We start from the raw sequence: 57,008 nt of genomic DNA on the forward strand, positions 1-57,008 counted from the left end.
AAGATCGGCTCTATTTCAGTAAGCCGCCGTTAGGCACGAGCCGATGCCCGTCAGTTCGTCGGCCTTACCGGTTATTCCGTCTATAAAAAGGCTGTGTCGAGTCTAGTGCCCGCGTTGACGCTGGCCAGCCTTCCCAGTAAGTTGGTATCGGTGTTACATCAACGACCGCCCCGAAACCTATCCTATGTAATTCCTAGACAATAAAACGTCCAGCCCGTGCTCGCTAGGTCGATCGGAATATGTCTTGCTAAAATCCCAGTGATGTTCCACGCGGCAGTACTGCGGGGATATCAAGCGTCAACGTATGTTGATTGGCGTAGTGAATAAGCAGTGGCCAAATATTTAAAAATTCGTGAAATTTAGATGAAAAACAATATTCGATTTGATTTGTCTGGATGGTTAATTCATTTTTTTAGAGATATTGATTTGTCCGGAGAAAGTTCTATTTCATTTCCCGAGCACATGGGGTGGGGGAACATTTTTGAGGACGTCCGATATTCAGCGCTATTTATGCTTCGATGCGCCTTACGCAATGGCCGTCTATGGGCCACTTGGTCATTCAGAAACGGGGCGCGGACTATCTATGGACCGGACCCGGCAATATGCTTTACTGACATGCCAATAGCTGCGTTCCTTGAGGCCGGACACGAGCGGGCTGTACGCGGTGAAGCGATGAGTTCGTTCGCGTTGGTATTTCCCAAAGAAGCAATGCATCGGATCAATGCAAATCCTGTTATTTATGGTCTCAGCCAGAAAAATGTACGACTTCCTTTGAACACGGCTGGCGGTCCAAGGATCATCGATCCCGCTGTGCTCCCGGAAGCTGAACAACATCGATATGTGACTTATAGTCACCGCACCGATTGGACGCATGAACGCGAGTGGCGATGGCCGTTTCGCGGAAATTATATTGAAGTTGAAAGGGAATTGCGCGAGTTCGGCGTGGTCTCCGATTGGAGTGACATTCCAGGACTGGATTTCTATTCCCACGACATTTCCGGAATGGGCGTGCTCGTGAAAACCCAAGAGCAGGCGATGTGGGTAGTCAATGACATACTTACTCTTGTGGACCGAGGCAATATTGATCGCAGCAGATTCGCATTTGTACTCGCAGCTGACACGCTTCCTCCTCTTTCGCACCTACAAAGTCCGGCGCAAATTTCTGCTGCGATCGCCAGCGCGGCAGTTGATCTGGAGCCGCATTTCAACCACGGCAAAAATTCGCTCAATGACCTTAGTCGGCGATTTTCTGATTTAGTAGGTACAATTGCCACTAACGCACAAGAGCCGGTTGATGGCGAGTCCGGAGGATGCTGGCTATGGCTGCTAGACAACGCCGCGCCGCTAACACGGGCTTTGATTAACGAGGGATCCGTTATTGTATCCGATTCAGGAAAATATCTCGTGAACCTCGTTCAATTCTCGCATTCGTGGAATCTTCGACAGCGCGAAAGTATGACTGAAGCATTGGCGGAAAGTGTTAAAGAAGAATTTAATCTAGAATGTGGATATCATTCCGTCCTTAACTCGACAGATGTAAATGCAATTCCATTCTACAATGGCGACCATATCGATAATAAAAGTTACTATAATTGTTCTTGGGTTGGATAATTGGGTTTCTGCCGTGAGCGAGTTATGTCGGCGAGGTATTTCCATTGCCGGTTCGGTTGACGTGGGCCGTGGGCGTTGCCCTGTTGTTGCTCCTAAACTCGTAATCCATCTGCGTGAGCGAGCGTGACTATCTGGAATGGACGGTTACGTGTCGGCCAACACGATCGCTCTTACCGACCGTTAATCATTGGAAGCGGTCAGTGATGTAGTGCTAGATCGAAGGGCTGAATTGGGTCGCGTTTGGCCGGCCGCAGACGGACGCGACTCGGCTCAGGCGAGCAGATCGCGTGAAGCACTGATCGGCCACTATGAGACTGTCGACAGGCCGCGCTCGTCGCGCCAAAGAGAAATGCTTACGCGGTTTCCGAGGCGGGTATCACTGTCGGATAAGTGGCCCATACACGCGCACTAAGAACCATCAGTCGGTTCAAGGATGACATGCGCGCCGGAGCCGCGCCTCATAGGCTGATCACCGACGATAGCTCCGTTCACCGCGTCAACGGGGATGTCGATCATTTATCTGGGAGATGTGATGACGTTTTGGAACTGCGTCGGCACAGACTGAGCGGCCACTGTCGCCCGGCGTGGTATGGATCGCAAGACGGTGCGGCAAGTACGTTAGGAAAGGCGTTCAGGCGCCTCGTTACCTCCCGCGCGGACGACCGTGTGTGATCAATCCGTTCGTTCTCTAATGGCAACCGGTAACTACATTCATGAGTCGCGAATTCGGCCCCTCAAAACGGGTGAGTGTCCGTTGCTGTTGTGCCGCCAAGAGCCAGTACGGCAGAATGGGGTGACAACTTATCTATCAGCTCCCCCGACCGATGACTGCTTATGGCGTCCAACCGCGCTCGCCCGGTTGACCCGCTTTCGACCCCGCGTCAGCTCCCCGTAACGACCATTCGCCATGTAGTGGACTTCGCACAAAACACGGTAAGTAGAAAAAAAGTCCGCGAACGCACGGAGCAATTCCCTCGCCCAACCTAGTCGGTCAGCACCCTCAGCGAAGAAGCGCCGAACGACGTCAACGTCTGAACGAAGATGGAAGACGTTGTTTCGTACCTGCCGCAGCAAATCAGAGTGTCGTTTCATTGCCTTCCCGATCGCGTTAGCATCCGGAATCAACTCAGTAAACTCTTCGGGCCGATGTTCCGATAGCAAGACTCGCATGCGAAGCGCCTCAAATCCCTCGCACGTCGCACGAAGGAAACCTAGCCAGGATAAGAGATATATCCTGAGGTCGATTGTGTCTTTGGAGGGTAACGAGCGGCGTTTCCGCCATCGGTCATAAAGTCGGTCGTAATTCTTTCGCATCAATTCTGCAGCGAGATACTGGTGGGCATACAGGTCTAAAACCCGATCTAGGTTTCGGCTTGGCAGCTTATCACCCGGCATAGTACTGTCGATATCAACCGCGAGAGAGCGCGGTTCATTTGCGACGTAGTGCAAGTTGTCAGCCGAGAGGACCAGCTCGCCTGATTGCACTGCTTTTGAGAACTCCTCTCGGAAGGATAGCTCCGTGAAACCGTAGCTTGACAGCTCGCCTCTTGCGAAGCAGAGAAGTTTCCAAAGATCAATACCGTCGATCTCGCCTTGTTGGCCAAAGTCGAAATCCACTGCACCGGTCGGTAGGAACACCGCACATCCAGCACCGTGCTTCAGAAATCGAATACCACAGTCGAGCGTGCAGTCGAGGTCGATGCGAGCGTCGATCCAATCCGATCTGCAATAGGGGAGATCAATCCCAGAGCGATACATAAGAGCTACTGCGGAGCGAACACTCGCGTGGTAGTCGGCAATAAGTTTGGGCAATCCTGTCTGCAATCGGGCCTCGCACTAGATCCGTTTGTGCGTGATTTTACCCGCTGTACTGCCGTCGTCCTCTAGGCTATGTGGCACGGTCTCAGCTTTTGCTTCACGACGCGACACGGGTCGGACTGTCAGGCGTCTAATCACGGTCCAGTGACCACACTCTATTGTGCATCGAAGTGGCGCTCATGCAATCCCCACCGAAGTCCTTTCCCTTCCTCCGCTTCGATATGAGTAACTTCCGACGTGGATAGACGCCAAAATCGTCCGCTTTCGAAGCGAGCACTAACGGTTAGAGATGTGCAAGGCGGAAGGCATGCCCAGGGCCGGAATCGAATGTCCTTAAAGGGCGGGCGCTCCGGCCATTTCTGTGCAGTTTGTGAGAGGTTGGCTGCAATTTCGCTCGGCTGCGGCTTCCTCTCGCGCCTGGTCGAGCTATCGACGCATAAGTTTGTTGTCCCGGCTTTAATCGTCTGGGTGGTCCTCGTCGCCGCCCAACGTCTCGTCCCGTTCCTCCTCGTGCTCCACTTGGGCACGCTTGAATTCTTCCGCTTCCCTCTGGGTCAACAGGTGCTGACCGGCATCGCGTATCTTCGACACTGCCTGAATTACTTCCCCATGTTGCTGTACGTACCCGTCAAGCATATTCCGGATCGCGTCCGACGTAGTTCGTTTAGTCGCAAACGCGATGATTTCAAGTTGTTCGTGCAAGTCCACGGGAATACGGACATGTAGCACGCGCGTCTCGACTCCCTTTGGCCGCCCTCGCGGGCGGGGTGGCGGAGAGGCATCATTAGTGCGAGTCATTTCGGTGACCTATAACACGAAAATTAAATGGTCTCATGCTTTGGGGTCGCCAGACCATAAATAAGGGTTTACCACTACTTTCAATGTATTTACTGTGATACAAAACACAGTTAATATTCGTCCCGTAGCAAGCAAAGCCTCTTCGGCATGGCGACCGGAGATAAAAGGATTCGATCTTGATGATGGAAGTCGGCAGCTAGGGACTCCTAGTCACCCAACGCTCTGTTGACCTCATGGGTCCGCACCGATGGTTCTGCAAGTGTCGATGGACCCGAAGGCTCGTGACCGGAGGGGAAACCGAAAGGTTTAATAAGGGGATTCGTGAGTCTCTTTATTCAACCAGGAGGAAATATTGATCGACCATAGGACACCATTTGCGAGAACGGAAGCGGGAAGGCTGCCCCCGTCGGCAACGAAGCCAGTACAAAAGATTCGGGCGGCCCAGATGCAGTCTCCGGGGTACGGAGATACTAAGACGAGCCGCCTCCGGACGACAAGGGACCGTAATGCGATGCGCGCTACCGCGTCGCCGCGATGCAGACGCGAGGACTTGATTGCGCGAGCGCGAGCCGAGATGCAACCGGAGGAATTCGTGATGTTCGTTCGGCGGATTATGGCGACGCTGCCCCGCTAATGAAACGAGGAATCGGCATGAAAAGCGGAGCAGTGCTGCTGTTCTTGTGTCTTTGCGTTTGGATCGGCAACGCCGCGATAGTGTGGCATCCGGTCCATTTCGTTTGACCAGCAGTATTACCAGCGAGGGAATGCTATGGGTTCACCCAGCGGGATCACCTCCCGGCGAAGTGCCGTGACCTATGACGGCGTTGTACGTGTTATTACTTTCAAGGTTCGGCCGGAAATGCAGAAGGCGATTCGCCATCAGGCCGTAGAAGAAGATTTGGACGTGTCGGAGCTTATCCGGCGCGCGGTGTCCCGATACTTGGCAGCGGCACAGCAGCAACAAACCTAGCAGGCAAAGAAACAGGCAGTCCGTCCGTTGATCGACGTGGGCAAGCCGATGATTTGATTCGATCTTCGTTTTAATCTCTAATCGATTTATTTAGGAATACATATTTTGGCAGCGAAAAAACCAACCATCATTTACCCAGCACCGCAACCGGAGCTTGCGAGCGCAATCGCCGCCCTACAGGCCGCAGCAGATACGGTCGAGCATGTGAAGAAGACCGTTGCAGAGTGGCCGGCGAAGATCGCACAGGCCGAAACGAATCTGGCGGAGATCGAAAGACGGCTGGACCGTAAGGAAACAGACCGTGATCTAACGCGGGGCGATAAGTCCGCCATTGATGCAGAAATCGAGCAACTGTCGAGCGAGGCGGCCGAGCAACGCGAGGTCCTTAGCCGGTTGCGTTCCCGAATTCCGCACCTCAACGAACGCGGCGAGGAAGCAAACGAAGCACTTGAAAGCGCAAAGCGTGAGCAGCGTTCGCAACTGTCGACATATTTCAATGCCTGTCGGGATACGATTGCTGGTCCGCTCCTAGAGTGCGCCGCGAACCTTGCATCACTTACCGCACAGTACCGCATCCTGGTGGACGCAGCGGGATACAGGATGAACACCGACTGGTTCGACCGTGTGTGCGTCCCCGATATTCGCCATACTTCGCGCGACCTTCTGACGGTTGACGAGACAGGCGCGGTCGCAGCGGCGGTCGCAGCGATGAATCCGACGTTGGAGCCCCTGCGCGAGGGGCAGCGATTGTTGGCTGCGCCGAGATTCGACCCGCGCCCGGTAGCGGCGATGCGAGGTTAAGGAGCGGGTATGAACTTCAGATTGATGTTTTCCAACATCCGATCGCTCGCCGGGGTGCCGAGCCGCCGCTCGCCGGTTGCGTCTGCTGTCGTGGTTCCGAAGACGGAAGCCAGAGCGCCTGCGTCGCGCCCAACGGGTAATCAACGCACACCCACTACGAAGCCGGTGAGTCCGGCTAGATTGCTTCCGATGGATGATGTTCCGCAAGAGGACGACGAGGCCGAGTTGCTCGGCGCTACTGCGGAAAGCAAAGCACGCGACCGCGAGCGCGCACGGTGCGCTGCAATCCTTGGATCGGCCGGGGGCGTCCGCAATCCGGTTGTAGCCCGTACGCTTGCTTTCTCCACAAGCATGTCTAGGCGCGAGGCAATAGCAACCCTGGACGCCCTCCCAGAGCCGGCTCCGTCGCCCGCATCTTTCCGGGGGGCGCGCATTTCGCGTCGTGACACAGGCAGGGAGTTCTCATGAGCGCTGCATCACTGTGTTTTGACGCGGAGCGCATGCGCATCGCCCTGTGGCATTTTCCCGCTTTGCGGCGGGGAAGGAAAACGGCGGAAGTTCTTCGACGCGAACTGATTGCGCGTCTGCTGGGGAGCGGGCATCCGGGGTTCCGGGGCAAGCCTGCCGATATAGACGCCCATGTAACCGTCCTCGTGGATGCCGTTCAAGGCAAGCACGGGCGCGCGTTGCAAATCGCTGTCACGGCATTCGGCAACGGCCGGCGGGCTACAGAAACGCTCGACCGTCTTACCGCGAAGAAGCGCGGCCGCGACCGAGCGCAAGAGGCCGAAGCGGAGGCCGACGTTCGGCAATGGCTGTCGATCTACAAGGCTTCGCGGCTGTTGTACCTAGCGGCCCGTGCTGTACGCGGCGAACCCGCTATCGACGTCTTGCCGGAAGGGTGCGAGTCCCCGAATTACCTGCTCCGGGAACCGCCGGCGGGCAGCTTCCATGCGCCTGTAAAGCAACCTTGGCTCATACCGCATGCCGCGCCTGTAATTGAGCCGGCGGGCGAATTGATAGCAGCGTCTGCTAACGCTGTGGCCCTCGCTAGGGCGGCGGCCGATGCAGCAAACGTGCTGCGGTTGGCCCGCGTCGGCGCCGCGCCGGTTATCAAACTGCCTGAAGCATGCGGTTTCGGTGACACCGAAGAGTCCCGTGAGTCGGCCGGTCAAGTGATCGTCGCAACGCTCGAACGGTTCGCCGCGGTGCTGGAAAACCAAACAATGGAGGCCGCATGAGTACTTCAGTTACCGACACCACGGTAAAGCTGATTTTGAATAATCAAGAGATTGCCGGGTGGACGGGAGTTCGCATTACACGCGGCATTGAGCGGCTACCTAGCGACTTCGAACTAGGGCTAACCGAACTGTACCCAAGCGAGGCACAAGAGGTAGTCGTGACCCCCGGCGACGATTGCATGATTACCATTGGTGATTACCTCGTCCTAACCGGTTACGTCGATAAATACATCCCCTCATACGGCCCGGACGGGCACTCAATCCGGATTACCGGACGGGGCAAGTGTCAAGACCTCGTGGACTGCTCCGCAGAGTGGGAAACGAGCCAAATGAGTTCCACCACTGCGGACGTGATCGCGTCGAACCTTGCGAGTGCGTACGGCATTTCCGTAACGTGTAACGTCGAGGTTCTCACGCTCGTTCCGCAGTTCAACATCATGTTAGGTGAAACCGCGTTCGAGATTATCGACCGCGTGTGCAAGTTCAGCGGGCTTCTGGCGTACGACGGCGTGGACGGAAATTTGATCCTGTCCGAAGTGGGCACGGAGGAACATTCGTCCGGCCTCTTTGAGGGGAAAAACGTAATGGCCGCCTCGGTTGAATACTCGATGGACCGGCGTTACCAAACGTACACCGGATGGCTTAACGCAATTAATCGCATTGGGGACGGCTTCGACCCGCCGAACTCGTACGCCGTTGTCAAAGACGCGACAGTGAACCGCAACCGGAAAAAGTTCGTGCTTGCAGAGGCCGTGCAGGGGTACAAAGACCTCTTGGCTAAGCGTGTGGCTTGGGAGATGAACCGGCGTAACGGTCGTGCGAAGGTGGCCCGTGTGCGGGTAGATAGCTGGCTTGATTCGGACGCGAATCTATGGACGCCCAATAGGCTCGCCCCGGTATACCTGCCTAGTCTGAAGTTGGCGGACACCAACAAGCAACCGTTGAAGTGGACGATTGGCGAGGTCACGTACACGACGAATCAGGAAGGGACTACCGCAGAGTTAGTGCTTATGGACCCGTCCGCGTTCTCTGTACAGCCGGCACAGTTGGATTACGGATTCATCGACAACCATGTGGCGGCCTAACCGTCATAGGCCCTTTCCAGAACGGACCCATGCTGAGAAGCCGTCGCGTACCTTGTTCTCCCAATCGGGGATGCGCTTCAACCGTGCGATCTCATCGGCGTCAAGCCAGAATCGAACGAGGGGACGCGGATCGTCGGGTGTTCCTTCGTCTAGGACTTGGACGGCGCTTTTGTCAGGCGTGTGGCGGATTCCATATCTTTCGCACAAAATGGATTCGAACTATCTCCAGAAATCAATGTAGCAGACAAACGGAGCAACCATGAACAGTAAGGAAGACGACAAGCAAGACGGCCTGGAAGGTAGCTGGAACTATCGCGTAGTGGAATTCACAGCCGACGGAGAGACATGGCGCGCAATCCACGAGGTGTATTACCGCAATGACGTGCCGAGCGGGTATTCGGGGACTCCGGCTGTCGTCACGTGGGACCCCACTGACGCGGACGAGCAAGCAGGCCTGCGAGTTCTCCGGCGTATGCAAGAAGCCTTGAGTAAGCCTGTGCTTACGGGTGATGATTTCGGCAACAACGCCGCGAATGACTCGGAGGCTTGATGACGAAGCGAGCGGACCTCCATGGCTAACCGTCGTAGGCCGGGGGAACGGACCAAAACACATCGCCCCGAAAGCCCTAGCGGCTATCCCCTAGATGCGGATAAACGACTGAGAGCAAAAGCAGCGTTCTTACGGCAATCTTTAGGTGATGCCTGCCGCGCAGCGACAGAGCAGTTTCCATGTTGTGTACAGCAGTCCGCGAGCTTCGTTGGCCGCGAGAAGGCAGATTGCAGGCCGGGCGAAATCATCACGGACAGAGAGATACAGCTAATGATCGAGGTAGCTGGCAGGCGTGAACGATGGCGACGAAACAACGATTTGCCGGCGATGCTTGCCGACGAGATCGAAAGGGCGATTCTTCAGCCGCACATACGGGAGCTTGGCCGTGCGCGTCGCGCACGGCAGAGGGCGGCAGTGCACGAACTGGCCGAGAGTATCCGCAGCAGCCGCGCGCCGCTCACCGTTGCCGCACTAGGCGATTTTCCATACTAGTAAGTCCTCTAAGGCGGCACATTGATTTGTAACGATTTTTTTGATTTTCCCCTAAATGCCAACATGATCTGAAGCCCTATCCAGCAAGGCTTTGCCGGGGGGTGGAAAGCAGAAAGTCCCTTCGTTGGAAACTTTTTATACAATCAAAAACCCATGCGCACACGATGTAAAACGCAGGCGGCGGTAGGCCACATAGCCGAAGCAGTGGCGTATAGCCTCGATCTGTACGAACAAGCCCTACACGGCATCGAGCCGACTGACGTCCACGCCATGGTCCTGGAGGAGGCGGAGAGAGCCGCACTGCAGTGGACCATGATGATGGTCGGGCATAACCAATCCCGTGCAGCGGAGTGGCTTGGCGTCGCTCGGCCCACCCTACGCGCAAAGCTCGACCTTCACGGAATTCGCGCACCTGGTTGACCGGTCCTCGAGTCCGTTTCTCCTACTTCACAGAAACCGAATGCCGGTACAAGCAAAGATAAAGATTAGGATTACGTATGAAAATGAATACCGAACGGAACACTGATACGCATTACGACGAGGCAGTGTGGACGATGCTTGATCCGGAAACGGACTGGCCGACGTTGCCAGAAGATATCAACCCAGAGCGGGGTGGCCCGGAAGCGTACTTTGCGGACTGCATCCGCGAGCATGTCGCTCACGCCCGAAGTCAGCTTGCACAGCTAGAAGGGGCGTTGGGGCGGCCCGGATGGTTCGAGGTGGAGCAAGAGGCGTTCGACGCCTTGCACGAGGCGATGGTGGGGATAGAGGTGGCGGTGACCGGACGTCTCATCCTTGGACACGCCACCTTGGCCGATGCCAACCTCTAGGCCAGTCGAGACTTGCCGCAGGACCGCGTCCACGCTGTTATGGGTCGTGGTAACGTTAGTAGCGCATTGCGCGACTTATGGCGTATTCGATTTGAGGAAGCCCCCGCTGGATTGCGCGGCCTCTGCACCTCAACTTAAGCATAATTCCTCTCACATTGACTCTTACCGAAACTAGCGAGACAGTGCCATGCCGGACTATGACTTCAAAACACTTAACGACAAAGAATTTGAGGTTCTTTGCGCGGACTTAATCGGTAGCGAGTTCGGGGAGAGATTCGAGCGATTTAAGCCGGGGAAGGATTCTGGCGTAGATGGAAGATATTTTGAAAGCGACGGAAACGAGGTGGTTCTTCAGTGCAAACACTGGGCGAATAGCCCCTTTTCTAAGCTGTTGAATTACTTGGAAAAGGAGGAAAAACCGAAACTCGACAAGCTTAAGCCACGCAAATACTTATTAGCTATATCAAATCCGATTTCCAGATCCGAAAAAGCAAAAATTAGAATCGCGCTATCACCTTACATTGGTCGTGATGATGATATTTTTGCAAAAGAAGACTTAAACTATTTGCTTGGGAAATTTCCTGAATGCGAAAGAAATAGCTATAAGTTATGGCTTCACAGTGCGAGTGTTCTCAGCTTTATTGCTCAAAGCGGAATTATGGGGCGAAGTGAGTTTTCGCTTGACGAAATTATCCAAAAGTCAGCAAGATACGCGATTACGGAGAAGCATGAGCAGGCTATCAAGGTACTGGAAAACCTTGGGGTTATTATCATTTCGGGCGACCCCGGCGTAGGAAAAACGACGTTGGCAGAGCATTTGTGTCTGCACTATGTTAGCAATGAATTTCAGTTTATTAACATTGCGGAGGACATTTCAGAGGGTGAGTCAGTATTCTCAAAAGAGGCGAAGCAGATATTTTACTTCGACGATTTTCTAGGAAGAAACTATCTTGAGGCGCTGCGTGGCCACGAAGGCGCGCATATTGGCGCGTTTATCAGAAGAATCGCAGGCACTAAAAATAAAAAGTTTGTGCTTACGTCGCGAAGTACGATATTGAATCAAGGAAAATTTTTGATCGATGCGTTCGAGCACGAAAAATTACATAATAATGAGTTTGAGCTACGTATCGATGCGTTAAAATTAATCGATAAGGCTAGGATTCTTTACAACCATATCTGGCATTCCGGTCTGTCGGAAGAATTTCGCGAGGTTTTTTACACTGATAAGCGATATAGGGCAGTGATTGAGCATAAAAACTTCAACCCTCGAATAATCAATTATATAACCGATCCTGCCCGCCGCGAGTCCGAAAAGGTCGAAGAGTATTGGCCGTACATTCTCCGCTCTTTAACGGACCCGGCGCGGATTTGGGAGCATCCTTTCAATGTGCAACTTGACCATGCGCAGCGTACGATTGTGCTACTAGTCGTACTAGAAGGTAAGAGCTATAGTGAAAGGGCGCTTTCGATCGCATATCACCGCCTACTGGGCAGGCCTGGCAATCAAACGCTTCGGGGAGCACATGATTTGTCTGGCCATCTTAGGTTTTTAACCGGGTCATTTTTGAATCGCGTGTTTTCAGGCGGGTCCGATGTCTCCTATAACCTTTTCAATCCATCAATTGGTGATTATGTCCTTCGCCGGTATGCAAATGATGTTGCGATGCTCCGCGACGCGGTAATTTGCATGCGGTCGCAAAACTGTGTTTCGACGCTGACCAACTTGAAAAATGCACAGTTTCTTGATGAAAAACTTGTTCGATCGATATGCATTTCCGCTTTATCGGAAGCAACAACCGAGGGACTGGAGAATTACGAAATCGCCTATATTGCTCTCTTGTGTTTTCAACTAATTCCACCGTATCAAAAAATTGACCTCATTCCCGAAGCCGTAAAATTCTTGGTCCGAGCGGGGAGCGTCAGTGATTCTTCATACTTGCTCTTTGTGGTCAAATGCGCGTTGGAACTTGATTGGATAACTTCCGACGCCGCAGTTGATTTCATATTCAGAAATATCGAGGATGTGCTTAATGATGATGATATTACTGAGACATTAGCCATATTAACACTGCTGAGCAAGCACCCGGCTCACGACAATTTGCTAGAAGTTCTTAACGAACGTGTTATCGCTATAGCATCCGATAGCTTGGGGGAATTTATAGAGATCACGGATGCATTCGCTGGTTTAGCCCCAGGCGAAGATGACCGCGCGGAGGAAAAACTCGTGGATATGGTTATGCAAAAATTTGATGAGCTTGGCCTCGAAATAAACCGAAGTGACGCGGGACTTATCGTACGGTCTATTGACGTCGGTGGGCAATTGGAGAGCTATCAAGAGAATTCCTATGATGGGGATGAGCGGGAATATCATCACGTGCGGCCGTCCGGTCCGGACGAAGTCGATGACCTATTCGACCGCGGGTAACGGTACTCGTACTCTTCCCGTCGACGCTGGGGTATGCGCCTGCTCACGGCAAGATCGCTGGACTTCCTTAGGCCTCCATAAAACTGCGGGTCCTCCGCCCCCTCTCGGAAGCGTGGGCATTGCGCGCGCCCGACCTTCGTCTAGCTATGAAATTTTCAAATTTGGGTAACAGGTAACAAAAAGGTTTACGCTTTACTCGCGGAACCCCCGCAGAGTATGGCTTACAGCAACTTGTGAAGGTGACAAATCCGTTGACATTGAGTTACCTTGGTTGATGCTTAATTGACACCACGAGGCTGCACGGTATTGCCCGTCGGCCAGAAATACTGAACAGGTAACAAAATCATCCGACGTGTTACCCGCTGAGTACATGGGGGACGCCGCCGCGAACTTACCGTGCCGCATATGTGGCCGGACGGCACGACGATGCCCGACGAGCGGGTAACGATTATCCCAAGCTTGTTGTAATCGCTAGCCCGGACGAGCATTTAATGCGACGTACCGCAGGCCTGGAATGCTTACATCCATCCCGAGGAAAACGCGATGCGCAAATACACATTTAGCGTTATCTGGTCTGACGAGGACTCGGAGCACGTTCGTGTGTGCGCAGAGTTTTCAAGTCTGTCGTGGCTTGAGAAAACTCCGGAAGCCGCATTGGAGGGTATCCGGAATCTGGTTGCGGAAACTGTGGCCGAACTCATCCAGAGCGACGAGCCACTTCCGGAGCCCTTGACGCGCATCCCACCGTCTGGGCGCGCTATTGGCTGAACGGGCCAGAGAAGGAGGCCGCAATCAAGGCGGGCATTGCGGCCGACCCGGACACATTCAAGATGAGCGAAGAAGATATCAAACGGAGAAGATTGCTTCGGGATGAACCGAAAAGGAACGCTAGAGCAAAGGGGGGTCCGCGCCGTCGGAATTTTGGCGCTCGTAGCTCTCCATAAGCGCTTTGAGCTTGGGTATCGCGCCGTCGGCCCACGCGGAATGTTTCCAGTGCGGTTCCAACGTGCCGAGATGTGCTCTGCGTGACAGTGGCGTCTTGATCCTTATCGGCTTATTGGAACCGGTGACGAGCGACGTGACACTGTCGTTCAGTTCAACGCGCGGCATTTCCCGGGGACGCCCTTTCTTCGGCCCGCTAGGCCAAATAGGCGAAAACTCGGCCCACGCGTCGCGGATGGCATCGTTACAACGAGCAATCAGCTCTTGCCCGTAAGCGGCGACGAGACGCGCAAACTGCGTTTCCCTGCGCTCCTGTTCCTCTTCGGCTGCTTTCCACTTTTCTAGCCGCTGTCGCCGCTCTGCTTCCCACTGTTTGTCGGCCTCTTCCCGTGCGCGTTGCTTTGCTTTTGATGCGTCACGCGCGGCTGTCTGCTTGATCTTTACTTCTTCGCTCTGCGCGGGGCGTAACGCTTCGCCGGCGGGAAGGGACAACGTAAGCATCTTCTCCTTGCCGTTCACTTGGATTTCAATCTGCTGGCCGCCGTTGGCGAACGCCTGAAGATACAGGTTGGCTCCAAAGAAGCCTTCGAAACCATCTCCTACGCGTGAGGTGAATTCTAAGGCCGCGCTTTCCAAGGCTTCGGTGAGCCGCGCAGGAGTTATCGGGCCAAGGATTTTTATTCTCATGGGATTCGAAGTTATAAGTCGATGCAGGTTATTTTAGCCGCTGCCGCGTAGCCCTCGCGATTTCCTGCGCAGTTGAATGGTCTTTGTCCCCAAAAGGCGTTTAAAATTTTCAAAAAAACATTTGTTGCTTTTGTGACGTTGCTTTGTGTAATGGAAAAATTTGGCAGATCGTGTATTTCAACTTAGAACGACACTCGGTGATATTTCTGCGAGGTATTTGCATTGCCGACCATCGGGGCATGCTCTTTTCACAAAGCTTAGGTGTGGCTTTCGCACGGTCTTGTCCGCCTTCTGAAGCCGAGGCCTGCACGCCGTAATTTCCAAGGCTAAAAATTTGCGTCTTCCACGGACTCCCACGCCGTCGCATTTTTCCGGTAGCAGTCTGCGCCACTAGGAATCAGCACGCAGCGCAATTGGCCGGACCGGTCAAAGCCAATCAGGATGTTGTTGCCGGCGTGGGCTCGCGACATGACCTTATTTTCTTGAAAATAGAGGCGATATTCGGAACGGCTAGGATGATTCCGCCTCGCGTCGTACCAAGTGACCTTTGCGGAATCGGTGGTATCCTCGCCCCGCACGGTGAAGATCGCTTGTGGTTCAAAGCAAAAGATATTTAGGACCTACTATGACAACCATGGCCAGCGCTATTCGGCACTTCGTTCAAGCATCGCCTTCTGGCCTTACGTCCCGTGAGATCAGAGATCATATTAGCAGCGCCTACCCTGACAGATGGACACCCGGCACGTTGACCGCTCACCTTTACGGTTGTGCTGTTAACCAGGCTAAAGCATATCTGCACCACAAGTCGGCCGAAAAATTCCTGTACCGGGCCGACGATGGGAGGTTTCACATATACGACGAGGACAAACACGGACCGAATGTCTGGGCACCAGTCGTTGATGGTTCCCCGGCCACCGGAGAGCAAGACGATGACTATGCCGTGGAGCAACTGATTGAAACGTCGATCAGTCTCGAACGGGACGTGGAAGAACATTTGATTCGTAATCTAGAAACGCTGGAGAAGGGACTGCGTTTCGTAGAGCGTCAGGCGGTCATCGACGTCGGCCGGGTCGACATACTTGCACAAGACGCAGGCGGGCGGCGTGTGGTCATCGAGTTGAAAGTCGGTGAAGCAAGAGACTCCGCCGTTGGCCAAATCGCTCGATACCTCGGTTGGTACGCACGCCAGGACGGCAAGCCACCACGAGGAATGTTGATTGCCAGCGATTTCCCTGAGGCTGTACGTTATGCAGCAGAAGCGGTAAAAGAGCTTGCGTTGATACGATATCGCGTTCAGTTTGCATTCAGCTCAATCGGCGTTGATGACTGACATCGCGAGGCGGGTTCCCGTGACGAGTGACATTGCCGCATCACCGTCAGTGCTCGGCAGGGAACCAACGACAGACAGCCCGGCTGCCGCAACTTGCAGTACTTCGGCTAACGACGACGACTTGGGTCAGCGCCCATTTCCTTGAGGCGGTTACGCAGTCGCTGGTTGTCTGCGAATAGGCCACCGAAGGCCAGCACGAACAGCAGCAGATAAAACCATTCACCGCTGTAGTGAATGAGCCCCCACGCGGCACCGGCGCATGCCACAGCGGCCAGCAGAAGCGCGGACTTGTCCAGTAGCCAGGTCATGCGGCCACCGTTTGGCGGCTGGCTAGGAATCCATAGTTACGGCGTGTGGGCGTTTCGATCATAACTTCCGGGTGGCGTTGAATGAACGCCAGCATCGTATCGGGGATCACCACGCCCAACCGGCCCGCTGCCGTTCGGGCTGTGCTCGCGGCGGTAGAGGTCGTGCATTTAAGGGCGGTATTTGCAGCGACGATAAGCGACCCGATGCATGCGCCCACATAGAACGATGCCGACAATGCGCCGACTACCGATAGTGCTTCGAGCGCCGTAGTCGCGCCGATCAACTCGCCGACCGTCGCGCCGGGTCCGAGGCTCTTTAACGCGCTGAGCATCGTCGCAATATTCGACGCCGCCGCCTGAATGCTTCCAAATAGGCTACTTGGCGCGGGCAGACCCAGTGCGCTCATGTTCGTTGTAAATGCCTTGCCGAAGTCGCCGCAAGTAATGGCCATAATGCGCTCTGTATTCAACTAGAGGGCACTGATTTTAACTGACAAATACCACGAAATAACGGATACACCGAAGTTGATGCGCTTTGCATGAGTAAGCGCAATTTGGACGAGGTGTTTTGAGGAAGTCATCCGGGGACACATCGCGCACGCACGGAGCCAGCTTGTGCAGCCAGAACGGGCGTTGAGGCGACCCGGATAGTTCGAGGGCGAGCAGGAGGCATTCGAAGCCTTGCACGAAGCGATGGTAGGTATACAGGTAGTGGTGACCGGTCGTTCCATTCTCGCGAGGGCTACCTTTGCTGACGTGGAATCGCAGATTACTTCATCGTTTCTAACATTTCGCCTACGGCGATTGACGTTTAGTTTGGACCGACTCGCTACCCATTTGTCAAAGCCATCGCTAAATGGTATAGCTTTACCCAATTCAATATAGTCAACGGAAACGGGGCGGGAATGGCAAAGAACGACCTGATTGTCTTGGACACGATACTTGACCAACGCTGCGCGGTGGAGAACAACAATGACCGCGGCGAAGTGTTCGAACATTTCGTTTTGGGGCAAGTCCTGATGAACTACGACCTAACCGATGAACAAATCGACATTGGGTGGGTTGACGGGGCGCTCGACGGCGGGATTGATGGCTTTTACACATTCGTAAATGGCCACTTGGTCACCGATCCTTCGAGCCATGTCTGGCCGAGGTCGAGTGCCGAGATTGATTTATTTATTGTTTCCTGCAAACACCACGACACGTTTCAGCAGGTGACAATGGATGCACTACTTGCGTCCTCTCAGGAACTCTTTGATTTAGGTAAAGCGCCCTCCGATCTGCGTGGAAAGTACTCTGTCGAGGTGTTGGCGGCAAGAGACTGTTTTGCAACCGCCTTCAAGAAACTGGCTATCACGAATCCACAGATTCGGGTAAAAATGATATATGCCTCTCGGGGCGATTCGCAGAAACTCGGGGATACAATAGCCGCGCGCGGCAATCAACTCAAAGCGCTATTCCAGGACTTATTCAGTGGGGTGGTGGCGGACTTCCAGTTTTTGGGAGCGGCCGAACTTGTCGAGTTGCAACGTAGGGTCCGAGCCCTAACATTAAGCCTTCCGTTCATTGAACACCTAGCTGCACAGGACGGCTACATTGTTCTCGCGCGCTTGGGGGACTACGCGCGCTTTGTTGCTGACGAAAATCTAGAATTGCGGCGCTATCTTTTCGACTCAAACGTGCGAGACTATTTAAATTCCAATAACATAAACACTGGGATTGAATTGACGCTGGCTGATGAAAATTCACCTAGTTTTTGGTGGCTAAATAATGGAGTCACTATGTTGGCAACCAATGCGGCTGCTACGGGAAAATATTTGAATGTGCGGGATATTCAGATTGTAAATGGATTGCAGACCACGGAAACTTTATTTAAGCATTTTATTCGCGGCCGACGAAAGGAGAACGAAGAGAAGCCGATTTTGATTAAAGTAATCGTATCAACTGATGCGCAGATTAGGGACAGAATTATCCGGGCGACGAATAGTCAAAGTGCAGTAGAAGTGGCTGCCCTGCACGCTACCGATCCGATTCAGCGAGACATTGAGACTGTTCTAGAAGCAAAAGAATGGTTTTATGAGAGACGGACTAATTACTTTAAGAATGCGGGTCGAGCGCCAGCCCGAATTGTTACTCCAAATTTTTTGGCCGCCGCGTCCATTGCGCTGCTGTTAAAGAATCCCGAGGCGGCCGCTGGGTACAAGGCGAAGCACACCCGTGAGCAGGAGGCTTACGACATCGTATTCTCTCGACATTTTCCAATACAAGTCTGGCCCGTGGTCGTCTCGCTCATGAAAGAGGCTGAATGGCTTCTGACAAAAAATAGCCCTGCCCGGGCGGCAGGACGAGGAACGATTGTTAGAAAGTGGCGCTCTGTCCTAGCCTATACCTGCGCTGCTGCGTCCCTTGGTACCTTTGAATTCACGGTTGTTCAATTGTCCAATTTGGTGCTCAACGCGAATACCACGTCGACGATGCAGCGTTGCTATGAAGCGATTGCGCATCTATGTAAAAAGTCACCTCGATTGAGCGGTTCGGCTGTCCACGATGCGTGCGGTGCAGTGACGAGCGTTTTTCCGATCACTGGGAATTACGCGGCAGGTAAGCGCCATTTGCCGAACCGCAAGCCGGTAACCAGAATCCCCGCTCGTGTAAGTGTCGATGTATTGAAAATGGTTGCCGATGCACTTCCCGCGCAACCTTGGAAGCCTGCGACACACACCCAAGTAGCTCGAACGCTTGGCCTTCCGACAGCGAGAGTACAAGCGGCAATTCGAGAACTTATCGCTACAGGGGTTTTCAACGAACAAATTGATGGAATCGTCTACGACAGGGATGGCAAGGAAATAGCAAGAGATCACGAGCGCTTGGCAGGAACTAAGGCGGTATGACTTACATCGCTAGGTAGCGCGCCGACGGAGGCCGGTCGGCGGGTCCTCCGCCCCCTCTCGAAAGCGTGGGCATTGCGCGCGCCCGACCTTCCGCTAGATAAAAAAATTTCAAATTTGGTTGTCAGTTCACACCATGCAATTAGTTTCCCTAAGCGATTTCGCCAAGCTGCACGGCATTTCACGGCAAGCGGTTTATAAGTGGAAAGCCCGTGGGCTATTGGTTTTCAAAGATTCAAAGGTCGACGTAGACGCCTCGAATGCCCTACTTAAGCAACACCTCCGGGACGGCCTCCCGGTTGACAAGCGCACGGACAAAGTTGACGCACCGGTAGACATTCCACGCCCGGTTGACACCCTTCTAACCGACGACGGGGAGACCATCCCGGAAGCCGCCGCCCGTCTACCCAAAATTTGGACAGCATGGAGTCGGTCGACATGCTTGTGGCCGACGTGCAGCGAGCCCTTTCCGCTCTTGACGGCGAACACGAGTTTGATTGGCCTGATCCCCAAAGCGAGGTCGCGATTATCGACGCTTCGGCTACGAGATTGAACCTTGGCACGTTGTGGAGCATTGCCGGGAAGGCACCACGCCGTACGTTTGGCCGAACGGGGAAGTCGCGCGTGATGAACGAGTGACGGTTATTCCTGCTCTGTTGCGCACGCCCGCTCGCCCCTTCATGCAATCGAATACTGCCGGGTCAAAATGCACCTAAACGCTACACGCGCTCTTCTACATCGCCTTCCTGTCGGATGATCTTCACGAAGTCGATAGGGTCATTAAAGTAATTTCTATAGGCCGAGCGCAACTGAGCAGGATTGTCGGCACGCACATACACGGCGTTTAGGCTAGAGCCGGACGACTCAAGTTCGGTCGCCATGGCGATCGCGTCGGCAGCTTGTCGGAACGGCAAAACCGCGAGTGTCAACTCGCCATCGGCTGTTCGTGTGATATTCAATACGTTGTGCTGCTGCAACCGGTCCTCGTCTTCGAACGTCTTCAATGCGGACAGCCTTTGGAGGATGCCTAGCTCATTTTCGAGTTTTTGTAATTCCTTCTGCAAGTCTTGAACGGAAGAGTCCAAAAACACTCTCTCGATGTGTTCGTGGTTTCTCGCAATTATTTCGCTGGCGATTGCAAAGAATCGACCGCGCTTAGTTGCATTCAGTTCGAATTTTGTCCGCTCGCCGTCGACAAAGTCCGAAATCTCGACTGCGGTGGCCCACGCATGTTGTGCGCGTGTTCGGTACTGAATTTCAACCAGAAGGTTATCCCAAGGCTTTTTCCCCTCTCCGCGCTCACTGCCACGGGGAAAATGGCGATAAACATCGTGAATGCCGCGATAGCCGGTAGCCTTTGGGTGTTCTATGTAATCGTATTTTTCCGGCGGATACCTGAGTTCATGTTTAACATTCTTCATTACCGCCGGTGAGTGAATATAGTTGCGAAAATCATTCAACTCTTCGATATTGTCGAAAATCATCCGACAGCCGGCGAAGTCGTGCATTGCTGAGACGTCAGCAATTAGAAATCGACCGTCCGCATCGTGCCGACCAAGCTTATCCACAACGGTGTTGCGACGTTTTAGACGCTGGGCGAACTCTACGTTGTAGCCCTGTCGCGCAATATGGCGCTTGATCCAAATCTGAAACGTGTTGATAACGTAGCCGTGTGAAGCACGCCACCGGTCGACAAGGTCAAAGTCCGCTTGCGACGCCGTTCCGTCTGATATTGCTTTACCGGCTCTTCTTACTGCCGATTTGTTTTCGGGAGGTAATGGATAAGACATGGCAAAATGAGATCACATGTATGCGAAGTATCATACGCGAAATTTCGTGTTCCATAGCCCGTCATTTCGCGTTGAATCGCGGACTTGCTCTTGGTTTTTCTACCCTATAGTGGACCTGAGTACGACTGACAGACCGTTCAAGAACCACCGCTCAATACGCGGAAACCTTCGCATTGTGTGGGCGTCAACTGTTACACTAACCCCTGTCGCCGGTAGCACAGTGATCTTGTAAGTCATTGATTTTATTGGGTGTCCTTGAGGTTCAAATCCTCTCGCCCCGACCAAAAAATCAAGGCCTTATGGATACATGTCCATAAGGCCTTTTTCTTTGTGAGCCCATGTTATCTCCACGTTCGCTCCACAGCACGGACGGCTCCAGCCGGCACCGAACAGGTTGTTATACAGGGCTGGACGCCGCATAAAAAGGCGGCACTGGCCGCACCTCCGCCCACTCTGCGCCAGCCCAACACTCACTCGCGGCTCGGATGCTGATGCACGAAAGCGAGCAGCGCCTGGCGAAAGTGCGAAGCCGCCGGGCTTTGCGAGTCATCACGCGTGACGAGGTGCAGTGGTGCGCGAAAAGCGTGGTCGCCCGCCACGCGGCAGTAGCGCACGCTTTCCTGGTGGTAGCGATGCATCGACGCGGGAACGAGCGAAATACCGCCGCCCGCTGCCACAAGGTTGATGGCCGTTACCATGCGCGGCACTTCGTCCACCACGTGCAGTTCAAAACCCTTTGACTGACAGGCGCTAATAAAGTCCGCGTACATACCGGGGGCGCCAGGCCGACGCACGAAAATAAACGACTCGTTGGCAAGCTTCTGGAGCGCTATTGCGCGGCTGCTTATGAGCCGATGTCCGACAGGCAGCACCAGCAACATTCGTTCTTCGGCCAACAGTTCGAACCGAAGACCGGCGGGTGTGTGAACCGGCTTGCGCAGGATCGCCGCATCCGCACGATCTTCTATCATCATTTCGATAATGTCGGCCGCGTTGACCTCCGTCATCTCGATGGCGACCTCGGGGTACAGATCACGGAAATTGCGGATGGCGGTGGGCGTCAGAGGGTGGAACGCAGCCGAACTCGTGAGCGCAACGCGCACGGTGCCAATGTGCCCTTGCGCAACGCGGCGTGCCTGAACGACCGCATTGTCCAGTTCGAGCAGCAGGGAGCGGGCGCGCGCTGCGAACGTCTCACCCGCCGCCGTCAACGCGACGCCGCGCGGCTGTCGCACGAAAAGCGCGAAGCCCAATTCCTGCTCGAGTTCCTGAATCTGCTGCGACAACGGAGGTTGCTGAATGTGCAGCCGGGCGGCGGCGCGCGTGAACTGGCCTTCTTCGGCGACCGCGAGGAAGTAGCGCAAATGTCTTAGTTCCATGGCTAGCCTGCTATATGTGACGGATATGGCAACCGCGTCTCATATGTATTTTACATTGGTGACTTCCGCACGTACTCTCTATTCGCAGGCAGCCGAAAACAAAGGAGACACATGCAAACCGTCATGCAAGCGGTCACGCCCGCTGCGGCCGCGCCACCTCTGAGCCGTTCACAGATGCGCCGCGCGGTGCTTGCTTCAGTCATCGGCAATGGCCTTGAGTGGTTCGACTTTCTGATCTACGGGTATTTCGCCAAGGTCATTGCACAGGTGTTCTTTCCCGCGAACAACAGCTTTGTGTCGATCACATTGACGCTCGCCACGTTTGCAATCGGCTTCCTGGTGCGGCCGCTCGGCGGCATTGTTATCGGCGCGTGCGCCGATCGTTACGGACGCCGCAAGACGCTGTCGCTGCTCATTCTTCTAATGGCGCTGAGTACGCTGATGATGGGCGTGACACCCGGCTACGCGACTCTCGGCATTGCTGCGCCGCTCATTGTGATTGTCGCGCGCATTCTGCAGGGACTGTCGGTGGGCGGAGAGTTCGCCACCGCAGCCGCGATGCTCACGGAATATGCGCCGCCTCGGCGCAAGATGTTCTTCGGCAGTTTTCAAATGACGTCGCAGGCCGTCGCGCTCCTGCTCTCGTCGCTCTGCGCGTTGCTCCTCACCACGCGGCTCTCGCACGAATCGCTCGTGTCGTGGGGCTGGCGCGTGCCGTTCCTGGTCGGCGCGCTCGTCGGTCCGGTGGGTTTTTACATCCGGCACAAAGTGGGTGAGTCGCCAGAGTTTCTTCAGCTGCGCGAGCGGCTCGGACACGCACCGCGTCAGTCGCTTCGCACGTTCATTCGCGAGCGGGGCGATGCGGCGCTGTGCGCGATGGGCGTCATCATCGTTGGGGCCGCAACGAACTACCTGTGGCATTCGTACATGCCGCTGTATGTCGAGCACCAGCTGCATTTGCCGCTGAAAAATGCGTTGTTCGGAACGGCCATGTCGGGCCTGATCGGAATTGTCGGCTATCCGCTGGCGGGGCGTCTTGCCGACCGTTTCGGCGCGTATCGTTTGTTTTTCCCGGTCACGATAGCGTGGGTGTGCGTTGCCTATCCGCTCTTTGCATGGGTGCTCGCGGCGCCGTCCGCTGAACGTGTGTTCACGGCGCAAATGATTGCGACTATCGTGCTTAGCCTCATGTCCGGTGCGCACCCCGGCATGCTCACGCAGCTCTTTCCGACCTCGACTCGCTCGACAGGCGTTGCGCTTTCGTACAACGTGGCGGTCACGCTGTTCGGCGGTCTTGCGCCCCTCACGGTTTCGACGTTGATCGACTTCACCGGCTCGCGGTTGGTCCCGGCGTGGTATCTGATCTGCGCAGGCGTCATTTCGCTGCTGCTTGTTGGACTGACGGCCTCCGGGCGGCGCCTGGTTCGCAAGCCCGATCTCTGGCTGGACGACGGTCAATGAGCGGCGCGATGAATGTTGTAATGGACAGCGATGCACGGCCACGCAACGAAGTGCCTGTGCAGGTGATAGCCAGCGAACGGTTGATCGTATCGAACGCGCGCGGTGAGGCGGCCGTGCCGCTTTTCAAGGGCGGCAGTACGCGGCCCACTCAAGCGACTCGCGTGGTCGTGATGCTGCACGGAAGACTTCGCGATGCGGATGCGTATCTGCAATCCACGCAGTGTGCGCTGGCGTCTTCGACCGTCGAGCCCGATAGCGTGATCCTCGCCGTACCGCAGTTTCTAGCGACGGCCGATGTCCAGCATCATTCGTTGCCGGCCGACTGTCTGCACTGGGAGTGGACCTCGTGGATGGGCGGTCTCGATGCGATCGGGCCGGCGCCGCTAAGTTCTTTCGACGTACTCGACGCGCTGATCGAACACTACGAGCGTGATGGCGCTTGCCCGAACGTGCGGGAGATCGTCGTTGCCGGGCACTCCGGCGGGGCACAGGTCGCGCATCGGCACGCGATACTCAGCGACGCCGCCGCACGTTGCAGGGCGGCGGGTGTGAGCGTGCGTTATGTCATTGCGAATCCGTCGTCGTATGTGTACTTCGACGCGTGGCGTCCGCACTGTGCAGACGGATCGAGCGCAGACGCACGCGCCGCTTGCACCGGGTTCAATGCATGGAAGTACGGCACGGAAGGGTTGCCGCGCTATGCGAAGGGACTGGATGTCCAACAGCTCGAATACCGTTATGTCGATCGCGACGTCACTTATCTGCTCGGCACGCACGACAACGATCCGGCGCATCCGGCTCTCGACCGCTCATGCGAAGCCATGCTGCAGGGCCCGCATCGACTCGCAAGGGGCCGCGCCTATTTCGCGTATCTGCGCAGACGGCATCCGCAGTTGCGTCATCAACTGGTCGAGGTGGCGGGCGCGGCGCACAGCGGTGACGCGATGTTCGTGTCGCAGGCAGGTGTGCAGGCGCTCTTCGGCACAACTGCACGGCTTATCGACACCGGCGTCGTGCACGAGGGCCGCGCGCTCGAATAGCGACAACGGCGCGGACGCATAGCAACAACATAACCAGCCAATCGTTTCAGGAGACGAAGATGATCAGAAGATCGCTCGGGTGGGCGCTCGCCTTCACCTTTTGCATCAGCGGATGCGGCGGCAACGGACCGACCAGCGAGAATCCAGGCGGTTCGACGCCTGCGCCCACGGCGGCCACACAATGCAGCGCGTTGAGCGGGCTGTCGATTCCTGCGTCCTCGATTGCTGTACCGACCAGCGGCGCGACGATTACCAGCGCGACGCTAGTGGAAACGAGCGGCGAATACTGCCAGGTAAACGGTGCAATCGCACCGGTCGACCCGGCTGCGCCTTCCATCAAATTCCAGGTCAACCTGCCGACCAGGTGGAATCGCAAGGCGCTGCATTATGGCGGCGGCGGTTTCGACGGCACGCTGATCACCGGTGTCGATCCGCTCGACATGGCCCCGGCCGGCACATCCACGCCGCTCGCAAACGGCTATGCAACCTTCGGCGACGACTCGGGGCATCAGAGCTCGAGCATTACGGACGGCAAGTTCGCCGCCAACGACGAGTCGCTTGCGAACTACGGCGGCGTGAGCCTCAAGAAGACACACGACGTCGCCATGGCGCTGATCAGAAAGCGCTACGCGAGCGCGCCCGACAAGGTCTATTTCTTCGGCAGTTCGACGGGTGGACGCGATGGTCTGAGCGAAGCGCAGCGCTGGCCGCAGGACTACGACGGCATCGTGGTGAACCGTCCCGCGCTCAACTATACGGGGCTTCGTCTGAGCAATGTCGTGCTGGGCCGAGCGCTCTATCTGAATAACGGTGCGGGTTGGCTCGACGTGGCGAAAACGGTGTTGCTGCAGAACGCGGTCATGACCGCATGCGATGCGCTCGACGGCGTCGCCGACGGCGTTATCGCGAACGTGGCGGCGTGCAAGGCACAGTCGGCCACGGTGCTGGCATCGCTGCGCTGCCCGAGCGGCGCGGACTCGGGCGATACCTGTCTGTCTGACGCGCAGATCGCGACCGTGCAGACCATTGCAGCGCCGCTGCAATTACCTTATCCGCTTGCTAATGGCGTGACGCGTTACGCCGGCTACAACATTCTCGCCGGTTCAGTCTTCGCCGGGCCGAACACCACGCGCGATCTTGGCGAGTCCAGAGTCCCTGCAAATCCCGCGGGCAAGAAGGACGCTAACCAATGGGTAACGGGCGACCAGTGGGTCAAGTACTTCGTCACGCGCGTGCCGACTTTCGATTCATTGACATTCGACCCGCTGAATCCCGGTACGTACCAGTCGCGAGTGCAAACCGTGTCGGCGCTCACGGACGCGACCAGCACCGACTTGAGCGCCTATGTCGCAAAAGGCGGCAAGCTCATCATGACGCACGGTCTTGCAGACGAGATTGTCAGCACTGATTCGAGCACGGACTACTACAACGGCCTTGTGCAGCGCTTCGGACAGAGCACGGTGGATGGGTTCGTACGCTTCTACCTGATGCCGGGCGTAGGCCACGGCACGGGACCGTTTCATCCGGCCGTCGATTCCCTTTCCGCACTCGATCAATGGGTAGAGACCGGCAAGGCGCCCGAAACGCTCTCGATGAGCGATCTGAACGCCGCAACGCTCGGCAGAACGCGGCCGCTTTGCCGTTATCCACGATGGCCAAAGTACATTGGCGGAGATATCAATGTGGCCGCGAGCTTCCAGTGCGCTAGCTCCTAACGCGCAATGCCTTACGCCGCCCGCAGGGCGGCGCCACGATCAGTGTGAGGCGAGTCTTTGAATGATGGAGAGCGCGGTTCCCGGTCCAGTTGGTGAACCTACATCAGAACAATGTCGTACTGCTCCTGGCTCAGATTGGACTCCACCTGCAGCGACACCGGCTTGCCGATGAAATCAATTAACATTGCCAGATGCTGGGACTCTTCTTCGAGAAACAGGTCGATCACCAGTTGAGACGCAACCACGCGAAACTCACGCGGATTGAACTGTCGCGACTCGCGCAATATCTCGCGCAGCACGTCGTAGCAAACGGTACGCGGCGTTTTCACCTGGCCTTTGCCCTGGCAAACCGGGCAGGGCTCGCACAGCACGTGCGCGAGCGATTCGCGCGTGCGCTTGCGTGTCATTTCAACCAGACCGAGTTGCGAGAAACCATTCACGGTCACGCGTGTGCGGTCGCGCGACAACGCCTTCTTCAATTCGCCCAGCACCTGATCGCGATGCTCGACGTTTTCCATATCGATGAAATCGATAATGATCACGCCGCCCAGGTTGCGCAACCGCAATTGGCGCGCAATGGTATGCGCCGCTTCCAGGTTCGTCTTGAAGATGGTGTCGTCGAAATTTCGCGCGCCGACGTAGCCGCCCGTATTCACGTCGATGGTGGTCATCGCTTCGGTCTGGTCGATCACCAGATAGCCGCCCGACTTCAGATCCACGCGGCGCGACAACGCGCGCTGGATCTCGGCCTCGATGTTGTACAGATCGAAAAGCGGTCGCTCGCCTGTGTAGTGATGCAGTTTCGCGGACACCGCCGGCGTGAACTCCGCCGCGAAATCGGCAAGCATCTGATACGTCTCGCGCGAGTCGACCTGAATGCGCGATGTTTCATCGTTGACGAAATCGCGTAGCACGCGTTGCGCGAGATTCAGATCCTGATAGAGCAGGCTCGTGGGCGGCATGCGCTGGCCTTGCGACAGGATCGTTGCCCATGTCTTGCGCAGATAGGCGACGTCGGCGGCCAGTTCTTCGCTCGTCGCATCTTCGGCGATGGTGCGCACGATGTAGCCGCCTTTCTCGTCGGCAGGCAATACGGCGGTCAGACGCGCACGCACGGCTTCGCGCTCGGCTTCGCTTTCGATCTTCTGCGAGATGCCGATATGGGGCTCCTGCGGCAGATAGACCAGCGTGCGCCCGGCAATGCTCACTTGCGTGGAAAGCCGCGCGCCCTTGGTGCCGATCGGATCCTTCACCACCTGGACCATCAGCGTCTGACCTTCGAACACGATCTTTTCAATCGGCTGATGTGGCGTCTGATGTTGCGGCTCGCCGGCAATGCGCGGGTGCCAGATATCGGCTACATGCAGAAACGCGGCGCGCTCCAGACCGATGTCGATAAAAGCGGATTGCATGCCCGGCAACACGCGCACGACCTTGCCGAGATAGACGTTGCCGACGCGGCCCCGCGACAGCGTTCGTTCGACGTGAAGTTCCTGGACGGCGCCTTGCTGGACGAGCGCGACGCGCGTTTCCTGCGGCGTGACATTGATCAGGATTTCTTCATTCATGGTGTTGTTCTAGAAGTCGATGCGCGCCGCACGCAGGAGGGCAGCGGTTTCAAAAAGCGGCAAACCCATGATACCTGAATAGGACCCGTCGATATGTTCGATAAACTCCGCGGCGCGCCCTTGCACGCCGTACGCTCCCGCCTTGCCGAACGGCTCGCCGCTCGCTACGTAGCGGCGAATCGCGTCTCGATGCAACGCAGCAAAGCGCACTGTCGATGTGGACAGCGCGGCGGGCAGCAGCTCGCCGTAAGCATCGACTACCGCCACGGCCGTCAGCACTTCGTGATCGCGGCCAGACAGGCGCGCGAGCATCGCTTCGGCATCGTCGGCGTCGAGCGGCTTGCCGAGAATGGCGTCGTCGATGGTGACGGTTGTATCCGCAACCAGAACAGGTCGCGCGGCGTGGTTGCCGGCTACGAGCCGGGCATGCGCGGCCCGGGCTTTCGCCACGCACACGCGCTGCACATAATCGTGCGCACGCTCGCCGGGCAATTCGGCTTCGAGCGCTTCGGCGTCTTCATCGGGGCGCGGCAGCAGCAGTTCGAAGCGCACGCCGATCTGTTGCAACAACTCCTGACGGCGCGGACTTTGCGACGCGAGATACACGAATGGATGCAGCGAAGCGGCGGACGTTGGCATGAAATTGTCTCGAACAAACGGTTTATGCGGGCGTGCGTTATCGAGCGCGCCCGGGCGAGGCTCGGCATGCGGGCGCGAGGCTACGGGAGTGCGTCAGCAGCGTAACGAGGAACGATGGAAATTGCCGGCGATGCTGGCAACTGTGGCCACAACGTCCCGCGTCAGGACCAGCGGGACTCGAAACGCCAGGTGTCCCGATCGATCTCACTCACGCGCGATGATAGGGATGATTCTGCGTGATGGTCCACGCGCGGTAAAGCTGTTCGGCGAGCAGCACACGTACCATTGCGTGCGGCAGTGTGAGGCTCGACACGCGCAGCATCATGTCGGCACGTGCCTTAAGTTCGGGATCGAGCCCGTCGGCACCGCCGATCAGAAACGCGACGTCGCGGCCGTCCTGCTGCCAGCCGGGCAGGGCGCCTGCAAGTTGCATGGTGGTCCAGTCTTTGCCACGTTCATCGAGCGCGACGATGCGCGCGTTTTTGGGCAACGCTGCCTCGATCTTCAAGCGCTCGGCGGCCATTACGCTCTCGGCCGGACGGCCTGACGAACGCTGCTCGGGCTTGATTTCGCGCAACTCGATACGCAGCTCCGGCGGCATGCGCTTCGCGTATTCGTCGAAGCCGACAGCGATCCAGTCGGGCATCTTGTGGCCGACAGCGAGGATGTGCAGTTTCATGATGCGTAGGAGCGCCGCTCGCGCAGTTCCGCTGGGACGCGGTTGCAGCGAGCAGTCAAAGCCCGCTCACTTGCGGCGCGCGGCCGTCTTGCGCGCGGGCTTCTTCACAGCCGGCGCTTCTTCGTCTTCTTCCTCCTCGTCGGGCTCGCTCGAACGCGCGCCGCCGAACGGATCAGGCGTAGAGAGCTTGATGCGGACCGGCTTGTCGCCCCAGATTTCTTCGAGGTTGTAGTACTGGCGCAGCGCCGGTTGCAGGATGTGGACGATCGCGTCGCCGCAATCGACCAGCACCCATTCGCCGATGTCCTCGCCTTCGGTGCTGACGATGTCACCGCCGGCTTCCTTCACGCCCTCGCGCACGCTCGAGGCCAGCGCCTTGGTTTGCCGGTTGGAGGTGCCGCTCGCGACGATCACGCGATCGAACAGCGCCGTCAGGTGGCTGGTGTTGAACACCTTGATGTCTTGCGCTTTGACGTCTTCGAGAGCGTCGACGATCACGCGTTGCAGTTTGCGAATATCCATGGGTTTACCGGTGGTACAAATGATGTTGAAGAATGTAGTCCCACACCGCAGTGGGGACGTGGCTTGCGGCCTCACCCTGTTGTTCGCCGCCCACATGGGCAAGCCGCTGGCTCACCTGTTCACGCAGATGCGCGCGAATGTCGGTGGCCGAGACGTTGAACGCAAGCGTGGTGTCGATCAGCAAGTGGCCGCAAGGCGTGGCTCGCAGAACGTCGGCGCCGGCGCGGCGTGCGTCGATTTCACTCGCGACCGCGGGAGGAATCGACGCGAGATCGAAACCGGGCCGCGTGGCCGCGCAGATGTGCGCGAAGTCGAACAGGCGCCGCCAGTCGCGCCATGTATCGAGATGCACCAGTTGATCCGCGCCGATCAGCAATGCAATGGATGCCTCGTCGCCTTCCCGCTCGCGCCAGCGTTGCAGCGTGTCGACAGTGTAGGTCGGGCCTTCGTGTTCGATTTCGTCGGTTGCGACTCGCACCGTCGCGCCCGGCAGCTCGAGTTGACCGGCCGCCGCGCGTGTCATGGCGAGGCGATGCACGGCCGGCGACACGTCCGCTTTCTGCCACGGCTGGCCGGCCGGCAACAGCACCAGTTCGGTCAGTTGCAGCACGTCGGCGAAACGCCGCGCGAGCGCAAGGTGGCCGTCGTGGATCGGATCGAACGTGCCGCCGAGCAAACCGATCCGGCGAGGCAGTGCAACGGGATGAGCGTTCGGCTTCAGGTGAAAGTCCTTTGTCGTAGCCAGGTGCGGGGCAGTGCGCGTCTGCGGGGTTGCCGAGCGCTCACACCCAGTCGCGCGGCACGAGAAAATCGGTGTAAAGGCGCGCTTCCGGCGTGCCCGGTTCGGGATGCCAGTTGTAGCGCCAGTTCACCACAGGCGGCATCGACATCAGAATCGATTCGGTGCGTCCGCCGCTCTGCAGCCCAAACAGTGTGCCACGGTCGAAGACCAGATTGAACTCGACGTAGCGCCCGCGCCGGTAAGCCTGGAATTCGCGCTCGGCCTCGCCGTACGGAATGTTGCGGCGCTTTTCGATGATCGGCAGGTACGCTTTGAGGAATCCTTCGCCCACGCTTCTGAGCATGGCGAACGATTGGTCGAAGCCTGGCGCCGAGTAATCGTCGAAAAAAATACCGCCGATTCCGCGCGGCTCGTTCCTGTGCTTCAGGAAGAAATAGTCGTCGCACCAGCGCTTGAAGCTGGGGTACAAGTCCGCGCCATAAGGCTCCAGCGCATCGCGGCAGACGCGGTGGAAATGCCGCGCGTCTTCTTCGTAGCCGTAGTAGGGCGTCAGATCCATGCCGCCGCCGAACCAGAACACCGGCTCTTCGCCGGGCTTGGTGGCGACCAGCAGGCGCACGTTCATATGCACCGTCGGGCAATGCGGATTGTGCGGGTGCAGCACGAGAGACACACCCATCGCCTCGAAGCCGCGCCCGGCCAGTTGGGGACGCGCCGCGCTCGCGGAGCCTGGCAACGCGTCGCCCGCGACGTCGGAAAAGCCAATGCCGGCACGTTCGAAGAAGTTGCCGCCTTCCAGAATGCGCGTGAAGCCGCCGCCGCGCAGCTTTTCGCCGGGCGTGCGCTGCCATGCGTCGGTGGCGAACGGCTTGCCGTCGAACGCGCCCAGCGTGTCCGCGATTTGGGTTTGCAGGCTTTGCAGCCAGATGCGCACGGCTTGTGCGTCGTAGCTCGAATCGGTCATCAATGCAGGTGCTGAAGGCGGCACGTCGGTGCCGCGGGTTGCTCGTGAGGCGCCGCGCTGTGTTTCCAGGACGCCGTCGCGAAGGCGCGGCCGAACGGGCGCGCCCGCATCCCCGCAGTGTAGCGCCGCTGGCGCCGCGAACCGGCGAGCGCCTCGCGCGTCAGTGCTTGCCTTCCGTCTTCGCGTCGTGCTTGCGGTTCAGCGCGCGATAGCCGATGTCGCGCCGGTACTGCATGCCGTCGAACGAAATCTGGTTGATCGTTTCATACGCGACCGACTGCGCGCTGCGCACCGAATCGGCTAGACCGACCACGCAAAGCACGCGGCCGCCCGACGTGAGGAGCTTGCCCTCGGTTAGCGTGGTGCCCGCATGGAAGGTGACCGAGTCGGCCGTCTCGGCAGGAATGTCGTTGATGCGGTCGCCCTTGCGCGGCGTATCCGGATAATTGTGCGCGGCGAGCACCACGCCGAGCGCGGTGCGGCGGTCCCACTCCAGCTCCACCGTGTCCAGCGTGCCCGCGATTGCCTGCTCGACCACCTTCGAATAGTCGCCCTTCAAACGCGCCATGATCGGCTGCGTTTCGGGGTCGCCCATGCGGCAGTTGAACTCGAGCGTTCTGGGATTGCCTTGCGCGTCGATCATCAGGCCGGCGTACAGAAAGCCGGTGTAGCGGATGCCTTCTTTTTCCATGCCGCGCACGGTCGGCAGGATGATTTCGCGCATCACTCGCGCATGCAGTTGCGGCGTGACGATCGGCGCGGGCGAGTAGGCGCCCATGCCGCCGGTGTTCGGGCCCTGATCGCCGTCGAGCAGACGCTTGTGGTCCTGGCTCGACGCGAGCGGCAGCACATGCTTGCCGTCTACCATCACGATGAAACTTGCCTCTTCGCCCGCGAGGAACTCCTCGATCACGACGCGCGCGCCGGCGTCGCCGAGCTTGTTGTCCGACAGCATCATGTCGACCGCGGCGTGCGCTTCTTCCAGCGTCTGCGCGACGACCACACCCTTGCCGGCGGCTAGGCCGTCAGCCTTGATGACGATCGGTGCGCCCCTGGCGTCGAGATACGCGTGCGCGGCGGCGACGTCGGCGAAGGTTTCGTATTCGGCCGTGGGGATCGCATGGCGCTTCATGAACGCCTTCGCGAAGTCTTTCGAGCTTTCGAGCTGCGCGGCTTCCTTCGTCGGTCCGAAAATCTTCAGGCCGCGGGAACGGAACAGATTGACAATGCCTGCCGCGAGCGGCGCTTCCGGCCCAACCAGCGTGAAGGCGATCTGTTCCTGCTCGACGAAATCGGCGAGCGCGGCCGGCTCGGTAATGTCGACGTTGCGCAGACGCTCGTCCTGCGCGGTTCCGCCGTTGCCAGGAGCCACGTAGACGAGCTGGACCCGCGGCGATTGCGCGAGCTTCCATGCGAGCGCATGTTCGCGACCGCCGGAACCGACGACGAGTAACTTCATGTGAATCCCCGAGACTTTAAAAACGATAAACGGCTGAAGCAGCGAGCGCAGCCGTGCAATAAATAGCGAGATTCGCGCCGGGTCGGCCCGCGCCGGCGATCAAGCCGGCGCACCAAGTCCGGGACGAGCCCGAGTGGCGATGACGTGGCGGGCGCACAACCCTCCACCTCTGTCCGAAACGCCCGTTCAGCGCAACGATCTGCATCAAGCGGCGGTAACGCAGCGGTAAAGCGGCAGCAAGCCGCAGCAAACCAGCAACAAAGCCGCAATCAAGCAGCAACGCGAAGGCCCGTCGGCGGCCCGTCGCGAGTTCGGGTTCGTCGATCAACGCGAGCCCCAATCCGAACGGTGCCTGAGCACACTCACTCGTCGGCGATCGCGGCGTTTGTATAGACTTCCTGCACGTCGTCCAGATTTTCCAGCGCGTCGAGCAGCTTCTGCATTTTGACCGCGTCGTCGCCTGTGAACTCGACTTCCGTCTGAGGTTTCATTGTCACCTCGGCCACTTCGGCCTTGAAGCCCGCGGCTTCGAGCGCGGTCTTCACCTTCGGGAAGTCGTTCGGCGGGCACAGAACTTCAATGCTGCCGTCTTCGTTCGTGACGACGTCGTCGGCACCCGCTTCGAGCGCGGCTTCCATCAGCTTGTCTTCGGGCGTGCCCGGCGCAAACAGGAACTGGCCGACGTGATCGAACATGAACGAGACCGAGCCGTCGGTGCCCATGTTGCCGCCGTTCTTCGAGAACGCGTGACGCACTTCCGCCACTGTGCGGGTACGGTTGTCGGTCATGGTGTCGACGATCACCGCCGCACCGCCGATGCCGTAGCCTTCGTAGCGGATTTCTTCGTAGTTCGCGCCGTCCACACCGCCCACGCCGCGCTGGATCGCGCGGTTGACGTTGTCTTTCGGCATGTTGGCGTCGTACGCCTTTTCGACGGCCAGCCGCAGACGCGGATTCGAGTCGATGTCGCCGCCGCCCATGCGCGCCGCGACCTGAATTTCCTTGATGAGCCGCGTCCAGACCTTGCCGCGCTTGGCGTCGGCCGCTGCTTTCTTATGCTTGATGTTGGCCCATTTCGAATGACCCGCCATACCTTTCTCCGTCGCGCGCGCCAGCGGGGCGCACGCATTGTGCAATTGTCGTTGCGATTCCGGGCGCTCGTGCGTGTGCTTGCCGCCTTGCGCCTCGATGCTGAATTCGCGCCCTTGTCCGTTTAGCCGCCGTTACTCAAGTCCAAGTCGCGCCGCGCCTTGTCTCATCGCGCCGGGCGCGGCCGGCGGGTGCGAAGCACTGTGGCGCGGCCGGCAGGCGCCGTGCGGCTAACGGCACCGCGAATAACGGCTGGCTGGCCGGTCAGCGTGCATTGCCCGCCAGGACACGCTGTGAGCCTCGAGGTGCCGGAAGCGGGGCTGCCCTTTAAGTGGACTCGAATTTTATCACGGCGGGACGGGGCGGCAGAGGCAGACGTCGACGTGAATTGCACAGAAAGTGCGCGTGCGCGGCGTTCAGCGGCGGCAATGAGATGCCGCCGGCCCCATTTTTCTATTTGTCAGTTCTTCGTTCCGAACAAGCGGTCGCCCGCATCGCCCAGGCCCGGCACGATGTACGCGTGCTCGTTCAGATGCGAATCGAGCGATGCAACGAAAAGCTTCACGTCCGGATGCGCGTCCTGGAACACCTGCACGCCTTCGGGTGCGGCGACCAGCGCGAGGAACAGGATATTCTCGCCGGCCACGTTGCGGCGCTTGAGCACGTCGACTGCATGCACCGCCGAATAGCCGGTTGCGACCATCGGATCGCACAGAATGAACACGCGGTCCTCGAGATCGGGCAGGCGCACCAGATATTCGACCGGCCGGTGATCTTCCGCGCGATACACGCCGATATGACCCACGCGCGCGGACGGCACCAGTTCCAGCAGGCCGTCCGACATGCCGATGCCCGCGCGCAGCACCGGCACGATGGCGAGCTTCTTGCCGGCGATCACCGGCGCGTCGATCTCGACGAGCGGCGTGCTGAGCCGGCGGGTGGTCATCGGCAGATTGCGGGTGATTTCGTAGCCCATCAGCAGCGTGATCTCGCGCAGCAGTTCGCGGAACGTGCGCGTCGAGGTGTCCCGGTCACGCATGTGCGACAGCTTGTGCTGGATCAGCGGGTGATCGAGGATGAAAAGGTTGGGGAAACGGCTGTCCTGAGTCATGGGCGGGGGCACGAGCGGCGGCAAAAAGGTCGATTCGGGGCCGATCCGGGGATCGGTTCGGCGCATTGCGCGGCGAGCGCAATCAACTTGCGACGGCCGGCGCACGCGCCACGGCGCAAGTTTACCGAAAGAGTGGCCCCGGAAGATACCGGAGATTGCAGCAGCCCGGCGCAGTCCGGCACCGATTCTTCTAGAATCGGGGGAAACTTTGCAACCATTCAGCAAGACGCCAGCGAGGAGAACGCATACATGGACATGGGCATTGCAGGACGCACAGCGCTGGTTTGCGCGGCGAGCAAGGGTTTGGGGCGCGGTTGTGCTGAAGCGCTCGCGGCTGAAGGCGTCAACCTGACGATCGTCGCCCGCACTGCCGGCCCGCTCGAAGCGACAGCCGACGACATTCGCCGTCGAACTGGCGTCGAGGTGAAGACGGTCGCATGCGACATCACCACGCCCGAAGGTCGGGCAGCCGCGCTCGCGGCTTGTCCGCAGCCGGACATTCTGGTGAATAACGCGGGCGGCCCGCCGCCCGGCGACTTCCGCGAATTCACACACGACGACTGGATCCGCGCGCTGGAAAGCAACATGCTCACGCCGATCGAGCTGATTCGGGCGACTATCGACTCGATGAGCGCACGCGGCTACGGGCGCATCGTCAACATCACAAGTTCGGCCGTGAAGTCGCCGATCGACGTACTGGGCCTGTCGAATGGCGCGCGTTCGGGCCTGACCGGTTTCGTCGCGGGTCTCGCGCGCAAGATGGCGCCCACCGGCGTCACGATCAACAACCTGCTGCCGGGCATGTTCGATACGGACCGGATCGCCGTCACGATGCAAGCGGCAGCGAAATCGAACAACATTTCCCTCGAAGAAGCCCGCGCGCAGCGCATGAAGGCGATTCCCGCCGGACGCTTCGGCAATCCCGACGAATTCGGCCGTGCCTGTGCCTTTCTGTGCAGCGTCCACGCGGGTTACATCACCGGACAGAACTGGCTGATCGACGGCGGCGCTTATCCCGGCACGTTCTAGACGCATACGTTCACATAGGTGCGCGCCGTGGGTCCACGGCGGCACTTCGAGCAACATCACAACAACGACAATCACAACGGTTCCAGGAGTCTTACGTCATGACCACCCGCATTGCGCTGATCGCGCACGATCACAAGAAAGACGACATCGTCAAACTGGCCGGCGAATACGTCGACACGCTCAAGCGCTGCGACGTCGTCGCGACCGGCACGACCGGCGGGCGCATTAGCGAAGCGCACGGGCTGACCGTCGAGCGCATGCTGTCCGGCCCACACGGCGGCGACCTGCAGATCGGCGCGCAACTCGCGGAAGGGCGCGTGGACATGGTCATTTTCCTGCGCGATCCGATGACGTCGCAACCGCACGAACCGGATATCAACGCGCTGGTACGCGCATGCGACGTACACAACATTCCGTGCGCGACCAACATCTCGACGGCACGCATGGTTCTCGACGTACTCACGCTGCGTCTCGCGCAACAGGTTTGACGCTGCATACGCGAGGCTCATCGGCCAGACAATCAGCCCGCATTCCAAATCAAGGAGACACGAATGGTCAAAGCAATCCGATTCGATAAAACCGGCGGCCCCGAAGTGATGAAATGGGTCGACGTCGAGGTGGGCGACCCCGGAGCCGGCGAAATTCGCATCCGTCAGACGGCGGTCGGGCTCAACTATATCGACGTGTACTTTCGTACCGGTCTGTATCCGCTGCCGCTGCCGGGCGGCCTCGGCATGGAAGCAGCCGGCGAGGTGATCGCGGTCGGCGCGGGCGTGAACGATCTGAAAGCGGGCGATCGCGTCGCCTACGTGGCAAGGCCGCCCGGCGCCTATGCGCAGGAGCGCGTGCTGCCGGCCGCACAGGTCATCAGGCTGCCAGACGCGGTGAGCGATGAACAGGCCGCCTCGGTGATGCTGCAAGGCCTGACCGCTCAGTACCTGCTGCGCCGCACGTATCGTGTCAAGGCCGGCGACACCATCCTGATTCAGGCGGCCGCGGGCGGTGTCGGGTTGCTCGTGTGCCAGTGGGCGAAGGCACTGGGCGCGACGGTGATCGGCACCGTAGGCTCCGACGAGAAAGCGGAGATCGCGAAGGCCCATGGCTGCGACCACGCAATCGTCTATACGCGTGAAAACTTCACGAAGCGCGTGCGCGAAATCACCAATGGTGCAGGCGTGCCGGTGGTGTACGACTCCATTGGTAAAGATACGTTTACGGGCTCGCTCGATTGCCTCGCGCCGCTCGGCATGTTCGTGAGCTTCGGCAATGCGTCGGGACCGCTGCCGCCTATCGACTCATCCGAATTCGCCGGCCGCGGCTCGCTGTTCTTCACACGTCCCACGCTGTTCACGTATATCGGCAAACGCAGCGACTACGAGGCGATGTCGGCCGAACTATTCGATGTGCTGGTTTCAGGCAAGGTCAAGACGAGCATCAACCAGCGCTACGCGCTCGCCGATGTCGGTCAGGCGCATACGGATCTCGAATCACGCAGGACCACGGGGTCGACCATCCTGTTACCGTAGTCCTCATGCGCGTTCGCGCGTCTTCCTGACAGCCCGGACCTGAGCATCTAACCAGGTCGAGCCGTTGACCACCACCAGGGCCGTTGCATCTCGCGATGCAACGGCCTTGTGCGTTTACGCGATTTTTATATCGCAAACCGCAGCTTTGATCAGCCCTTTACGCGCATGCGCATACCGTTGCGGCTATCCGAATTCCGTCAATGGAGAATAAAAATGGATGCGCTGTATGTCGTAGCCGTCGCGCTTTTCACCGCGCTGACGTTTGCACTGATTGCCGGCTGCGAGAAGCTGATGCTGTCCCGTCGCGGCCAGGGGGCACGCTCATGAACTGGATGTTGTGGCTCTCCGGCGCGGCAACCGCGCTGCTGTTTGCGTACCTCGTCTATGCGCTGTTGCGCGCGGAGGACATCGAATGAACGCGAATAATGTCTTGCAGGCGGCGCTCTTTATCGTCGTGCTGCTGGCCGCCGCGGTGCCTGTGTCGCGCTATCTGCACGGTGTGATGGACGGCAGTTCGCGCGTGCTGCGCATCGGCGGACCCATCGAGCGGCTGTTGTACCGCGTCGCTGGCGTCGATCCGTCGACGGAAATGAGCTGGAAGCACTACGCGATCGCAACGATCGCGTTCAATGCGCTGGGCGTCGTGTTTCTTTATCTGCTGTTGCGCGTGCAGGGCTGGTTACCCGGCAATCCGCAGCAGTTCGGCGCCATGACCGTCGACGGTGCATTCAATACCGCGATCAGCTTCGTGACCAATACGAACTGGCAGGACTACACGCCGGAACAAACGGTGGGTTATCTCACGCAGATGCTCGGCCTCACGGTGCAGAACTTTTTCTCTGCGGCAACCGGCATCGTCGTCGTGATCGCGCTGATTCGCGGCTTCGCCCGCCATACGGCGCAAACCATCGGCAATTTCTGGGTCGATCTCACACGCGTGACGCTGTACGTGTTGCTGCCGATGGCGGTCATCGTCGCGACGCTGATGATGAGCCAGGGCGTAATCCAGAACTTTAACGCGTATAAAGACGTGCCGACGTTGCAAACCACGACCTACGCCGCACCGAAGCTCGACGCGCAAGGCAATCCGGTCAAGGACGCGAAGGGTAATGCGGTGACAGTCGATACGCCGCTCAAAACGCAGACCATCGCAATGGGTCCGGTTGCGTCGCAGGAAGCGATCAAGATGATCGGCACCAACGGCGGCGGCTTCTTCAACGGTAACTCCGCGCATCCGTACGAGAACCCGACGCCGTTCTCCAACTTCCTGCAGATCTTTTCGATTCTGATCATCCCGGCCGCGCTCGCGCTCTTGTTCGGCCGCATGATCGGGGACCGCAAGCAGGGTGTGGCCGTGCTCGCGGCAATGACGATTGCGTTCGGCGTATGCGTATTCGGCGAGATCGGAGCGGAGCAGGGCGGCAATCCGGCATTCACCGCGCTCCATGTCGATCAGTCGGCGAGCGCGATGCAGTCGGGCGGCAACGCGGAAGGCAAGGAAACGCGCTTCGGCATCGCGCAATCCGGCATCTTCACTGTCGCGACGACGGCGGCTTCGTGCGGCGCGGTCGCCAACACGCACGATTCGCTGACGCCTATCGGCGGCCTTTATCCGCTGCTGCTGATGCAGCTTGGCGAAGTGATCTTCGGCGGTGTCGGTTCGGGCCTGTACGGCATGCTGGTGTTCGCGCTGCTCGCCGTGTTCGTGGCGGGTCTGATGATCGGCCGCACGCCTGAGTACGTCGGCAAGAAGATCGAAGCGTACGAGATGAAGATGGTGTCCATCGTCGTTCTGCTTACGCCGTTGCTCGTGCTGGTCGGCACGTCGATCGCGGTGCTGAGCGACGCGGGCAAGGCGGGCATCGCCAATCCGGGCGCACACGGCTTCTCGGAGATCCTCTACGCGTTCAGTTCGGCCGCGAACAACAACGGCAGCGCGTTCGCTGGCCTGACCGTGGGCACGCCTTTCTATAACTGGCTCACTGCAATTGCGATGTGGTTCGGCCGCTTCGGCACGATCGTCCCCGTGCTCGCGATTGCCGGCTCGCTTGCCGCCAAGAAGCGCATCGGCGTGACCGGCGGCACGCTGCCGACGCACGGGCCGCTCTTCGTCGTTCTGCTACTCGGCACGGTGCTGCTGGTCGGTGCGCTCACTTACGTGCCGGCGCTCGCGCTCGGTCCGGGCGTCGAACATCTGATGATGATGGGCGCGAACTGATGCCAGCACTGATGCGCAAGGACGTGGCAAGACGCGTATCCGTACGCGTCGGTAAAAAAGCAACGCGAAATTCGAGGATGCAATGACTGAACACAATGCAACGAGGTCCATGTTCGATCCGGCGCTGCTGCGCCCGGCGATCGCGGACTCTTTCAGGAAGCTCACGCCGCGCACGCAATTCCGTAACCCGGTGATGTTTTGCGTGTACGTCGGCAGTATTCTCACGACGATCCTGTGGATCGCCGCGCTCGCCGGTCAGGCGGAGGCGCCTGCGGGTTTCATCCTCGCGGTCACGCTGTGGTTATGGTTCACAGTGCTGTTCGCGAACTTCGCCGAAGCGCTCGCCGAGGGCCGCTCTAAAGCGCAGGCCGCATCGCTGCGCAGCGCCAAGAAAGACGTGATGGCGAAGAAGTTGAACGAGCCGCATCCGAAGTCGCCAATTCGGATCGTCACCGCGTCGGATCTGCGTCGTGGCGACGTCGTGCTGATCGAAACCGGCGACGTGATTCCGGCCGACGGCGAGGTGGTGGAGGGCGTCGCGTCCGTCGACGAATCCGCGATTACCGGCGAATCCGCGCCCGTGATTCGCGAGTCGGGCGGCGACTTTTCTTCGGTGACGGGCGGCACGCGCGTGCTGTCCGACTGGATCGTCGTGCGCGTCACCGCAAACCCCGGCGAAGCGTTCCTCGATCGCATGATCGCGATGGTCGAAGGTGCGAAGCGTCACAAGACGCCGAACGAGATCGCGCTGACCATTCTGCTGGTCGCGCTGACCATCGTGATGCTGCTCGCGACGGCCACGCTGCTGCCGTTCTCGATGTTCTCCGTGGAAGCGGCGCATCTGGCAAACGCGGCGGGCCACGTCGTGACGATCACCGCTCTCGTCGCACTACTGGTTTGCCTGATCCCGACCACGATCGGCGGCCTGTTGTCGGCCATCGGCGTGGCCGGCATGAGCCGCATGATGCAGGCGAACGTCATTGCAACGTCGGGCCGCGCGGTCGAGGCCGCCGGCGACGTCGACGTGCTGTTGCTCGACAAGACCGGCACGATCACGCTCGGCAATCGCCAGGCGTCGCTCTTCGTTCCGGCGCCGGGTCTCACTGAAGAAGCGCTCGCGGACGCAGCGCAGCTCTCCTCGCTTGCCGACGAAACGCCAGAAGGACGCAGCATCGTCGTGCTCGCTAAGCAGCGTTTCAACATCCGTCAGCGCGATATGGCGTCACTGCATGCGGTGTTCCTCGCGTTTACCGCGCAAACCCGGATGAGCGGCGTCGATCTGCCGAACCGCGAAATTCGCAAGGGCGCCGCGGATGCGGTGAAGCATTACGTCGAAGCGAACGGTGGCCGTTTTCCGCACGAAGTCAGCGACGCAGTCGCCGAAGTCGCGCGGCGCGGCAGCACGCCGCTCGTCGTCGCTGAGAAAGGCGAACACGGTGCGCGCGTGCTGGGTGTGATCGAGTTGAAGGATGTGGTGAAAGGCGGCATCAAGGAACGCTTTGCCGAGTTGCGCAAAATGGGCATCAAGACGGTGATGGTGACGGGCGACAACCGGCTGACGGCGGCGGCGATTGCGGCAGAAGCGGGTGTCGACGATTTTCTCGCCGAAGCAACGCCTGAAGCGAAGCTCGCGACGATCCGCGCGCATCAGGCCGAAGGACGCCTCGTGGCCATGACGGGCGACGGTACGAACGATGCCCCTGCGCTCGCACAGGCCGACGTCGCGGTTGCGATGAACACCGGCACGCAGGCCGCGAAAGAAGCCGGCAACATGGTCGACCTCGATTCGAATCCGACGAAGCTGATCGAGATCGTAGAAATCGGCAAGCAGATGCTGATGACGCGCGGCTCGCTCACCACGTTTTCAATTGCCAACGACCTGGCCAAGTACTTCGCGATCATTCCGGCTGCGTTCGCGACCACCTATCCAGCACTGAATGCGCTGAACGTGATGCATCTGGCGACGCCGGCATCCGCGATCATGTCGGCGGTGATTTTCAACGCGCTGATCATCGTGCTGCTGATTCCGCTCGCGTTGAAAGGCGTGCGTTATCGGGCGCTTGGCGCTGCGGTTCTGCTGCGACGCAATCTGCTCGTGTACGGGCTGGGTGGAATCGTGGTGCCGTTCATCGGCATCAAGTTGATAGATATGGTGCTCGCCGCGTTTGGCTGGGTTTGAGTCCGGCTGTTGAAAATCGGCAGCCTACGAGGAAACAATCGTCATGAAAAATCTGTTGCGTCCGTTGATCGTTCTTTTCGCGGTGCTCAGCGCCGTAACCGGCCTCGCTTATCCGGCGTTGGTCACCGCCGTGGGCCAAACGCTGTTTCACGATGAGGCCAATGGCAGCCTCATCGAGCGGGACGGCAAGGTGGTCGGCTCGAAGCTGATCGGCCAGCAGTTCGATGCGCCGCAGTACTTCTGGGGACGCTTATCGGCCACGAGCCCGATGCCCTATAACGCGCAGGCCTCGGGCGGCTCCAATCTCGGCCCGACCAATCCGGCGCTTCTGGACGAAGTGAAAGGCCGCATCGACGCGTTGAAGGCTGCGGGAACGGATATGTCCAAGCCCGTGCCGGTCGATCTGGTGACGTCTTCCGGAAGCGGGCTGGACCCTGAGATCAGCCCGGCGGCGGCCGCTTATCAGATCGATCGGGTCGCGAAAGCGCGCGGGCTCGGAGAGAACGATGTGCGAGCGCTAGTGGACCGTTATACGAGTGGCCGTCAATTCGGCTTTCTCGGTGAGCCCCGCGTGAATGTGCTGCAACTGAACCTTGCGCTCGACGAGATGAAGCGCGAGTGAGGGCGCCTGACCGGAGTCCGGCGCAGCGCTAGCCGGGGAGCGGCTGGACAACCCGCGGAACAGGCGGCGGGCGCGAACGCGGTTCTTATCTTTTAACAGGGCATGGCCGTGCATCGTTATGAACGATTTGCGGCCGGGCCGCCGCCGTGCCACCATGCACGCACCGCCGCGTGCCTATCATCGAACATGCAAGCATGAACCGCCCCGATCCCGATCAACTGCTCGACAAGCTGCAACGCGACGAACAACAGCGTCAACGCGGCAGGCTGAAGATTTTTTTCGGCGCGTCGGCGGGCGTCGGCAAGACATACGCGATGTTGCAGGCGGCGCGCCGCCGTCGCGACGAAGGCGCGGACGTGGTGGTCGGCATCGCCGAAACGCATGGACGTGGCGAAACGGCCGCGCTGCTCGAAGGACTCGACGTGCTGCCGCTCGCACAGTTTGAGTACCGTGGGCGCAAGCTCGGCGAATTCGATCTCGACGCGGCGCTGGCGCGCAAGCCACAACTCATTCTCGTCGACGAACTCGCGCATTCGAATGTGCAGGGCGCGCGGCATCTCAAGCGCTGGCAGGACGTGTATGAACTGCTCGACGCCGGCATCGACGTCTATACGACTGTCAACGTTCAACACCTGGAAAGTCTGAACGACGTGGTTGGACAGATCACGGGCATTCGCGTGTGGGAGACAGTTCCCGACCGTGTGTTCGATCGCGCCGACGAAGTCACGCTGGTCGATCTTCCAGCCGAGGAACTGCTCGACCGCATGCGCGACGGCAAGGTGTATTTGCCGCAACAGGCCGAGCGCGCCGTGCGCAATTTCTTTCGCAAGGGCAACCTGATCGCGCTGCGCGAGCTGGCATTGCGCCGTACCGCCGATCGGGTCGACGCGCAAATGCGGGAGTATCGTGCCGACCGTTCGATCGAACGGATCTGGCAGGCGCGCGAACGCTTGCTGGTATGCGTCGGTCCCGGCCCTGAAGCGCCGATGCTGGTGCGCGCGGCGGCGCGTCTCGCCACGAGTCTGAAGGCGGACTGGATCGCCGTGTATGTGGAGACACCCGCGCTGCAGCGCTTGCCCGATGCGCGGCGCGAACGCACGCTGAACGCATTGAAGCTCGCCGCTGAACTCGGCGCGGAAACGGCGACGCTCGCGGGCGTCGACGCGGCTTCGGCGCTGGCCGGTTACGCACAGGCTCGCAATGTGTCGAAACTGGTGGCGGGCGCGTCGACCCGCTCGGGTTTAACGCGCTGGCTGCGCCGCCCGCTTGGCGAACGCATCGCGGAAAAGGCGGGTCATGTCGATCTCACGCTGATTCGCCCGTCGTCGTCGGAAAGCGGCAGTGGCGAGCAGCACCGCTTGCTCAGCACGACTGCGAACGCGTGGCGCGAAGCGTTGAGCGCCGCGCGCGAACGCCGCTCGCCGCCGCGCGCGTACGGCTTCGCACTGGCGATCTGCGCGGGCATCACCGCGTTGTCGAGTCAGTTGAGCGATCACATCGATCTGACGAACCTGGTCATGCTGTATCTGCTCGGCGTGATCTTCACAGCAGCGAAACTCGGGCGCGGGCCCGGCGTGCTGCTGTCGTTCCTGAGCGTCGCCGCATTCGACTTTTTCTTCGTGCCGCCGCGCTTGTCGCTGTCGGTGTCGGATACGCAATATCTGCTGACGTTCTTCGGCATGTTGCTGACCTCGCTCGTGATCAGCCATCTAACGTCGAGCTTGCGGCGCGAGGCGCGCGTGGCGCGGCGTCGCGAGCAGCGCACCGGCGCGATGTACTCGATGGCGCGCGAACTGGCCGCGGCGCTGACGACAGAACAGATCGTCGGCATTGGGAGCCGTCACGTGAGCGAAGTGTTCGGCGCGCGCGTTGCGGTTCTGTTGCCGGACAGCGCCGATCGGGTGAAGCAGAAAATCGAGGACCCGGACGCCGCAGTCACGCTAGAAGGCGAACTGCTCGATACCGATGTCGGCCAATGGGTCTACGATCACCAGAAGCCGGCCGGACATGGTACTGACACGCTGCCCGCCGCGGCTGCTTTATATCTGCCGCTGAAGGCGCCGATGCGCACGCGCGGCGTGCTTGCGGTGGTGCTGCGCGACGAACGCGAACTGGACGTGCCTGAACAGGAGCGCATGCTCGACGCGTTCGCCGCGCAGATCGCGCTCGCGCTCGAGCGCGTGCATTATGTGGACATCGCGCGCGACGCGCTTGTCAGTATGGAATCCGAACGTTTGCGCAACTCGCTGTTGTCCGCGATTTCGCACGATTTGCGCACTCCGCTTACAACGATTGTCGGCTTCTCGTCGATGCTCGCACAATCGCGGGGAACTCATGTCGACGTGGAGCGCGACGGTGAACTCGTCGAGGCGATCCATGAAGAAGCGCTGCGCATGACCGGGATCGTGACGAACCTGCTCGACATGGCGCGCTTGCAGGAGGGCAGCCTGCAGCTCAACCGGCAGTGGACGCCGCTCGAAGAAACCGTAGGCGCCGCGCTGCGCGCCTGCAAGCGTGCGCTGAACGGACACCCGGTGCAGGTCAATCTCGCGGCCGACCTGCCGTTGCTGCATCTGGACGCTGTACTGATGGAGCGGCTTTTCTCGAACCTGTTCGAGAATGCGGCGAAATACACGTCGCCCGGTACGCCGCTGACCATCGGCGCGCAACGCTTCGAGCCGGACGGCAAGCCGTTCGTGCGCGTCACTGTCGACGATAATGGGCCGGGCCTGCCGGTCGGCATGGAAACGCGAGTGTTCGAGAAGTTCACCCGTGGCGAGAAGGAATCGGCCAAGCCCGGCGTGGGCCTGGGTCTCGCGATTTGTCGAGCGATCGTGGAAGCGCACGGCGGGAGCATCGGCGCACTTAATCGCATGGCGGCCGGGTCGGCAGGTTCGGCAGAAGCGGCTGAAGGCCGCATCGACGGTGCGCGCTTCTGGTTCACGCTGCCCGTCGACACGCCGCCGGACGCGCCGGATCCGATGGACGAAGAAGCCGCCGACGATCTGGGACACAATCCGGGACAATCAGGCTCAACACCCGCGGGTTTGGACCCGCATTCGAACGCGCACCTGGACCAGCTAGCGAAACCAACTCATGAGTGAGCCGAGCATCACCGTCGTTCTGATCGAAGACGAAAAGCAGATTCGCCGCTTTGTGCGCACGGCGCTGGAGGGCGAGGGCATCGCCGTGCATGACGCCGAGACCGGCAAGCAGGGCCTGGTAGAAGCTGCGACGCGCAAGCCCGATCTCGTGATCGTCGATCTCGGCCTGCCCGACACCGACGGTCTCGACGTGATCCGCGAATTGCGCGGCTGGAGCGAATTGCCGGTGATCGTGCTGTCCGCGCGCACGCAGGAGAGCGAGAAAGTCGCGGCGCTCGATGCCGGTGCGGACGATTACCTGACGAAGCCCTTCGGCGTGTCCGAACTGCTCGCGCGAATTCGCGCGCATCTGCGGCGTCGGAATCAGGGCGGCGCGAACGAGTCGCCGCAGGTGCGCTTCGGCGCGGTAAGCGTCGATCTGGCGTTGCGCCAGGTGACGCGAGAAGGCGCCGCGGTTCATCTGACGCCAATCGAGTATCGGCTGCTCGCGACGCTGGTGCGCCATGCAGGCCGCGTGCTGACGCACCGGCAATTGCTGCGCGACGTGTGGGGTCCGTCGCATGTCGAGAGCTATCACTATCTGCGAATCTATATGGCGCATTTGCGGGGCAAACTCGAGCGCGATCCGGCGCAACCCGAGCACATCGTCACGGAAACAGGTGTCGGTTACCGGCTGGTCGGCGTGGCTTGAGCATGGCGGCGTGCGCCTCGCAGCGCGATGGCGAGCGGATCGTTATAATTACGAACCGTAAGGACGGCCTTACGCTTTTCACAAACGGGGACGGCCCCATCTGACCAATGGAGCTGTTTCATGTCCTGGATTCTTCTATTCGTCGCCGGTTTGCTCGAAGTCGCTTGGGCGGCCGGTCTCAAAAGCTCGGACGGTTTCACACGGCTGTGGCCTTCGCTGTTCACCATCGTGACGGCGGTCGGCAGTTTCGTCCTGCTGGCCATGGCGATGCGGCAGTTGCCGCTCGGCACCGCTTACGCGGTGTGGACCGGCATCGGCGCGGTCGGCGCGTTCATCTTCGGCATCGTGATGATGGGCGAGGCGCTCACGGTCGCGCGGGTTGCAAGCGCGGCGCTGATTGTCGTCGGCCTGGTCGGGCTCAAGCTGTCCTCGGGACATTGAGTCTCTGCGCACGCCGCCATTTTGCAGGCCACTCTGCGTTCTGCGAATTAACGTGGCTATAATGAGATTGAAACCAACCTGAAGTTGCCCGCGGCCTGCTTGGCGCGGCCGGCTTGGCGCGGGTCTGACGACTTCGGTGTGGCGGCTCCTTCGTGATTGGCCTGCCGAAGCGCCCGGCACGCACCGCGCGCCTGGAGGCGGCCATGCTTGAATCACTTTCGCTTGCTGCGGGGCTCTCATGGGGCAGCGGCCTGCGCCTCTATCTGACGGTCCTGCTGGCCGGCGTGTTCGAGCGCCTCGGGCTCGTTCATCTTCCCGATACCTTGTCCGCGCTGTCCTCGCCTTGGGTGATCGGCGTGGCGGGCGCGCTGACCGTCACTGAATTTCTTGCCGACAAGATCCCCGCGTTCGATTCCTTGTGGGACGCAATTCACACGTTTATTCGCATTCCGGCCGGCGCGGTGCTCGCAGCCGGTGCACTCGGCCATGCCGATCCCGCATTGCTGACGGTTGCCGCGCTCGCGGGCGGCACGCTCGCGGGCACCGCGCATCTCACGAAAGCGGGTACGCGCGCGCTGATCAATCTGTCGCCGGAACCGGTGTCGAATATCGTTACGTCGAGCGCCGAAGACGGCCTCGTATTCGGCGGCATCCTGCTCGCGCTCTTCCTGCCGCTGCTGTTTCTCGTGCTGATCGTCGGCTTCCTGGTGCTGGCCGGCTGGGTGTTGCCGCGGCTGTGGCGCGGCGTGCAGGGCGGCTTTCGCGGCATGGCCACGCATATGGTGTCGCGCCTCGCGAGGAGCCGGCACGATTGAGCGATACCAGCGAAACCCGCGAGACCAGCGAATCCGACGAAGCCAGCGACAAGGTCGGGCATTCCACGGCACGCGTCGGCGTGTCCGCGACGCGCCGCTTTAGCGGCGGCGATCTGCTGCGCCAGGCGATTCGCATGACGGCGCGCGACTGGCGCGCGGGGGAACTCACCATGCTGCTGCTCGCGCTGGTGCTGGCCGTCGCGGCGCTATCGAGCGTCGGCTTTCTCGCCGACCGTTTGCATCAAGGGCTGGAGCGCGACGCACGCCGCATGATCGCCGCCGACTTCATCGTGCGCGCCGATCATCCGGTCGATCCGCAGTTCGCGCAGCAGGCGTCGGCGCTCGGGCTGAGCACGGCGACCACGGCAATCTTTCCGAGCATGATCAACTCGACCGGTGCGCAGCCGGTGTCGCGACTCGCCGCGATCAAGGCGGTGTCGCCGGGCTATCCGCTGCGCGGCGCGTTGCGGATTGCTTCGGCGCCCGCGGCGGCAGATCATCCCGCGCAAAACATCCCCGCGCCTGGCACCGTCTGGGTCGATCAGCAACTGCTCGACGCGTTGAAGGTGCGCATAGGCGACACGGTGAAGGTCGGCAACCGCAGCTTCACCATCGGCGCAATGATCACGCGCGAACTCGACCGCGGCTTCTCGTTCGTCAACTTTTCGCCCCGGCTGATGATGCGCGCGGACGAAGTTCAGTCCACCGGACTCATCACGTTCGGCAGCCGCGTGACGTACCGGCTTCTGGTCGCGGGTGCCGATGCGTCGGTCGCGCGCTTTGCAGAGTTCGCGCACGGCAAGGTGGACGGCGGCAAGATGCGCGGGGTCGCGCTGGAATCTTTGCAGGACGGCCAGCCGCAGGTGCGCCAGACACTCGACCGCGCGAGTCATTTCCTCACGCTCGTGTCGCTGCTGACCGCGCTGCTCGCGGCGGTGGCGATCGCGATGGCCGCGCATCGGTATATGCGCAGGCATCTGGACGGGTGCGCCGCAATGCGTTGTCTCGGCGTGAGTCAGCGCACGCTGCGGGCACTGTTCACGCTCGAATTCGTCGGCGTGGGCATGCTGGGCGGCGCGCTTGGCGTCGCGCTGGGGTATCTCGGCCATCTGGCGTTGCTGACGTGGCTTGGCAGTCTCATCGACGTCGCGTTGCCGTACCCCACGGCATGGCCGGCGCTCGAAGGCATCGCAGCCGGTCTGGTGCTGCTGCTCGGCTTTGCGCTGCCGCCGCTGTTGCCGCTCACGCGTGTGCCGCCGGTTCGCGTGCTGCGTCGCGAGTGGGGCGAAGCAGGGCGCACGGCGTGGGCCGCGTACGCGCTCGGCATCGTGCTCTTCGCGGGACTGTTGATCGTCGCGGCGGGCGAGTTGAAGCTCGGCGGAATTGTCGCGGGCGGTTTCGCAGGCGGGCTGCTGGTGTTCGCGTGCGTCGCCCGCGTTGCGCTGTGGGGCGCGGCGCGCGTGGTGCGCAGCGAGCGTGTGAATGCGGGCATCGGCTGGCGTTATGCGCTCGCCTCGCTGGAACGGCGCAGCAGCGCGAGCGCGTTGCAGATCACCGCGCTCGGCATCGGCCTCATGTGCCTGCTGTTGATCGCGATGACGCGCAACGATCTCGTGGCCGGCTGGCGCAAATCGACGCCGCCCGATGCGCCGAACGAATTCATCATCGACATTCAGCCCGATCAGCGCGACGCGGTCACGCATTATCTGGACACGCACGGCGTGCCGGACACGGTGCTCTCGCCGATGGTGCGCGGCCGGCTCACCGCCATCAACGGAAAAGCGGTGAATCCCGATTCGTTCAAGGGCGATGACGCGAAACGCCTGGTGGACCGCGAGTTCAATCTGTCGTACACGACGCAGTTGCCCGAGGACAATCGCCTTTCCGCGGGCACCTGGTACGGCGACACGAAGACGCCGCAGATTTCGATCGAAGAAGGCCTCGCGAAGCTGATCAACGTGAAGCCGGGCGACGTGCTGCGCTTCGACGTCACCGGCCTGCAGATCGACGCGCCGGTCACGAGCGTTCGCAAGCTCGACTGGGGTTCGTTCAAGGTCAACTTTTTCGTGCTGATGCCGCCGGCCGCGTTGCAGGACTTCCCGGCTACGTTCATTACCAGCTTTCATTTGCCGCCGGAACAACGTTCGACCATCGACGGCCTGATCGCCGCATACCCGAACCTGACGGCAATCGACACCGGTCCGATTCTCGCGCAGGTGCAGCGTGTGTTGCAGCAGGTGATCGGCGCGGTGCAATTTCTGTTCGCCTTCACGCTCGCGGCGGGTGTGCTCGTGCTGTACGCGGCGCTCGCCGGCACGCGCGACGAGCGTATGCGAGAATCCGCGCTGTTGCGCGCGCTGGGGGCGTCCCACGGCCAGGTTCGCACGGTGCAGATTGCCGAGTTCGTCGCGGTCGGCGCGCTCGCCGGATTCATGGCGGCGCTCGGGGCGCAGGTGATCGGTTGGGTGCTCGCGACTCGCGTGTTTCAGTTCTATCTCGAGTTCAATCCATGGCTGCTGCCCGCCGGAATCGCGGCGGGCGTCGCGTGCGCGGCGGTCGGCGGCTGGCTGAGCTTGCGGCATGTGCTGTCGCGGCCCGCGTTGCAGTCTTTGCGGGACGCCTGAATTTTTCCTCGGTTTCTGTTGATGAGTTGTTATGAGTGAGCTTGATGACGAAGTGTCGGCGGCGCAGCCGACGGCCTTCGAACTGGTTGGTGGAGAAGCGCGTGTGCGCGAACTCGTCGACCGTTTTTACGACCTGATGGATCTGGAAGCGGAGTTCGCCGGCATTCGCGCGTTGCATCCCGAGTCGATGGACGGCTCCCGCGACAAGCTTTTCTGGTTCCTCTGTGGATGGCTGGGCGGGCCCGACCATTACATCAGCCGGTTCGGGCATCCGCGCCTGCGTGCGCGGCATTTGCCGTTCGCGATCGCGTCGAGCGAACGGGACCAGTGGCTTCGCTGCATGGCTTGGGCGATGGAAGACATAGGGCTTGCCGAGCCGCTGAGAGAACGGCTGCTCGGCTCGTTTTTCGAAACGGCCGACTGGATGCGCAATCGCAATGGCTGACCTCGACACCGACGGCGCGGCGCCGTTCCCGGTGGCGAATGCGCTGACCGTTGCGCTTGCAGGCGACGTGGCCGACCGCATGTCGGCTGATTACGCCGCGCTCGATCCGCAGGCGCACGCCGTGCTCGACTGCTGGTTCGGTGCGCCCGACTCGCCGGACTTCGGCGGGCCGCGCAAGCTCTGGTTCACCGCGGACGATTCATTCGATGCGAGCTTGCGCGAACGCTTCGGAACGTTGATCGATGCCGCCCGCAAGTCCCAACTCGACAGTTGGGCCGCAACGCCGTTAGGAGCACTGTCGCTCGTCATCGTGCTGGATCAGTTTTCGCGCAATTGCCACCGCGACACGGCTACGGCATTCGCGGCCGACCGGAAGGCGTTGGCTATTGCGCAGCAGATGGTTGCGAGCGGAGCGGATGGGCTGTTGCCGGGCGTGCATCATCGCGCGTTCGCTTATCTGCCGTTCGAACACGACGAATCGCTTGCGAGCCAGCATGAGTCGCTGCGTCTTTTCAAGGCCCTTGCCGCCGAGCCGGGCGGTGCGTCTTATTACCCGTTCGCGGTGAGGCACGCAAAGATCATCGAGCGCTTTGGACGCTTTCCGCATCGGAATGCGGTGCTCGGGCGCGAGTCCACAGCCGATGAAATCGCCTTTCTGCGCGAGCCGGGCTCGTCGTTCCAGTCGCGCGCGAAAAAAGCCGGCCGCCGGTGATTGACGTGCGTTCTGGCCGTCTGACGCACCGCGTTGCGGGCTGACGGGCGAACGGCGCGCACTCTTGAATGGGCGCATTGCGCACGCATTGCCCGGATTCCTTGTTAGGCGGGCCGCCGCTCAACCAACGCACGATCTCGCGTTATGGCGTCCCTGCACCCAAAGCCGGCGTTGCAGCCGGGGTGCGCACGAAGACGCGCAACAACTCGTCGGTATCGCCCGGGCGCGCGCCCGACCAGAAGAGACGCCAGTCGCCAGCCGGTGTGGACGGGTTGTCCCGCCGGCTTCCGACAATCAGCCACGTACACCCGGTTGTGCGCGCGTCGACGGTCGGCTGATGCTCGACGCCGGCGTAATATTCGAGCATCGGCGCTTCGGACTCGCCTAATCCGATGCTCGCCATGCAATCGCCGTCATTCCATTCCACGTTCAACGCCTCGCCGAGGTTTTCGAACACCGAGCGGTAGCTCTTCGCGTAATCGAGCCAGGGCAGCAGCAACGTGCTCACCAACCCCCAGGCGACCACAGCGCCCGCGCACCAGCTGAGCGGGCCGCGCCACTTGCCCGTGTATTTGAAGGCAGGCAGCAGCCACAGCCAGCCGATGGTCATAAACAGCGCGGCGGCAATCAGCCCGGGGCGGACGGGCAAAACGAAGTCGAGCGGCAGCCATCGGCCGAGCCGGTGCAGCGAGGCGTGCGTGTTCACCGGGCTGCTCGCGATGGACCAGACAATCCAGGCGAGCGCCGCCGTGCTGCCGAACAACACGCGGCTCGTCATGTCCCACGCCGCATGCAAACGCTGCGGCAACTGCTCGGCGCCTTGCATCGCGAGCAACGCCAGCGGAGCGATGAACGGCAGAATGTAGAGTTCGCGGATCGTCGCGGAGCTTTGCAGCACGGCGAAACCAGTGCCCGCGAAAATCGCCGGCAAGGCGACGCGCGGGTCGCGCCAGCGCCGCCATGCGCCGCCCGCAAGTGCGGCCACTGCCAGTGGCACGACGGGAAAACCGACGGTCAGCACAGTGCGCAGCACGAATAGCCGGTTCTCGCTTTCCGAGCCGAGTTCGGCCACCGAAAAACCAAAAAACCGGCCGACGTTGTTATCCCACAGCCAGACCTTGAAGAGCGCTTCAGAACGTAGATAGAAGCAGAGCGGCCAGATCAGTGCGAACGGCGCGCACACCAGCGCGGCCACGCCGAGCGCGCCGGCGAAGCTGCGGCTGCGGCAGGCCGGATAAAGCACGAGTACCGCGCAGACCGTCGCGCCGAACACGAGTGGCACGAACAGACCTTTCGCGAGAAACGACAGACCGACGCCCGCGCCGAACATCGCGGCGCCGCTTAGCATCGCGTGGCGACGCTGCGAGCCGTCGTTGTTTCGTTGTCCGTCATAACGAAGATGCGCGAGCGCGAGTTCGAACAGCCCGCAAAAGCCGATCGCCGCACCGGCCATCAGCGCGACGTCGGTCATCATGTCGTGCACGTGTTTGACGACGACGAGGGTGCCGCCAAACAACGCCAGCGTGCTGACCACGCGCAGGTCGCGCCAGTTCGACGCATTCACGGCGCGGCGCGCGACGCGGGCCGTGTAGTACACGGTCAGCCCGGCGAACAGCGCGCTCGCGAGACGCGCCGCGTCATGCAGGGGCAGATAGCGGCCGAACATCCACGCGAGGCCGGCGGCCACCCAGTCGTACACAGGCGGTTTTTCGACGAACGGCTGGCCCGCGTTGGTCGGCACTACGAGATCGCCGGTGTCGAGCATGTGCTGGACGATGCCGAATGTATAAGTCTCGTCCTGTTTCCAGGGATCGTGACCCAGCGTGCCCGGCAAAAGCCACGCGCAGACGATCGCCATCGCCACGAGCCAAAGCAGCGGACGCACGTTGCCGAGCGCACGCCAACGCTCGAGGTAAGGCGCGCGATCGGCGGTTTGCGAGCCGGCGGCCGGAGACGGTGCGATTGGCTTTTCTTGCATAAGACGATCTCTTGTCGCGGCAAGCGGCGACTCAGGCGCGCGTACCGGTTTTTTATTTGGCGTCGCGGGCATGGCGCGCGATCGGCCGCGATTGTAGTCTCCTAATCTTACGAACGATTACACGCGCGGCGGCGCACAGGCGCGGCAGTTGAACGTGCAGGGGCGATGCCGATCCCTGATGGGGGGCGAGCGGGAACAAGAAGGAGACGCGGCGCGAAATCGGCCGCCGCGTAAATAGACGGTGAAGAAGAGGGGCGCCTAGCGGCCGCCCGCAACGTCGATAAGAGCGCCAGTCACATACGACGCGGCATCGCTTAGCAGCCAGACGATGGTTTCTGCAACTTCGTCGGCGCGGCCGGGACGGCCGAGCGGTGTTGTCGAGCCCAGTTGCGCGGCGCGATCCGGCTTGCCGCCGCTCGCGTGGATTTCAGTGTCGATGAGACCCGGCCGTACTGCGTTCACACGCACGCCTCGCGGGCCGAGTTCCTTCGCGAGCCCGAGCGTCATGGTGTCGACCGCGCCTTTCGCGCCTGCATAGTCGACGTATTCGTTCGGCGAACCCAGCCGCGCCGCCGCCGATGACACATTGACGATCACGCCGCCCGCGCCGCCGCGATCCGTCGACATGCGCCGCGCGGCCTCGCGCGCGCACAGATACGCGCCCAGCACGTTGACGTTGAAGATACGCGTGAGGCGCGCAAGGTCCATGTCGGCGAGTTGCATCGACGGTGCAACGATGCCCGCGTTATTGACGAGCGCATCGAGCCGGCCAAAGGTCTGCTCCGTCTGGTCGAACATCGCAATCACGTCGGCTTCGTTTGCGACGTCGCCGGCAACCGGCAATGCGCGTCCGCCGGCCCGCTCGACTTCGGCGACGGTCTCCTGCGCGGCGGCCAGATTCTGCGTGTAATTCACGCCGACGGACCAGCCGCGCGCGCCCAGCAAGCGCGCCGTCGCGCGGCCTATACCGCGGCTGCCGCCGGTGATCAGAACGGTTTGCGTCATCGCAACCTCAACGTGCAGGGAGAGTGGGCGCCAGGCAAACGCAGCGGCCTTTCAATCGCGGCCGAAGTCAGACGGCGTCGCGATTGATCGCCCACTTGTCGGCGGCGGGCGGTTGATAGCGTTGCAGCTTGCCGATCAATGCACCGGGATCGGCGTCGATCTGCAGGATGTCGAGATACGCTTTGCGTATGAAGCCTTCGTCGACAGTGTGCTGCAAGAGCTTGATCAATGGATCGTAAAAGCCGTCGATATTGAGCAGTGCCACCGGTTTCTGGTGATAGCCGAGCTGCGCCCAGGTGTAGACCTCGAAGAGCTCTTCCAGCGTGCCCGCGCCGCCCGGCATCGCAACGAACGCGTCGGACAGATCGGCCATCATCTTCTTGCGATGATGCATGTCGGGCACCACGTGCAATTCGGTCAGCCCGTTATGGCCCACTTCCTTGTTGACGAGCAACTCGGGAATCACGCCGATCGCGCGGCCGCCTTCGGCCATGACCGTGTCGGCGATCACGCCCATCAGGCCAACCTTGCCGCCGCCGTACACCAGCGCGAGACCGGCTTCTACCAGCGTGCGGCCGAACGCGCGCGCCGCTTCCGCATACAACGGTTTGGCCCCATTCGCGGAGCCGCAATACACACACACCGACTTCATGAAGAAACGTCCTATTCGTTGCGAGGCGCGGCGCCTTCTTTCGGCGGCAGATAGTCGTAGAACTCGCGCTTGGGCAGCTTGCCCGACACCAGGTCGTCGAAAATCTGCCGCGAGCGGCCGCGCAGATAAGGCGCCATCAACGACACGATCTGTACGCTCACCTGGTGGAGTTCCGCGCGAATCGCTTCCTGCTCGTTGTATTTGCGCGGGTTCATCACGAACTGATACGACAGCCAATATGTTGCGATCACGCCGATGTTGGTCGCGATCACTTGCAGTTCGTCAGGCGTGGCGACCATCTCTCCGTCAGCCACAAGCTGATCGCAGAACTGGCTGGCAAAACGCACCTTATGACTGATGATCTGCTTGAAGTGCGTTTCGAGCGTGCGGTTGCGCGCGAGCAGATCGTTCAGATCGCGATACAGGAAACGGTAGCGCCATGTGAAATCGACCATGTATTGCAGATACGACCACATTTCGTCGATGGTCGCACGGTGGTCGTCGGGAAAACGCAGACGCTTTTCGATCTCCTGCTCGAACTGGCTGAAGATGCTGTTGATGATGTCGTCTTTGTTGCGGAAGTGGTAGTACAGGTTGCCTGGACTGATCTCCATTTCCTCGGCGATAGTCGTCGTCGTGACGTTCGGCTCGCCGATTTCGTTGAACAGCTTCAACGACAGTTCGAGTATCCGTTCGCGCGTGCGGCGGGGAGGTTTGGCTTCCATGTCGTCCGGCCCTGGTTACGCCGGGTTGGACGCGCGGCGGCGTGCCGCTGCTGCGTATTCCACCCGGACGCGGTTGCTATTTTGAGACTGCCGGACGATTATAAACCGAGCGTTCTAATATCAAACGGGTAGTGAGGGTTTTCATTTCTGCGGCGGACGCAGGCGATCTGAAAGCTGCGTTTTTTATCGCTTCGCTCGCGCTGCCTGGCGTCGCTGGGTTGTCGTTGCGTCGTCGTCAAAGCCGCGCCTTAACCCAGTGCACGACGAGCGGGCCCACGATCAGCACCCACGTCATCAGGCACATGCCGAGCGCAACCATCACCGCCGCGCTGCCCAGGTCTTTCGCGCGGCGCGACAGTTCGTGCCGTTCCAGCGAAATACGGTCAATGGCCGCTTCCACACTCGAATTCAGCAATTCGACGATCAGCACCAGTAGCACCGAGCCAAGCAGCAACACGCGCGATACCGGTTCGACCGGGACCAGCACGCCGCACGGAAGCAGAATCGCGGCAAGTGTCAGCTCCTGGCGAAACGCGCTCTCCTCGCGGATAGCGACGCGAAAGCCCGCGAGCGAGTTTTTCATCGCGTGCCAGGCGCGGGTCAGGCCGCGGTTGCCCTTGTATGGATTAAAGGGCAGAGGCGCGAGCGGGTCGTCGGGACCGAGCGGTTCGTGCTGGGTGTCGCTGTTCGCAGGTGTACCGTTGTGGGCGCGCTCCGCGCTTTGGCCGCTCCGGCGATGCCCGTCGATTCGATTCGGCACGGTGGATTCGCTGACGTCGTCGAACGGCTCGACGCCCGCGGTGTCGTGCTCGTTGGGGGCGTGAACGGCGCGCAGCGCGCCGTTCGCGGACGCGCGGCTTGCGGGAGAGTATCTGCTTCGCATGGGCAGCCAGGCGCGCCGCGTCACGCGGCCGCGCTCTCCTCGCGATACGACGCACGCGGCAACGGCTTCAGATGCGCGGCGAACTGCTCCGAGGCCGCCGCCCACGAGAAGCGCTCGGCCCACGCGCGCGCGTGCGCGCGGTCGATCTTGAGCGCTTCCAGACACGCGTCGCGCAGGTCTTCGTTCATCGCGCCGGCACCGCCGTTGCCGAGCACGTCGATCGGGCCGGTAACCGGATATGCAGCGACCGGCGTGCCGCAGGCGAGCGCTTCGAGCAACACGAGCCCGAACGTGTCCGTGCGGCTCGGAAAGACGAACACGTCTGCTGCAGCATAGACCCGGGCCAGTTCAGCCTGTGTGAGCACGCCCAGATAGTTGGCTGTCGGATAGCGCGATTTCAGCTCGGCCAGCGCGGGCCCTTCGCC

51 protein-coding genes (1 of these 51 cut by a window edge) are annotated in these 57,008 nt (G+C 60.1%); 30 read left to right on the forward strand and 21 right to left on the reverse strand.

Translation table 11 applies throughout. The features are described 5' to 3' along the window. Window positions 1-363: 363 nt before the first annotated feature. Window positions 364-1,611 carry a DUF4427 domain-containing protein gene (locus tag BCA01S_RS37925; RefSeq protein WP_156955038.1) on the forward strand — a complete coding sequence of 416 codons (1,248 nt, stop codon included), beginning with the start codon at window positions 364-366 and terminating at the stop codon, window positions 1,609-1,611. Window positions 1,612-2,412: 801 nt separating this feature from the next. Here BCA01S_RS37925 and BCA01S_RS38700 read toward each other — a convergent pair. Continuing rightward, window positions 2,413-3,423 carry a DUF6896 domain-containing protein gene (locus BCA01S_RS38700; protein WP_174447022.1) on the reverse strand — a complete coding sequence of 337 codons (1,011 nt, stop codon included), beginning with the start codon at window positions 3,421-3,423 and terminating at the stop codon, window positions 2,413-2,415. A 333-nt stretch (window positions 3,424-3,756) separates the two neighbouring features. Here BCA01S_RS38700 and BCA01S_RS37930 point away from each other — a divergent pair, with 333 nt between their 5' ends. From BCA01S_RS37930 to BCA01S_RS34690, 9 genes are all read left to right on the forward strand, one after another. Next, window positions 3,757-4,155 (forward strand): hypothetical protein, encoded by a 399-nt coding sequence (locus BCA01S_RS37930; protein WP_156955039.1) that lies wholly within the window; start codon window positions 3,757-3,759, stop codon window positions 4,153-4,155. Window positions 4,156-4,996: 841 nt separating this feature from the next. Beyond that, window positions 4,997-5,197 carry a ribbon-helix-helix protein, CopG family gene (locus BCA01S_RS37935; protein ID WP_027776606.1) on the forward strand — a complete coding sequence of 67 codons (201 nt, stop codon included), beginning with the start codon at window positions 4,997-4,999 and terminating at the stop codon, window positions 5,195-5,197. Between the two features lie 105 nt (window positions 5,198-5,302). Further along, window positions 5,303-5,998 carry a hypothetical protein gene (locus BCA01S_RS08890; RefSeq protein WP_027776607.1) on the forward strand — a complete coding sequence of 232 codons (696 nt, stop codon included), beginning with the start codon at window positions 5,303-5,305 and terminating at the stop codon, window positions 5,996-5,998. 500 nt (window positions 5,999-6,498) lie between these two features. Next, a complete protein-coding gene (locus BCA01S_RS08895; RefSeq protein ID WP_156955040.1) occupies window positions 6,499-7,239 on the forward strand; it encodes a hypothetical protein in 741 nt (246 codons plus the stop codon). Continuing rightward, window positions 7,236-8,324 carry a phage baseplate assembly protein gene (locus tag BCA01S_RS34685; RefSeq protein WP_042318265.1) on the forward strand — a complete coding sequence of 363 codons (1,089 nt, stop codon included), beginning with the start codon at window positions 7,236-7,238 and terminating at the stop codon, window positions 8,322-8,324. Before BCA01S_RS08895 ends, BCA01S_RS34685 begins: the two co-directional genes overlap by 4 nt. A gap of 259 nt (window positions 8,325-8,583) precedes the next feature. Continuing rightward, window positions 8,584-8,874 carry a hypothetical protein gene (locus tag BCA01S_RS08905; protein ID WP_027776609.1) on the forward strand — a complete coding sequence of 97 codons (291 nt, stop codon included), beginning with the start codon at window positions 8,584-8,586 and terminating at the stop codon, window positions 8,872-8,874. Between the two features lie 762 nt (window positions 8,875-9,636). Further along, on the forward strand, window positions 9,637-9,786 hold the full coding sequence (locus BCA01S_RS39000) for a helix-turn-helix domain-containing protein (RefSeq protein ID WP_255218470.1): 150 nt from the start codon (window positions 9,637-9,639) through the stop codon (window positions 9,784-9,786). 77 nt (window positions 9,787-9,863) lie between these two features. Then, window positions 9,864-10,196 (forward strand): hypothetical protein, encoded by a 333-nt coding sequence (locus BCA01S_RS08920; protein ID WP_027776611.1) that lies wholly within the window; start codon window positions 9,864-9,866, stop codon window positions 10,194-10,196. A 187-nt stretch (window positions 10,197-10,383) separates the two neighbouring features. Next, window positions 10,384-12,621, forward strand: a complete 2,238-nt coding sequence (locus BCA01S_RS34690) for an nSTAND3 domain-containing NTPase (protein ID WP_052369441.1) — start codon at window positions 10,384-10,386, stop codon at window positions 12,619-12,621. Window positions 12,622-13,509: 888 nt separating this feature from the next. Here BCA01S_RS34690 and BCA01S_RS08935 read toward each other — a convergent pair. Further along, entirely contained in the window at window positions 13,510-14,250 is a 741-nt protein-coding gene (locus BCA01S_RS08935) for a hypothetical protein (RefSeq protein ID WP_027776612.1), read from the reverse strand. Between the two features lie 625 nt (window positions 14,251-14,875). Here BCA01S_RS08935 and BCA01S_RS08940 point away from each other — a divergent pair. Next, window positions 14,876-15,580 (forward strand): endonuclease NucS domain-containing protein, encoded by a 705-nt coding sequence (locus BCA01S_RS08940; protein ID WP_027776613.1) that lies wholly within the window; start codon window positions 14,876-14,878, stop codon window positions 15,578-15,580. Between the two features lie 107 nt (window positions 15,581-15,687). Here the strand turns inward: BCA01S_RS08940 and BCA01S_RS08945 are convergent, their stop codons facing one another. Both BCA01S_RS08945 and BCA01S_RS34700 read right to left on the reverse strand, forming a co-directional pair. Then, entirely contained in the window at window positions 15,688-15,888 is a 201-nt protein-coding gene (locus BCA01S_RS08945; RefSeq protein WP_027776614.1) for a hypothetical protein, read from the reverse strand. Then, window positions 15,885-16,340 carry a hypothetical protein gene (locus BCA01S_RS34700; protein ID WP_063831972.1) on the reverse strand — a complete coding sequence of 152 codons (456 nt, stop codon included), beginning with the start codon at window positions 16,338-16,340 and terminating at the stop codon, window positions 15,885-15,887. Before BCA01S_RS34700 ends, BCA01S_RS08945 begins: the two co-directional genes overlap by 4 nt. 453 nt (window positions 16,341-16,793) lie before the next feature. Between BCA01S_RS34700 and BCA01S_RS08955 the strand changes: the two genes are divergently transcribed. Continuing rightward, window positions 16,794-18,779 (forward strand): AIPR family protein, encoded by a 1,986-nt coding sequence (locus BCA01S_RS08955; RefSeq protein WP_027776615.1) that lies wholly within the window; start codon window positions 16,794-16,796, stop codon window positions 18,777-18,779. A 716-nt stretch (window positions 18,780-19,495) separates the two neighbouring features. On the opposite strand, the gene BCA01S_RS08965 is transcribed toward BCA01S_RS08955, so the two are convergent. Then, the gene (locus tag BCA01S_RS08965; RefSeq protein WP_084166828.1) at window positions 19,496-20,566 is read right to left on the reverse strand and encodes a RelA/SpoT domain-containing protein; all 1,071 of its coding nucleotides are present in this window, start codon (window positions 20,564-20,566) and stop codon (window positions 19,496-19,498) included. Window positions 20,567-21,036: 470 nt separating this feature from the next. Next, window positions 21,037-21,945: a LysR family transcriptional regulator gene (locus BCA01S_RS08970; RefSeq protein WP_027776618.1), complete on the reverse strand. Its 909-nt coding sequence runs from the start codon at window positions 21,943-21,945 to the stop codon at window positions 21,037-21,039. A gap of 111 nt (window positions 21,946-22,056) precedes the next feature. Between BCA01S_RS08970 and BCA01S_RS08975 the strand changes: the two genes are divergently transcribed. The 3 genes from BCA01S_RS08975 to BCA01S_RS08985 are packed head-to-tail and all read left to right on the forward strand — an operon-like array spanning window position 22,057 to window position 26,161. Beyond that, window positions 22,057-23,406, forward strand: coding sequence for an MFS transporter (locus BCA01S_RS08975; RefSeq protein WP_027776619.1), 1,350 nt, complete (start codon window positions 22,057-22,059; stop codon window positions 23,404-23,406). Then, window positions 23,403-24,446, forward strand: coding sequence for a hypothetical protein (locus tag BCA01S_RS08980; protein WP_027776620.1), 1,044 nt, complete (start codon window positions 23,403-23,405; stop codon window positions 24,444-24,446). The genes BCA01S_RS08975 and BCA01S_RS08980 overlap by 4 nt, the downstream gene beginning before the upstream one ends. Window positions 24,447-24,505: 59 nt before the next feature. Beyond that, window positions 24,506-26,161, forward strand: a complete 1,656-nt coding sequence (locus BCA01S_RS08985) for a tannase/feruloyl esterase family alpha/beta hydrolase (protein WP_027776621.1) — start codon at window positions 24,506-24,508, stop codon at window positions 26,159-26,161. Window positions 26,162-26,259: 98 nt separating this feature from the next. Here the strand turns inward: BCA01S_RS08985 and rng are convergent, their stop codons facing one another. The 9 genes from rng to upp form a co-directional block, all read right to left on the reverse strand. Continuing rightward, entirely contained in the window at window positions 26,260-27,729 is a 1,470-nt protein-coding gene (gene rng, locus BCA01S_RS08990) for a ribonuclease G (RefSeq protein WP_027776622.1), read from the reverse strand. Window positions 27,730-27,738: 9 nt separating this feature from the next. Continuing rightward, window positions 27,739-28,368: a Maf family protein gene (locus BCA01S_RS08995; protein WP_027776623.1), complete on the reverse strand. Its 630-nt coding sequence runs from the start codon at window positions 28,366-28,368 to the stop codon at window positions 27,739-27,741. 208 nt (window positions 28,369-28,576) lie between these two features. Further along, window positions 28,577-29,047: a 23S rRNA (pseudouridine(1915)-N(3))-methyltransferase RlmH gene (gene rlmH, locus BCA01S_RS09000; RefSeq protein WP_020069536.1), complete on the reverse strand. Its 471-nt coding sequence runs from the start codon at window positions 29,045-29,047 to the stop codon at window positions 28,577-28,579. Between the two features lie 66 nt (window positions 29,048-29,113). Then, on the reverse strand, window positions 29,114-29,569 hold the full coding sequence (gene rsfS, locus BCA01S_RS09005; protein WP_027776624.1) for a ribosome silencing factor: 456 nt from the start codon (window positions 29,567-29,569) through the stop codon (window positions 29,114-29,116). Between the two features lie 4 nt (window positions 29,570-29,573). Next, the gene (locus BCA01S_RS09010; protein ID WP_042318273.1) at window positions 29,574-30,290 is read right to left on the reverse strand and encodes a nicotinate-nucleotide adenylyltransferase; all 717 of its coding nucleotides are present in this window, start codon (window positions 30,288-30,290) and stop codon (window positions 29,574-29,576) included. A 61-nt stretch (window positions 30,291-30,351) separates the two neighbouring features. Then, complete coding sequence (hemF, locus tag BCA01S_RS09015) at window positions 30,352-31,275, reverse strand: oxygen-dependent coproporphyrinogen oxidase (RefSeq protein ID WP_027776626.1); 924 nt, start codon at window positions 31,273-31,275, stop codon at window positions 30,352-30,354. Window positions 31,276-31,435: 160 nt separating this feature from the next. Next, a complete protein-coding gene (gene purD, locus BCA01S_RS09020) occupies window positions 31,436-32,734 on the reverse strand; it encodes a phosphoribosylamine--glycine ligase (protein WP_027776627.1) in 1,299 nt (432 codons plus the stop codon). 362 nt (window positions 32,735-33,096) lie between these two features. Next, complete coding sequence (locus BCA01S_RS09030; RefSeq protein WP_027776629.1) at window positions 33,097-33,825, reverse strand: YebC/PmpR family DNA-binding transcriptional regulator; 729 nt, start codon at window positions 33,823-33,825, stop codon at window positions 33,097-33,099. A gap of 458 nt (window positions 33,826-34,283) precedes the next feature. Beyond that, a complete protein-coding gene (gene upp, locus BCA01S_RS09035) occupies window positions 34,284-34,934 on the reverse strand; it encodes a uracil phosphoribosyltransferase (RefSeq protein ID WP_027776630.1) in 651 nt (216 codons plus the stop codon). Between the two features lie 249 nt (window positions 34,935-35,183). Here upp and BCA01S_RS09040 point away from each other — a divergent pair, with 249 nt between their 5' ends. The 15 genes from BCA01S_RS09040 (at window position 35,184) to BCA01S_RS09110 (ending at window position 51,340) form a co-directional block, all read left to right on the forward strand. Next, entirely contained in the window at window positions 35,184-35,963 is a 780-nt protein-coding gene (locus tag BCA01S_RS09040; RefSeq protein ID WP_027776631.1) for an SDR family oxidoreductase, read from the forward strand. 98 nt (window positions 35,964-36,061) lie between these two features. After that, window positions 36,062-36,451 carry a methylglyoxal synthase gene (locus BCA01S_RS09045; RefSeq protein ID WP_027776632.1) on the forward strand — a complete coding sequence of 130 codons (390 nt, stop codon included), beginning with the start codon at window positions 36,062-36,064 and terminating at the stop codon, window positions 36,449-36,451. A 63-nt stretch (window positions 36,452-36,514) separates the two neighbouring features. Then, a complete protein-coding gene (locus BCA01S_RS09050) occupies window positions 36,515-37,489 on the forward strand; it encodes a quinone oxidoreductase family protein (protein ID WP_027776633.1) in 975 nt (324 codons plus the stop codon). A 213-nt stretch (window positions 37,490-37,702) separates the two neighbouring features. Further along, the gene (locus BCA01S_RS09055) at window positions 37,703-37,816 is read left to right on the forward strand and encodes a hypothetical protein (protein WP_020069546.1); all 114 of its coding nucleotides are present in this window, start codon (window positions 37,703-37,705) and stop codon (window positions 37,814-37,816) included. Further along, a complete protein-coding gene (kdpF, locus tag BCA01S_RS09060) occupies window positions 37,813-37,905 on the forward strand; it encodes a K(+)-transporting ATPase subunit F (protein WP_020069547.1) in 93 nt (30 codons plus the stop codon). Before BCA01S_RS09055 ends, kdpF begins: the two co-directional genes overlap by 4 nt. Next, a complete protein-coding gene (gene kdpA / locus BCA01S_RS09065) occupies window positions 37,902-39,707 on the forward strand; it encodes a potassium-transporting ATPase subunit KdpA (RefSeq protein ID WP_027776634.1) in 1,806 nt (601 codons plus the stop codon). The genes kdpF and kdpA overlap by 4 nt, the downstream gene beginning before the upstream one ends. Before the next feature lie 82 nt (window positions 39,708-39,789). Then, the gene (gene kdpB / locus BCA01S_RS09070) at window positions 39,790-41,886 is read left to right on the forward strand and encodes a potassium-transporting ATPase subunit KdpB (RefSeq protein WP_027776635.1); all 2,097 of its coding nucleotides are present in this window, start codon (window positions 39,790-39,792) and stop codon (window positions 41,884-41,886) included. 43 nt (window positions 41,887-41,929) lie between these two features. Next, window positions 41,930-42,508 carry a potassium-transporting ATPase subunit KdpC gene (kdpC, locus tag BCA01S_RS09075; protein WP_027776636.1) on the forward strand — a complete coding sequence of 193 codons (579 nt, stop codon included), beginning with the start codon at window positions 41,930-41,932 and terminating at the stop codon, window positions 42,506-42,508. Window positions 42,509-42,702: 194 nt separating this feature from the next. Then, a complete protein-coding gene (locus tag BCA01S_RS09080; protein WP_027776637.1) occupies window positions 42,703-45,612 on the forward strand; it encodes a DUF4118 domain-containing protein in 2,910 nt (969 codons plus the stop codon). Beyond that, on the forward strand, window positions 45,605-46,303 hold the full coding sequence (gene kdpE / locus BCA01S_RS09085) for a two-component system response regulator KdpE (RefSeq protein WP_027776638.1): 699 nt from the start codon (window positions 45,605-45,607) through the stop codon (window positions 46,301-46,303). Before BCA01S_RS09080 ends, kdpE begins: the two co-directional genes overlap by 8 nt. A gap of 120 nt (window positions 46,304-46,423) precedes the next feature. Then, a complete protein-coding gene (sugE, locus tag BCA01S_RS09090) occupies window positions 46,424-46,744 on the forward strand; it encodes a quaternary ammonium compound efflux SMR transporter SugE (protein ID WP_027776639.1) in 321 nt (106 codons plus the stop codon). A 203-nt stretch (window positions 46,745-46,947) separates the two neighbouring features. Next, window positions 46,948-47,559, forward strand: a complete 612-nt coding sequence (locus BCA01S_RS09095; RefSeq protein WP_027776640.1) for a DUF4126 domain-containing protein — start codon at window positions 46,948-46,950, stop codon at window positions 47,557-47,559. 134 nt (window positions 47,560-47,693) lie between these two features. Continuing rightward, window positions 47,694-50,183, forward strand: coding sequence for an FtsX-like permease family protein (locus tag BCA01S_RS09100; protein ID WP_027776641.1), 2,490 nt, complete (start codon window positions 47,694-47,696; stop codon window positions 50,181-50,183). A gap of 31 nt (window positions 50,184-50,214) precedes the next feature. Then, on the forward strand, window positions 50,215-50,628 hold the full coding sequence (locus tag BCA01S_RS09105) for a group II truncated hemoglobin (protein ID WP_020069556.1): 414 nt from the start codon (window positions 50,215-50,217) through the stop codon (window positions 50,626-50,628). Window positions 50,629-50,707: 79 nt separating this feature from the next. Continuing rightward, window positions 50,708-51,340, forward strand: coding sequence for a DUF924 family protein (locus BCA01S_RS09110; protein WP_042318324.1), 633 nt, complete (start codon window positions 50,708-50,710; stop codon window positions 51,338-51,340). Between the two features lie 142 nt (window positions 51,341-51,482). Here BCA01S_RS09110 and BCA01S_RS09115 read toward each other — a convergent pair whose 3' ends face one another. The 6 genes from BCA01S_RS09115 to BCA01S_RS09140 all read right to left on the reverse strand — a co-directional run. Continuing rightward, window positions 51,483-53,318: an ArnT family glycosyltransferase gene (locus BCA01S_RS09115; RefSeq protein ID WP_027776643.1), complete on the reverse strand. Its 1,836-nt coding sequence runs from the start codon at window positions 53,316-53,318 to the stop codon at window positions 51,483-51,485. 258 nt (window positions 53,319-53,576) lie between these two features. Beyond that, entirely contained in the window at window positions 53,577-54,323 is a 747-nt protein-coding gene (locus BCA01S_RS09120; RefSeq protein WP_027776644.1) for an SDR family oxidoreductase, read from the reverse strand. 67 nt (window positions 54,324-54,390) lie between these two features. Next, window positions 54,391-54,975 (reverse strand): LOG family protein, encoded by a 585-nt coding sequence (locus BCA01S_RS09125; RefSeq protein ID WP_027776645.1) that lies wholly within the window; start codon window positions 54,973-54,975, stop codon window positions 54,391-54,393. A gap of 11 nt (window positions 54,976-54,986) precedes the next feature. Beyond that, window positions 54,987-55,700 carry a TetR/AcrR family transcriptional regulator gene (locus BCA01S_RS09130; protein WP_020069561.1) on the reverse strand — a complete coding sequence of 238 codons (714 nt, stop codon included), beginning with the start codon at window positions 55,698-55,700 and terminating at the stop codon, window positions 54,987-54,989. Between the two features lie 235 nt (window positions 55,701-55,935). Continuing rightward, a complete protein-coding gene (locus BCA01S_RS34705) occupies window positions 55,936-56,583 on the reverse strand; it encodes a diacylglycerol kinase (protein ID WP_084166834.1) in 648 nt (215 codons plus the stop codon). A gap of 20 nt (window positions 56,584-56,603) precedes the next feature. After that, window positions 56,604-57,008, reverse strand: partial view of a glycosyltransferase family 4 protein gene (locus BCA01S_RS09140; protein WP_027776646.1) — the 3' end only. Its footprint extends 627 nt past the window's final position; only the last 405 of its 1,032 coding nucleotides appear in the window; its start codon lies beyond the right edge, outside the window — the gene reads right to left on this strand; it ends in the stop codon at window positions 56,604-56,606.

The sequence above is a fragment of the Paraburkholderia caledonica NBRC 102488 genome (assembly GCF_000685095.1).
Lineage (GTDB): Bacteria > Pseudomonadota > Gammaproteobacteria > Burkholderiales > Burkholderiaceae > Paraburkholderia > Paraburkholderia caledonica.

What these genes read in the sequence shown, in the direction of transcription:
- BCA01S_RS08995 (WP_027776623.1), bottom strand. Translation starts at nt 28,368, where the DNA reads ATGCCAACGTCCGCCGCTTCGCTGCATCCATTCGTGTATCTCGCGTCG.
- BCA01S_RS08905 (WP_027776609.1), top strand. Translation starts at nt 8,584, where the DNA reads ATGAACAGTAAGGAAGACGACAAGCAAGACGGCCTGGAAGGTAGCTGG.
- rlmH (WP_020069536.1), bottom strand. Translation starts at nt 29,047, where the DNA reads ATGAAACTGCACATCCTCGCTGTCGGCCACAAGATGCCCGACTGGATC.
- BCA01S_RS09110 (WP_042318324.1), top strand. Translation starts at nt 50,708, where the DNA reads ATGTCGGCTGATTACGCCGCGCTCGATCCGCAGGCGCACGCCGTGCTC.
- BCA01S_RS08970 (WP_027776618.1), bottom strand. Translation starts at nt 21,945, where the DNA reads ATGGAACTAAGACATTTGCGCTACTTCCTCGCGGTCGCCGAAGAAGGC.
- BCA01S_RS09115 (WP_027776643.1), bottom strand. Translation starts at nt 53,318, where the DNA reads ATGCAAGAAAAGCCAATCGCACCGTCTCCGGCCGCCGGCTCGCAAACC.
- BCA01S_RS37925 (WP_156955038.1), top strand. Translation starts at nt 364, where the DNA reads ATGAAAAACAATATTCGATTTGATTTGTCTGGATGGTTAATTCATTTT.
- BCA01S_RS09095 (WP_027776640.1), top strand. Translation starts at nt 46,948, where the DNA reads ATGCTTGAATCACTTTCGCTTGCTGCGGGGCTCTCATGGGGCAGCGGC.
- BCA01S_RS39000 (WP_255218470.1), top strand. Translation starts at nt 9,637, where the DNA reads ATGGTCCTGGAGGAGGCGGAGAGAGCCGCACTGCAGTGGACCATGATG.
- BCA01S_RS09105 (WP_020069556.1), top strand. Translation starts at nt 50,215, where the DNA reads ATGAGTGAGCTTGATGACGAAGTGTCGGCGGCGCAGCCGACGGCCTTC.
- rng (WP_027776622.1), bottom strand. Translation starts at nt 27,729, where the DNA reads ATGAATGAAGAAATCCTGATCAATGTCACGCCGCAGGAAACGCGCGTC.
- BCA01S_RS08935 (WP_027776612.1), bottom strand. Translation starts at nt 14,250, where the DNA reads ATGAGAATAAAAATCCTTGGCCCGATAACTCCTGCGCGGCTCACCGAA.
- BCA01S_RS08975 (WP_027776619.1), top strand. Translation starts at nt 22,057, where the DNA reads ATGCAAACCGTCATGCAAGCGGTCACGCCCGCTGCGGCCGCGCCACCT.
- kdpC (WP_027776636.1), top strand. Translation starts at nt 41,930, where the DNA reads ATGAAAAATCTGTTGCGTCCGTTGATCGTTCTTTTCGCGGTGCTCAGC.
- BCA01S_RS09030 (WP_027776629.1), bottom strand. Translation starts at nt 33,825, where the DNA reads ATGGCGGGTCATTCGAAATGGGCCAACATCAAGCATAAGAAAGCAGCG.
- BCA01S_RS37935 (WP_027776606.1), top strand. Translation starts at nt 4,997, where the DNA reads ATGGGTTCACCCAGCGGGATCACCTCCCGGCGAAGTGCCGTGACCTAT.
- BCA01S_RS08985 (WP_027776621.1), top strand. Translation starts at nt 24,506, where the DNA reads ATGATCAGAAGATCGCTCGGGTGGGCGCTCGCCTTCACCTTTTGCATC.
- BCA01S_RS34700 (WP_063831972.1), bottom strand. Translation starts at nt 16,340, where the DNA reads ATGGCCATTACTTGCGGCGACTTCGGCAAGGCATTTACAACGAACATG.
- BCA01S_RS09080 (WP_027776637.1), top strand. Translation starts at nt 42,703, where the DNA reads ATGAACCGCCCCGATCCCGATCAACTGCTCGACAAGCTGCAACGCGAC.
- upp (WP_027776630.1), bottom strand. Translation starts at nt 34,934, where the DNA reads ATGACTCAGGACAGCCGTTTCCCCAACCTTTTCATCCTCGATCACCCG.
- BCA01S_RS09055 (WP_020069546.1), top strand. Translation starts at nt 37,703, where the DNA reads ATGGATGCGCTGTATGTCGTAGCCGTCGCGCTTTTCACCGCGCTGACG.
- BCA01S_RS09125 (WP_027776645.1), bottom strand. Translation starts at nt 54,975, where the DNA reads ATGAAGTCGGTGTGTGTGTATTGCGGCTCCGCGAATGGGGCCAAACCG.
- hemF (WP_027776626.1), bottom strand. Translation starts at nt 31,275, where the DNA reads ATGACCGATTCGAGCTACGACGCACAAGCCGTGCGCATCTGGCTGCAA.
- kdpA (WP_027776634.1), top strand. Translation starts at nt 37,902, where the DNA reads ATGAACGCGAATAATGTCTTGCAGGCGGCGCTCTTTATCGTCGTGCTG.
- BCA01S_RS09040 (WP_027776631.1), top strand. Translation starts at nt 35,184, where the DNA reads ATGGACATGGGCATTGCAGGACGCACAGCGCTGGTTTGCGCGGCGAGC.
- BCA01S_RS34690 (WP_052369441.1), top strand. Translation starts at nt 10,384, where the DNA reads ATGCCGGACTATGACTTCAAAACACTTAACGACAAAGAATTTGAGGTT.
- BCA01S_RS08945 (WP_027776614.1), bottom strand. Translation starts at nt 15,888, where the DNA reads ATGACCTGGCTACTGGACAAGTCCGCGCTTCTGCTGGCCGCTGTGGCA.
- BCA01S_RS09130 (WP_020069561.1), bottom strand. Translation starts at nt 55,700, where the DNA reads ATGGAAGCCAAACCTCCCCGCCGCACGCGCGAACGGATACTCGAACTG.
- BCA01S_RS34685 (WP_042318265.1), top strand. Translation starts at nt 7,236, where the DNA reads ATGAGTACTTCAGTTACCGACACCACGGTAAAGCTGATTTTGAATAAT.
- sugE (WP_027776639.1), top strand. Translation starts at nt 46,424, where the DNA reads ATGTCCTGGATTCTTCTATTCGTCGCCGGTTTGCTCGAAGTCGCTTGG.
- BCA01S_RS08940 (WP_027776613.1), top strand. Translation starts at nt 14,876, where the DNA reads ATGACAACCATGGCCAGCGCTATTCGGCACTTCGTTCAAGCATCGCCT.
- BCA01S_RS09120 (WP_027776644.1), bottom strand. Translation starts at nt 54,323, where the DNA reads ATGACGCAAACCGTTCTGATCACCGGCGGCAGCCGCGGTATAGGCCGC.
- kdpB (WP_027776635.1), top strand. Translation starts at nt 39,790, where the DNA reads ATGACTGAACACAATGCAACGAGGTCCATGTTCGATCCGGCGCTGCTG.
- BCA01S_RS08955 (WP_027776615.1), top strand. Translation starts at nt 16,794, where the DNA reads ATGGCAAAGAACGACCTGATTGTCTTGGACACGATACTTGACCAACGC.
- purD (WP_027776627.1), bottom strand. Translation starts at nt 32,734, where the DNA reads ATGAAGTTACTCGTCGTCGGTTCCGGCGGTCGCGAACATGCGCTCGCA.
- BCA01S_RS09050 (WP_027776633.1), top strand. Translation starts at nt 36,515, where the DNA reads ATGGTCAAAGCAATCCGATTCGATAAAACCGGCGGCCCCGAAGTGATG.
- BCA01S_RS37930 (WP_156955039.1), top strand. Translation starts at nt 3,757, where the DNA reads ATGTCCTTAAAGGGCGGGCGCTCCGGCCATTTCTGTGCAGTTTGTGAG.
- BCA01S_RS09100 (WP_027776641.1), top strand. Translation starts at nt 47,694, where the DNA reads ATGACGGCGCGCGACTGGCGCGCGGGGGAACTCACCATGCTGCTGCTC.
- BCA01S_RS09045 (WP_027776632.1), top strand. Translation starts at nt 36,062, where the DNA reads ATGACCACCCGCATTGCGCTGATCGCGCACGATCACAAGAAAGACGAC.
- kdpE (WP_027776638.1), top strand. Translation starts at nt 45,605, where the DNA reads ATGAGTGAGCCGAGCATCACCGTCGTTCTGATCGAAGACGAAAAGCAG.
- BCA01S_RS34705 (WP_084166834.1), bottom strand. Translation starts at nt 56,583, where the DNA reads ATGCGAAGCAGATACTCTCCCGCAAGCCGCGCGTCCGCGAACGGCGCG.
- BCA01S_RS08920 (WP_027776611.1), top strand. Translation starts at nt 9,864, where the DNA reads ATGAAAATGAATACCGAACGGAACACTGATACGCATTACGACGAGGCA.
- kdpF (WP_020069547.1), top strand. Translation starts at nt 37,813, where the DNA reads ATGAACTGGATGTTGTGGCTCTCCGGCGCGGCAACCGCGCTGCTGTTT.
- BCA01S_RS08980 (WP_027776620.1), top strand. Translation starts at nt 23,403, where the DNA reads ATGAGCGGCGCGATGAATGTTGTAATGGACAGCGATGCACGGCCACGC.
- BCA01S_RS08965 (WP_084166828.1), bottom strand. Translation starts at nt 20,566, where the DNA reads ATGTCTTATCCATTACCTCCCGAAAACAAATCGGCAGTAAGAAGAGCC.
- BCA01S_RS08895 (WP_156955040.1), top strand. Translation starts at nt 6,499, where the DNA reads ATGCGCATCGCCCTGTGGCATTTTCCCGCTTTGCGGCGGGGAAGGAAA.
- rsfS (WP_027776624.1), bottom strand. Translation starts at nt 29,569, where the DNA reads ATGGATATTCGCAAACTGCAACGCGTGATCGTCGACGCTCTCGAAGAC.